Origin of the sequence: Ferdinandcohnia jepli (genome assembly GCF_047246645.1) — a bacterium.
Lineage (GTDB): Bacteria > Bacillota > Bacilli > Bacillales > Bacillaceae_L > Ferdinandcohnia.
The window spans coordinates 345,893-393,729 of the sequence record NZ_JBFOKR010000001.1 but is presented as its reverse complement, the minus strand read 5'-3'; the positions used below and the strand labels follow the sequence as shown (position 1 = coordinate 393,729).

General features: G+C 37.2%; 41 protein-coding genes (1 of these 41 cut by a window edge). 2 read left to right on the top strand and 39 right to left on the bottom strand.

Translation table 11 applies throughout. The features are described 5' to 3' along the window. Positions 1-110: 110 nt before the first annotated feature. The 13 genes from ftsY to AB3M96_RS01940 all read right to left on the bottom strand — a co-directional run bounded on the left by ftsY (position 111) and on the right by AB3M96_RS01940 (position 15,931). Positions 111-1,106 carry a signal recognition particle-docking protein FtsY gene (ftsY, locus tag AB3M96_RS02000; RefSeq protein WP_412965877.1) on the bottom strand — a complete coding sequence of 332 codons (996 nt, stop codon included), beginning with the start codon at positions 1,104-1,106 and terminating at the stop codon, positions 111-113. Between the two features lie 69 nt (positions 1,107-1,175). After that, the gene (smc, locus tag AB3M96_RS01995; protein ID WP_412965876.1) at positions 1,176-4,745 is read right to left on the bottom strand and encodes a chromosome segregation protein SMC; all 3,570 of its coding nucleotides are present in this window, start codon (positions 4,743-4,745) and stop codon (positions 1,176-1,178) included. A gap of 199 nt (positions 4,746-4,944) precedes the next feature. Further along, on the bottom strand, positions 4,945-5,673 hold the full coding sequence (gene rnc / locus AB3M96_RS01990; RefSeq protein ID WP_412965875.1) for a ribonuclease III: 729 nt from the start codon (positions 5,671-5,673) through the stop codon (positions 4,945-4,947). Between the two features lie 61 nt (positions 5,674-5,734). After that, positions 5,735-5,968: an acyl carrier protein gene (locus tag AB3M96_RS01985; protein WP_412965874.1), complete on the bottom strand. Its 234-nt coding sequence runs from the start codon at positions 5,966-5,968 to the stop codon at positions 5,735-5,737. Between the two features lie 556 nt (positions 5,969-6,524). Further along, on the bottom strand, positions 6,525-7,265 hold the full coding sequence (fabG, locus tag AB3M96_RS01980) for a 3-oxoacyl-[acyl-carrier-protein] reductase (RefSeq protein WP_412965873.1): 741 nt from the start codon (positions 7,263-7,265) through the stop codon (positions 6,525-6,527). Position 7,266: 1 nt separating this feature from the next. Next, positions 7,267-8,211, bottom strand: coding sequence for an ACP S-malonyltransferase (fabD, locus tag AB3M96_RS01975; RefSeq protein ID WP_412965872.1), 945 nt, complete (start codon positions 8,209-8,211; stop codon positions 7,267-7,269). A 12-nt stretch (positions 8,212-8,223) separates the two neighbouring features. Beyond that, the gene (gene plsX / locus AB3M96_RS01970; protein WP_412965871.1) at positions 8,224-9,225 is read right to left on the bottom strand and encodes a phosphate acyltransferase PlsX; all 1,002 of its coding nucleotides are present in this window, start codon (positions 9,223-9,225) and stop codon (positions 8,224-8,226) included. An 86-nt stretch (positions 9,226-9,311) separates the two neighbouring features. Then, positions 9,312-9,890, bottom strand: coding sequence for a transcription factor FapR (fapR, locus tag AB3M96_RS01965; RefSeq protein WP_412965870.1), 579 nt, complete (start codon positions 9,888-9,890; stop codon positions 9,312-9,314). A gap of 97 nt (positions 9,891-9,987) precedes the next feature. After that, complete coding sequence (gene recG, locus AB3M96_RS01960) at positions 9,988-12,036, bottom strand: ATP-dependent DNA helicase RecG (RefSeq protein WP_412965869.1); 2,049 nt, start codon at positions 12,034-12,036, stop codon at positions 9,988-9,990. Further along, on the bottom strand, positions 12,029-12,916 hold the full coding sequence (gene sdaAA, locus AB3M96_RS01955; RefSeq protein ID WP_412965868.1) for an L-serine ammonia-lyase, iron-sulfur-dependent, subunit alpha: 888 nt from the start codon (positions 12,914-12,916) through the stop codon (positions 12,029-12,031). Before sdaAA ends, recG begins: the two co-directional genes overlap by 8 nt. 154 nt (positions 12,917-13,070) lie before the next feature. Beyond that, positions 13,071-13,733, bottom strand: coding sequence for an L-serine ammonia-lyase, iron-sulfur-dependent subunit beta (gene sdaAB / locus AB3M96_RS01950; RefSeq protein WP_412965867.1), 663 nt, complete (start codon positions 13,731-13,733; stop codon positions 13,071-13,073). Positions 13,734-13,868: 135 nt separating this feature from the next. Then, on the bottom strand, positions 13,869-15,551 hold the full coding sequence (locus AB3M96_RS01945; RefSeq protein ID WP_412965866.1) for a DAK2 domain-containing protein: 1,683 nt from the start codon (positions 15,549-15,551) through the stop codon (positions 13,869-13,871). Positions 15,552-15,568: 17 nt separating this feature from the next. Beyond that, complete coding sequence (locus AB3M96_RS01940; RefSeq protein WP_412965865.1) at positions 15,569-15,931, bottom strand: Asp23/Gls24 family envelope stress response protein; 363 nt, start codon at positions 15,929-15,931, stop codon at positions 15,569-15,571. Positions 15,932-16,238: 307 nt separating this feature from the next. Here AB3M96_RS01940 and rpmB point away from each other — a divergent pair, with 307 nt between their 5' ends. Then, positions 16,239-16,427 (top strand): 50S ribosomal protein L28, encoded by a 189-nt coding sequence (gene rpmB / locus AB3M96_RS01935; RefSeq protein WP_412965864.1) that lies wholly within the window; start codon positions 16,239-16,241, stop codon positions 16,425-16,427. Positions 16,428-16,590: 163 nt separating this feature from the next. Here rpmB and spoVM read toward each other — a convergent pair whose 3' ends face one another. From spoVM to AB3M96_RS01855, 16 genes are all read right to left on the bottom strand, one after another. Continuing rightward, positions 16,591-16,674, bottom strand: a complete 84-nt coding sequence (gene spoVM / locus AB3M96_RS01930) for a stage V sporulation protein SpoVM (protein ID WP_412965891.1) — start codon at positions 16,672-16,674, stop codon at positions 16,591-16,593. A gap of 261 nt (positions 16,675-16,935) precedes the next feature. Beyond that, entirely contained in the window at positions 16,936-17,583 is a 648-nt protein-coding gene (gene rpe, locus AB3M96_RS01925; protein WP_412965863.1) for a ribulose-phosphate 3-epimerase, read from the bottom strand. A 1-nt stretch (position 17,584) separates the two neighbouring features. After that, the gene (gene rsgA / locus AB3M96_RS01920; protein WP_412965862.1) at positions 17,585-18,469 is read right to left on the bottom strand and encodes a ribosome small subunit-dependent GTPase A; all 885 of its coding nucleotides are present in this window, start codon (positions 18,467-18,469) and stop codon (positions 17,585-17,587) included. 90 nt (positions 18,470-18,559) lie between these two features. Then, entirely contained in the window at positions 18,560-20,509 is a 1,950-nt protein-coding gene (gene pknB / locus AB3M96_RS01915) for a Stk1 family PASTA domain-containing Ser/Thr kinase (protein ID WP_412965861.1), read from the bottom strand. A 5-nt stretch (positions 20,510-20,514) separates the two neighbouring features. After that, positions 20,515-21,264, bottom strand: a complete 750-nt coding sequence (locus AB3M96_RS01910) for a Stp1/IreP family PP2C-type Ser/Thr phosphatase (RefSeq protein ID WP_412965860.1) — start codon at positions 21,262-21,264, stop codon at positions 20,515-20,517. A 6-nt stretch (positions 21,265-21,270) separates the two neighbouring features. Further along, positions 21,271-22,365, bottom strand: coding sequence for a dual-specificity RNA methyltransferase RlmN (rlmN, locus tag AB3M96_RS01905; protein ID WP_412965859.1), 1,095 nt, complete (start codon positions 22,363-22,365; stop codon positions 21,271-21,273). Between the two features lie 5 nt (positions 22,366-22,370). Then, the gene (rsmB, locus tag AB3M96_RS01900; RefSeq protein WP_412965858.1) at positions 22,371-23,714 is read right to left on the bottom strand and encodes a 16S rRNA (cytosine(967)-C(5))-methyltransferase RsmB; all 1,344 of its coding nucleotides are present in this window, start codon (positions 23,712-23,714) and stop codon (positions 22,371-22,373) included. Further along, positions 23,707-24,657, bottom strand: a complete 951-nt coding sequence (gene fmt, locus AB3M96_RS01895) for a methionyl-tRNA formyltransferase (protein WP_412965857.1) — start codon at positions 24,655-24,657, stop codon at positions 23,707-23,709. Before fmt ends, rsmB begins: the two co-directional genes overlap by 8 nt. 8 nt (positions 24,658-24,665) lie before the next feature. Next, on the bottom strand, positions 24,666-25,139 hold the full coding sequence (gene def, locus AB3M96_RS01890) for a peptide deformylase (RefSeq protein ID WP_412965856.1): 474 nt from the start codon (positions 25,137-25,139) through the stop codon (positions 24,666-24,668). A 76-nt stretch (positions 25,140-25,215) separates the two neighbouring features. Further along, positions 25,216-27,630 (bottom strand): primosomal protein N', encoded by a 2,415-nt coding sequence (gene priA, locus AB3M96_RS01885; protein ID WP_412965855.1) that lies wholly within the window; start codon positions 27,628-27,630, stop codon positions 25,216-25,218. Continuing rightward, on the bottom strand, positions 27,627-28,829 hold the full coding sequence (gene coaBC, locus AB3M96_RS01880; protein ID WP_412965854.1) for a bifunctional phosphopantothenoylcysteine decarboxylase/phosphopantothenate--cysteine ligase CoaBC: 1,203 nt from the start codon (positions 28,827-28,829) through the stop codon (positions 27,627-27,629). Before coaBC ends, priA begins: the two co-directional genes overlap by 4 nt. Positions 28,830-28,954: 125 nt before the next feature. Continuing rightward, positions 28,955-29,188, bottom strand: a complete 234-nt coding sequence (rpoZ, locus tag AB3M96_RS01875; RefSeq protein WP_412965853.1) for a DNA-directed RNA polymerase subunit omega — start codon at positions 29,186-29,188, stop codon at positions 28,955-28,957. Then, entirely contained in the window at positions 29,189-29,806 is a 618-nt protein-coding gene (gene gmk, locus AB3M96_RS01870; RefSeq protein WP_412965852.1) for a guanylate kinase, read from the bottom strand. A 12-nt stretch (positions 29,807-29,818) separates the two neighbouring features. Then, positions 29,819-30,082, bottom strand: a complete 264-nt coding sequence (remA, locus tag AB3M96_RS01865; protein ID WP_412965851.1) for an extracellular matrix/biofilm regulator RemA — start codon at positions 30,080-30,082, stop codon at positions 29,819-29,821. 60 nt (positions 30,083-30,142) lie between these two features. Further along, complete coding sequence (locus AB3M96_RS01860) at positions 30,143-31,021, bottom strand: YicC/YloC family endoribonuclease (protein ID WP_412965850.1); 879 nt, start codon at positions 31,019-31,021, stop codon at positions 30,143-30,145. A 216-nt stretch (positions 31,022-31,237) separates the two neighbouring features. After that, entirely contained in the window at positions 31,238-33,928 is a 2,691-nt protein-coding gene (locus AB3M96_RS01855) for a calcium-translocating P-type ATPase, SERCA-type (protein ID WP_412965849.1), read from the bottom strand. Positions 33,929-34,361: 433 nt separating this feature from the next. On the opposite strand from AB3M96_RS01855, the gene AB3M96_RS01850 reads away from it, so the two are divergent. After that, positions 34,362-36,068 carry an Rqc2 family fibronectin-binding protein gene (locus AB3M96_RS01850; RefSeq protein WP_412965848.1) on the top strand — a complete coding sequence of 569 codons (1,707 nt, stop codon included), beginning with the start codon at positions 34,362-34,364 and terminating at the stop codon, positions 36,066-36,068. 231 nt (positions 36,069-36,299) lie between these two features. Here the strand turns inward: AB3M96_RS01850 and pyrE are convergent, their stop codons facing one another. The 10 genes from pyrE to pyrR form a co-directional block, all read right to left on the bottom strand. Then, positions 36,300-36,929 (bottom strand): orotate phosphoribosyltransferase, encoded by a 630-nt coding sequence (gene pyrE / locus AB3M96_RS01845; RefSeq protein ID WP_412965847.1) that lies wholly within the window; start codon positions 36,927-36,929, stop codon positions 36,300-36,302. Further along, a complete protein-coding gene (pyrF, locus tag AB3M96_RS01840; RefSeq protein WP_412965846.1) occupies positions 36,926-37,642 on the bottom strand; it encodes an orotidine-5'-phosphate decarboxylase in 717 nt (238 codons plus the stop codon). Before pyrF ends, pyrE begins: the two co-directional genes overlap by 4 nt. Continuing rightward, positions 37,614-38,555 carry a dihydroorotate dehydrogenase gene (locus AB3M96_RS01835; protein WP_412965845.1) on the bottom strand — a complete coding sequence of 314 codons (942 nt, stop codon included), beginning with the start codon at positions 38,553-38,555 and terminating at the stop codon, positions 37,614-37,616. The genes pyrF and AB3M96_RS01835 overlap by 29 nt, the downstream gene beginning before the upstream one ends. Continuing rightward, complete coding sequence (locus AB3M96_RS01830; RefSeq protein ID WP_412965844.1) at positions 38,552-39,331, bottom strand: dihydroorotate dehydrogenase electron transfer subunit; 780 nt, start codon at positions 39,329-39,331, stop codon at positions 38,552-38,554. Before AB3M96_RS01830 ends, AB3M96_RS01835 begins: the two co-directional genes overlap by 4 nt. After that, positions 39,328-42,540: a carbamoyl-phosphate synthase large subunit gene (gene carB, locus AB3M96_RS01825; protein WP_412965843.1), complete on the bottom strand. Its 3,213-nt coding sequence runs from the start codon at positions 42,538-42,540 to the stop codon at positions 39,328-39,330. Before carB ends, AB3M96_RS01830 begins: the two co-directional genes overlap by 4 nt. Then, positions 42,525-43,625: a carbamoyl phosphate synthase small subunit gene (locus AB3M96_RS01820; protein WP_412965842.1), complete on the bottom strand. Its 1,101-nt coding sequence runs from the start codon at positions 43,623-43,625 to the stop codon at positions 42,525-42,527. The genes carB and AB3M96_RS01820 overlap by 16 nt, the downstream gene beginning before the upstream one ends. Beyond that, positions 43,622-44,908: a dihydroorotase gene (gene pyrC, locus AB3M96_RS01815; RefSeq protein WP_412965841.1), complete on the bottom strand. Its 1,287-nt coding sequence runs from the start codon at positions 44,906-44,908 to the stop codon at positions 43,622-43,624. The genes AB3M96_RS01820 and pyrC overlap by 4 nt, the downstream gene beginning before the upstream one ends. Beyond that, positions 44,905-45,807, bottom strand: a complete 903-nt coding sequence (locus AB3M96_RS01810; protein ID WP_412965840.1) for an aspartate carbamoyltransferase catalytic subunit — start codon at positions 45,805-45,807, stop codon at positions 44,905-44,907. The genes pyrC and AB3M96_RS01810 overlap by 4 nt, the downstream gene beginning before the upstream one ends. A 309-nt stretch (positions 45,808-46,116) precedes the next feature. Next, a complete protein-coding gene (locus tag AB3M96_RS01805; RefSeq protein ID WP_412965839.1) occupies positions 46,117-47,436 on the bottom strand; it encodes a solute carrier family 23 protein in 1,320 nt (439 codons plus the stop codon). A gap of 146 nt (positions 47,437-47,582) precedes the next feature. Beyond that, positions 47,583-47,837, bottom strand: the final stretch of a protein-coding gene (gene pyrR / locus AB3M96_RS01800) for a bifunctional pyr operon transcriptional regulator/uracil phosphoribosyltransferase PyrR (protein ID WP_412965890.1). It continues 288 nt past the right edge of the window; only the last 255 of its 543 coding nucleotides appear in the window; its start codon lies off the right edge, out of view; the stop codon is at positions 47,583-47,585.

The following is a 47,837-nucleotide window of genomic DNA, read 5'->3' as shown; positions in this document are numbered from 1 at the left end:
CCAAGAGGGGCTTTTTTTAATACATCGCTATAAGCTTTCCGGAACCATACGCCTAGCGTATGGTTTTCTTTTAACAAATAAAGTAAAAAAAGCCTTTAAATAGGCTTTTTTTATTCGTCATCCACTTCAGCTTCAACAAGATCGGCAAATAAACCATATACATATTGTTCTGCATCAAATTCCTGAAGGTCATCTACCTTTTCTCCAAGTCCAACAAGCTTTACAGGAATGTTCAACTCATTTCGAATCGCTAGTACAATACCACCTTTTGCAGTGCCATCCAACTTTGTTAGAACAATACCAGTTACATCTGTAGCAGCCGAAAATGTCTTAGCTTGCGTTAAAGCGTTTTGTCCGGTTGTTGCATCCAGTACTAAAAGTACTTCGTGAGGAGCCCCGGGAAGTTCACGTTCAATTACACGCTTAACCTTTTCGAGCTCTTTCATAAGGTTTACTTTGTTCTGTAATCTTCCTGCTGTATCGCAAATTAGCACATCAACATTTCGTGACTTTGCTGCTTGTACAGCATCATACATTACAGCAGCTGGATCAGATCCTTCAGACTGTTTAATTACATCCACACCTACTCGATTTCCCCATACCTCAAGCTGTTGGATTGCTCCTGCACGGAAAGTATCTCCTGCTGCTAAAAGTACAGACTTCCCATCATTTTTTAAACGATTTGCAATTTTTCCAATCGAAGTCGTTTTACCCACACCATTAACACCAACAACAAGGATAACTGTTAATCCTTCTTCCTGGATATTTAACTTAGGGGACTGTTCGTCTCCACTTTTATAAATATCAACCAACTTTTCAGATATTACACCCTGAACTTCTTTTGTATCTTGAATGTTACGTTTCTTTACCTCAAATTTTAATTCATCAATTAGTTCCATTACAGTAGATACACCGACATCTGCAGCTATTAGAATTTCCTCTAATTCTTCAAAGAAATCTTCATCTACTTTACGATAACGTGCAACTAGTTCATTAACACGTTCAGAAAAGTTACTTCTGGTCTTTGTCAAACCTTCTTTAAACTTCTCAGTAACAGAATCAGCTTGTCCAGTAATCTTTTCTTTTAATTTTTTAAAAAAGCTCATTGAAATCCCCTTTCAGATCCGAATTAACAATTACATTTGCATTACTATTTATAAAACATATGAGTTAGGCTAGGTAGTTGCTACAAAGTCCTTTGACTCCTCAAGTCGTACAGAAACTAATTTCGAAACTCCGGATTCTTGCATGGTTACACCATAAAGAACGTCTGCTTCCTCCATTGTACCTTTTCTATGTGTAATCACAATGAATTGTGTCTCCTTACTAAATTTCTTCAAGTATTGGGCAAAACGGAAAACATTCGCTTCATCTAGTGCAGCCTCTACTTCGTCAAGTACACAAAACGGAACAGGGCGAACCTTTAAAATGGAGAATAGTAGGGCAATTGCAGTAAGGGCCCTTTCTCCCCCAGATAGTAAGCTAAGGTTTTGTAACTTTTTGCCTGGAGGCTGTGCCACAATCTCAACACCCGTATTTAATAAATCATTAGGGTCTGTAAGACGAAGATCTGCTCTGCCACCACCAAATAGCGCTTGAAATACAGATTCAAAATGTGAACGAATACTTGTAAAAGTAAACTCAAATCTCTTTTTCATTTCTTCGTCCATTTCTCCAATTACCTTAAATAACGTGTCTTTAGCTTCTTGAAGGTCATTCTTCTGCTCTGTTAAGAAATCATAGCGTTCAGAAACACGGTCAAATTCATCGATTGCACCTAAATTCACCGTTCCTAGTTCTTCGATCGCAAGCTTTATTAGTTTTACCCTCTTCCTAGCTTCAGAAACTTCAATTTGAAGAGGGTATCTTTCTTTTGCAGCATCATATGTCAATAAATATTCTTCACGTAGATGGGTTAGTAGATTTTCTAATTCTACATCCAGTCTATTTACCTTTACCTCTTCATCTTTTAAAATGTCAACTAACTGCTTGTGTTGACGCTTGTCTTCCTTTAATTCTCGTTCTAGATCCTCTAGTTTTGTTTGTAACTGAAGTCGTTGCTGTCGTTTATTACTAATCGTTTGGATTGTATCATTTTTATCATTTGATTTTTTCCTAGCTGCTTCCTCTAATTCAAGTTCGCCTGAATTACTATTGTTCATCTCATTGTCTAAGAATGATAAATCTTCTTCGAGTTCTTTTAGTTTTACTGAGCCTTCAAGATACTCTTTTTCAAATCTATTTACCTTTTCTTGTTGATGTTCAAGCGCTTGTTTCTTTCTCGCTAATACAACTTTTCGTTCAGTAATCTCTGTTTGTACTGTTTCACGAGATGATTGCTGATCATTCTTCTTAGAAGTCAGTTGCGAAATAGTTGTATCAAGTGATTTAAGTTCATCTTCAAGAGTGGATTGATCCTGTTCTAACTCTTTAAGTCGGTTCGTAATTTTTTCTTTTTCTGATTGATATTGCTGCTTCTCATCATCATACAACTCTAAATGTTCATTTACGTTTTTTTCCTTGAGAACTACCTCTCGGATTTCACTTCTTACGGTTTGTTCTTTTAAGCGCAGAGTTTCTCCTGTTTCTCGTAATTTTTCAAGCATTTGCTCCAGCTCTGTTATCTTGCTTTTCTTTTCTTTTACGCTTCCTTCTAGTTCAGAGGTCTTTTCTTCCATTTCAATTAATTTACTTGTAATAGCTTCGAGTTCGCGCCCTCTGCTCAATAGCGAGTTGTTTTTTTGTTTTACAGCTCCACCTGTCATAGAACCACCTGGGTTCACAACGTCCCCATCTAGAGTAACGAGTCGATAGCGGTGCTGAATTAGTTTAGCAAGCTCATTAGCGCCTTTTAAATCGCTAGTTATAATTACCGTTCCGAGTAAGTTTGTCATTATTGAATGATATTTGGAATCGAAGTCTATTAAATCTGATGCAACTCCAATAAAGGCAGGATGTCCCTTAACCCCACTAAGTTGAGCTGATGAAATAGAACGTTCTTTTATAACATTCAATGGCAAAAAGGTTGCTCTACCAAAGGAATTTTTCTTTAGAAATTCAATAGCCGTTCTAGCATTTTTTTCGTGATCAACAACGATATGCTGTGTTGCAGCACCTAACGCTATTTCTATTGCTGTCTCATACTCTTTTGGCACTCTTACTAATTCAGCTATTGCACCCTCAATGCCCGGAAGTTTATCATCTCTAGCCTTAAGAACCTCCTTAACTCCTTGGAAAAAACCTGAGTAATCATCTTGCATTTCTTCCAGCATTTCTTTTCTAGATTTAGTCTGCTGTAGATATTGATAAGCCTGGTAGAGCATACTTTCTTGTTTTTGATAATTCTTTTTGTTATTTTCTAGCTTTACTTGCAGTTCACGATAGGAGACGATTTGATTATTTAACTCTTCCTCAATTACTGAAAGTTTAGTTTGTAGACGTATTTTAGTATCAAGGATTTCATGCCGTTCAGTAACATACTTTTCATTAGATTCATCTAATCGAGTTACCTTATTTTCTTGTTGTACAAGCTGCTCTTGTAAATACCCTGCTTCGTTTCGATAAGACGCTTGTTTATTGAGTAATTCAAAATAATCACTCTTTAAATTTTCAATTTTTTCTTCGATATTCTGGTCATAGGTTAAAAGTAGTTCTTGAATTTCTTTTAGTTGCTCTTCAAGATCTGTAACTTCATCAACAAGTGTGATAAGTTGTTGTTCTTCTATGGTCTTTAGTGTCATTAGTTGGTCAATTTTTTCTGTAAGCTCTATAATAGAGTTTTGAAGTTGACTTTTATTGTGGGAAGCATTTTTCTTGCGTTCCTTTAACACTTCCTTACGACCTTCTAATTTCTCTAGTTCTTCACTCGTTAAAAGCAATAGTTGTTGTAATTCATGAATGTCGTTATCAGTAGTTTCAATTGTACTTCGTAATCCCTCTACCTGTGCCTCTTTTTTTTGCAAAAGGGTACTTAATGAAAGCTCTTGTTCATTATGTTCTTCAATAAGCTTAGAGAGCTTTTGCCATTTTTCATGGAGATTCTCAATTTCAAACACCGTTAGACCGACTTCAATATTTTCTAGTTCTTCCTTTTTCTCTAGGTAATCTTTAGCGATAGATGACTGCATTCGCAATGGTTCAATTTGCGTCTCAAGCTCATGAGTTATATCATTGACTCGATTTAGGTTTTCTTGTGTTTCTGCTAACTTATATTCCGCTTTTTTCTTACGAGTTTTGTATTTCAGTACCCCTGCGGCTTCTTCAAAAATTGTTCTGCGCTCTTCAGCCTTACTACTAAGTATTTCTTCTACTTTCCCCTGAGAAATAATCGAAAAAGCTTCACGACCAAGTCCTGAATCCATAAACAAATCTACTATATCCTTCAATCGGCAAGACTGATTATTTATTAAAAATTCACTTTCTCCAGATCGATAAACACGACGAGTTACACTAACTTCATGATAATCGATAGGTAGAAAATGGTCCTCATTATCCAAGGTTAATGTCACTTCTGCTACATTTAGTGCCTTGCGGCTATCACTTCCTGCAAAAATAATATCTTCCATTTTTGCTCCACGTAAAGATTTTGCAGACTGCTCCCCAAGAACCCAACGAATTCCGTCTGTTATATTGCTTTTACCACTTCCATTTGGACCTACTACAGCAGTAACCCCTGGCACAAAATCAACTGCTATTCTTTCTGCAAACGATTTAAATCCTACTATATCTAAACGTTTGAGGAACATATACTTCACCCTCATTATCCATTAAATTAATTCTATATATCATAAGTCCTACATATTTTAACACAAACTAGATTATTGTAGGATTAATTTTTGTAACTTGGATATATCAATAAGGTCTTATTTTAACCTATTTTATTTCTTTTGTAATAAACACAAAAATACCACAGCTCAACCAGCCGTGGTATTCCTAAAAAAGCAATTACTTATTCTTGAGCTTTTTCAATGCAATTTCTGCTGCATGTTGTTCTGCTTCCTTCTTCGATCTACCTGTACCAATCCCTAATTCTTCTCCATTCAGAGAAACTCTTGAGACAAATTCACGACTATGGGCTGGGCCCTTTTCTTGCAGAACCTTGTATTCTATTACACCACTTGCATCTCGTTGGACTAATTCCTGGAGTTGACTTTTATAATCCATCACATGAGAAAAAGCACCTGCATTTACTTTAGGGATAACTGTAATGTCTAAAAACTGTTTCACAACTTCAAGTCCCTGATCTAAGTATAAAGCGCCGATAAAAGCTTCAAACACATCTGCAAGTAACGCTGGACGTTCTCTACCACCCGTCATTTCCTCACCTTTACCAAGTAGCACATATTCTCCAAAATGAAGTTCATTCGCAAATGTAACAAGGGAAGGTTCACAAACTATCGCAGCACGCATCTTTGTTAATTCACCTTCACTCATAATAGGGAACTTTTTAAATAAAAATTGTGAAATTGTCAATTCTAATACAGCATCACCTAAAAATTCTAGCCGCTCATTATCTTCATGCGGCTTTTTTCGATGCTCATTCACATAAGATGAATGTGTAAATGCCTGAATTAATAGTTTTTCATCATTAAAGTGTATTTCAAGGCGTTCTTGAAATTCTCTGAACTTAGGCACTATCTTACTTCCCTTTTCTTTTTGATTTATCCGTTTCACCTTACGTTACCTCCAAGGAGAAAGCCCCGCATAAAAAACGGGACTTTTCATACTAAAAAAATTATAGCTGGCTTTTTATGTAATTCACAGCGTCACCAACTGTAGAAATTTTTTCAGCCTCATCATCTGAAATTTCCATATCAAACTCATCTTCAAGTTCCATAACTAATTCTACTACGTCTAGTGAGTCTGCACCAAGATCATCCTTGAAAGAAGCCTCTAGAGTTACTGCTGATTCTTCAACACCTAAGCGATCAACAACAATTTTCGTAATTCTTTCTAATACGTCTGCCATTTCTTTCACCTCCCCTCAATATTATATTTCCTTTCAGAAGAAAAAACTAGTAAGCATATTACAAAGCATAGATTATTGTCTAGTTCCAGCGCCAAGCCCCTCGAGTCGCTTCACCCCTCCTGCGGCGGCAACACTAAGGAATGCATCGTGAGGATAATCCTCGCAGGAAAAAAGCTTTGCTTTTTTTCGAGCCTCCTCACTGAAATGCTGAAGCGGCTTGGTCAGAAACGAGGAAATTGGAGACTCCGACAAAAGAGGCGTCTTTTGCCTCTGACGGAGGAGTTGAAATTTCTCGAGTTTCTAGCCGCTGAAGCTGGACAAGTCAGGGTTCCGACGCACAGGACGTGCTAGTGCCGACGTTGCCACAGGACGTGGCGACATTAGTCGGCCAGCTCTTGTCGGACTTGCACAGGACAAGGAATGCTCCGGCAGCATAAGCATCGCACGAAGAAAATGCAAAGCATTTTCGAGGATGTGCTGACATCGACGTTCGCCACAGGACGTGGCGGCTTTTTAGTCGATGTTCCTTTTTCCATGGCGCTTCTACTTTTCTGTATTACATTACCATTCCGCCATCTACATGAAGTGTTTGACCAGTCATATAATTACTATTATTAGATGCTAGAAAAAGAACAACACCAGAGATATCGGTAGTTTCCCCAAATCTTGCTAATGGAATTTGTTTCAACATTTCATTTCTTACTTCTTCAGGTAATTTCTCAGTCATATCCGTAGTAATAAAACCTGGTGCAATAGCATTCACAGTAATATTTCGACTAGAAAGTTCCTTGGCGGTAGTTTTTGTTAGTCCAATTACTCCGGCTTTTGCTGCAACATAATTTGCTTGTCCAGGGTTTCCACTTACACCAACAATTGAAGCAATATTAATGATTTTACCTGAGCGTTGCTTCATCATTTGTCTAGTTACAGCCTTTGTACATAGGAAAACACCCTTTAGGTTGATGTTTATTACATCATCCCATTCCTCTTCTTTCATGCGCATTAACAGGTTGTCTCTTGTAATACCTGCGTTATTTACTAGAATATCTAAACTTCCAAAAGTGGAGATTACTTCTTTCACCATATTCGAAACAGCCTCAGAATCTGAAACGTTAGCTTTTATAGCAAAAGCTTCTTTTCCTAGTGCCTTAATCTCATCTACTACTTGGTTTGCTCTTTCTTCGCTACCAGAATAATTCACAGCAACTTTTGCTCCTGCTTTTGCTAATTCTAAAGCAATTGTCGCCCCTATACCTCGAGATGCACCTGTTACTAATGCAACCTTTCCATCTAGCATATTAGTTCGCCTCCTTTAATGTACGAATGGTCATTTCAAGTGTTCCTACATCGCTAATTGCATATGTTGCTACTCTACGATTTACTTTCTTGATTAGACCGGAAAGGACCTTTCCTGGACCTATTTCAATAAAAGTATCGACGCCTTTATTTAACATGTATTCAACAGAAGCTTCCCATTGTACAGGTGAATATAACTGTTTAATCAGGTTCTCTTTTATTTGAAACGATTCTGTCATTTCTTGTGCATCTACGTTTGCAACTACTGGTATCAATGCATGATTTATATCAATACTATCTAAAACCGTTGAGAGCTTTTCAGCTGCTGGTTGCATTAGAGAGGAATGAAAAGGTCCAGAAACTTCAAGAGGAATTGCCCTTTTTGCTCCATTTGCTTTTGCTTGCTCACATGCCAGTTTTACACCTTCAACAGAACCTGAAATGACGATTTGACCAGGACAGTTTATATTTGCTAATTGAACCGGGTTGCCAGTTGCTGTAATTTCTTCAGTAATCTGATGTAGTTCATCACTTTGCATACCAAGAATTGCTGCCATAGTGCCTTTCCCAGCAGGGACAGCCTCTTCCATGAATTCTCCACGTTTACGAACCGCATACACTGCATCTTCAAATTTTATAGCGCCTGCAGCAACTAAAGCTGAATATTCACCCAAACTGTGCCCTGCAACAAAATCTGGTTTTATCCCAGCTTCTTTAAATTTCTCTAAGATTGCAAAACTTGTTGTCAATAGGGCGGGTTGTGCATTTACAGTGAGTGTTAACTTTTCCTGTGTGCCAGAGAAGATTAGCTCTGTTAAATCCTCTTGCAATTTTTCATCAGCTCTTCTAAATACTTCACGAACTATATCAGAAGAATCTGCTAGTTCCTTTCCCATACCAACAATCTGAGATCCTTGTCCAGGAAATACAAATGCAATCTTACTCATATCTTACTCCCCCTATTCCTTACCTTCTTTATTCATACTTTCTAATGTTATGCGTATAGTACCTGCAACATCCTTCTCGACCATCTCATACGTTTGGCGAACCGCGCTAAACAAACCGTTTTCATCTGATGATCCATGGGCTTTTATCACAGGTGCTTTTAATCCAAATAATCCAGCACCGCCATATTCAGAATAATCCATTGTTTTCTTAATAACTTTTAATTGAGGCATTAATAAACCTGCAGCTATCTTGCTTTTGAGATTACTCGTAAAAGCAGTCTTAAGCATTGAAAACATAGATAGCGCTGTACCTTCAATAGTTTTTAAAGCAACATTACCTGTAAACCCGTCAGTCACTATAACGTCAGCCACACCATCTAACAAGTCCCTGGCTTCGACGTTGCCCACAAAATTTAGGTCAGTAGCCTTAATAAGGTCAAATGCCTGCTTTGTTAGTTCATTACCTTTTTTGTCTTCCGTACCAACATTTAAAAGTCCAATTCTAGGGTTTGTTATTCCACGCACTTTTTCGGAATAGATTGAACCCATAATTGCATATTGTAAAAGATGCTCCGGCTTTGCATCTACATTCGCACCAACATCTAGCATCAAAAACCCTTTTTTATTTAATGTTGGTAATGTAGGTGAAAGAGCTGGTCGATCAATCCCGTCAATACGTCCCACAATAAAAAGACCAGCAGTCATTAATGCGCCAGTATTACCAGCTGAAATACATGCATCCGCTCTACCTTCACTTACTTCTTTCGCCATCAGTACCATCGAGGCATTTTTCTTTCTTCTCACTGCTCTGACAGGTTCATCTGTCGCTTCAATTATCTCTTCGGTATGTATAATCGAAATACGATCATCATTAGTTAAGTATTGACGTATTTTTTTTTCATCGCCGATTAAGGTAATATTCAGATCATTATAATGACTAATTGCTTTCAAAGCACCCTTTACTATTTCTTCAGGTGCATTGTCCCCACCCATTGCATCAATTGCTAGTTTCATGTTTTTATCATTCCTTTGTCAGCATATAAAGAGTAGTCAGCATTTTTGACTACCTCTATTCTAGTCTAGTATGTATTTCAATTTCACTATTTTGTTTGTAAATTTTTACTGGATCGATACATCATAAATTCACCAGAAAAAACTAGTTCATTTCCAACATAACTATTAACTTCTACTAGTGTTCTCCCTTTTTCTTGTCCTAAACTCTTTACTTTTGCTTTTGCAATTATACGTTCACCCTCTTTAACCTGTCTTGTGAACTGAATACTCGCTTTGGCCGTTAAAGCCAGTTCATCATTTATAACAGCCACTGCAAGGGAGTTTGCCTGTGCAAATAAGTGATGTCCTCTTGCAATTTGATTACGTTTAAAAACGTGCTCACTCGTTACCTCAAACATCGAGATTGCACTATGATCAAGTTCTATATCAATAATCTCACCAATCACTTCATCAATTGGTAAAGATTTCACTTCGTTTTCCAGATTTTTCTCAGCAACATGCTTAATACGTTCACGAAGTTCAGGGATTGACAATTCTAATCGATCTAAACGGATTGTTTGAACACTTACCGAAAATTTTTCAGCTAAATCCTCATCAGTTATAAATGGATTAAGTTGTATGGTTTCCTTTAATAGCATTTGCCGTTCTTTTTTGTTTCTTTTCATTTTTTACACCGTCCGCACTCTTAAGACTAGGTACTAATAGTAGTATATAATCTAAAAAGGCAGATTGCAAGAAGAAATACATCTTCAACAATCTGCCCTAATCTAACTTGTCTCCTTCTATAATACCCGATTGTAGTAAATGACTCCTAAGCTGTTCAAAGGAACTATCTACCCAAAACATCTTGGAATTTATGAGTTTACTAGCATCGTCTCTAGCTACCTCTAACGCACGATAATCATGTACCATATCAGCTACTTTAAATTCTGGTACACCACTTTGCTTTTTGCCGAAAAAGTCCCCTGGTCCTCTGAGCTCTAAGTCTTTTTCAGAAAGAACAAATCCGTCATTTGTCTCCGTCATAATTCTCATCCGCTCTTTACCAACTTCGGATTTAGGGTCAGCCATAAGAATACAATACGATTGTTCACTGCCCCGTCCAACTCGACCTCTTAATTGATGCAGTTGAGACAATCCAAATCGCTCAGCATCATATATAACCATTATTGTCGCATTTGGAACATTTACTCCAACTTCAACAACAGTAGTTGAGACTAATACCTGTACATTATTCTCACTAAATTGCATCATTACATCTTCTTTTTCATCTGATGACAATCTGCCATGCATTAATCCAACTTTCCATTTATTTTGGAAATGGAATGTGAGCATGGAGTGGACATCGATTGCATTTTGAACATCCAGTTTGTCTGACTCCTCTATAAGTGGACAAATCACATAAGCTTGTCTACCTTTGGAAAGCTCTTTTTCTATAAAAGACAGTATGCGATCAAGCATTTCATGCTTTACCCAATAGGTTTCTATAACCTTTCTTCCAGCAGGCATTTCATCTATAACTGACACATCCATTTCTCCAAAAACAGTAATAGCCAACGTTCTTGGAATAGGTGTGGCGGTCATAAAAAGCACATCAGGACTTTCACCTTTTTCCCGTAAAACCCTACGCTGCTCAACACCAAAACGATGCTGTTCATCAGTTATAACAAGCCCTAACTGTTTAAAATTCACTTCATCCTGAATAAGCGCATGGGTACCAACAAGAATATCAACTTCGCCCTTTTCAAGTTGTTCTAGTATTTCCCTACGTCTTTTTCCTTTTACAGAGCTTGTTAGCAGCTGAATATTCACTTCATAGCTTGAGAATAACTCCTTAAGTGAATGAGCGTGTTGCTCTGCCAATATTTCGGTTGGAACCATTAGGGCACCTTGGTAACCCGAAAGTATTGCGGCATATAATCCAATGGCTGCTACAACAGTTTTTCCTGAACCAACATCACCTTGTAATAGACGGTTCATTCTGTAGGGTGACCTTAAGTCATTTACAATTTCTGATATAACTCGATTTTGAGCACTTGTTAGAGGGAAAGGCAAGCTGCTTGTAAACTTTGTAAGGTCATCATCTGTAAACCCCATCGCCTTTCCAGCTGATTGCTCTCTTTCGAATTTCCGTAACGCTTGCATCTTTAGTTGAAAAAGTAAAAATTCCTCGTAAACAAAGCGTCTTCTCGCTTGTTTTAAATCATTGTGGCTAACTGGATTGTGCATAATTTTTATTGCATCTTTTTTAGGCAACAGTTTATATTTTTTTAATAAAGGTTGTGGAATGTTATCCTCGATGTGTTCCCCATACTGTTGTAATGCTAAAGCTATAAACCGTTTAATACCTTTACTAGTAACCTTACCTTTAATCGAGTAAACTGGTTCAATACGGTTATCCTTTATCATTGGTGAAAAGACAAGCTCACTTACTGTGATTGTTTGTCTATGCTGATCCCATTTCCCTGTAAGGGTAATTGTATCATGTAGAGTAAGCTTATTTTTAAAATATGGGCGATTAAAACATGTTGCCGTTATTAAATAGCGACCAACCAGGACTCTGAATGTTAATCGTGAACGTTTTCGACCGTAATACGTCAATATCGGTTCACTATGAACCTTACCTTCAATTGTAATTTTTTCATCATGCCTAACCTCTGCAAGGTCACGGAGACTATAATCCTCAAATCGATAAGGAAAGTATAAAAGTAGGTCTTCAATTGAAAATATATTCATCTCATTTAAATGAAGTGCTGTTTCGTCCCCAATTCCCTTTATCTGGTCAATAGGTAACAGAAGTTGATTACTCACTTTTATTTAGCGATATTCCAAAGATCTTCGCTTCGAGAGCACGACCTGTTGGAGTAGCCGCTAATCCTCCTTGTGCAGTCTCCTTAAGAGCTGTTGGCATTGATTGACCTATTTTATACATCGCTTCAATTACTTCATCACATGGTATTCTGCTAGTAATTCCTGCAAGTGCCATATCTGCAGCAACCATTGCATTTGCAGCACCCATCGCATTTCGTTTTACACAAGGTACTTCAACAAGCCCTGCAACAGGATCACATACAAGACCTAACATATTCTTGAGTGTGATTGCCATAGCTTCAGCAGATTGTTGAGGTGTCCCACCAGCTAATTCTACGATTGCTGCAGCTGCCATCCCAGCCGCAGAACCCACTTCAGCTTGACAACCTCCAGCTGCACCAGAAATTGATGCATTATTTGCTACAACAAAACCAAACGCACCGGCAGTAAATAAGAAATGTACCATTTGTTCACGAGTAGGATTTAATTTTTCCTTTACAGCGAAAAGTGTTCCAGGAACAACACCAGCAGAACCTGCTGTTGGAGTTGCACATATAGTACCCATAGCAGCATTAACTTCATTTGTTGCTACAGCCTTACTTACTGCATCTAATACCGTACGTCCTGTTAGAAAATTACCTTTTTTCATGTATTCCTGCAATAGAACAGCATCTCCACCAGTTAATCCTGAGTGAGAACGAACACCCGATAACCCCCGTTCGACTGCTTGCTCCATTACCTCAAGGTTTCTCTCCATTTGAGAAATAATTTCCTCTTGAGATTTACCTGTTACTTCAACCTCTTGCGAAATCATAATCTCTGCTATTTTCATATTTTTTGTGTTAGCAAGCTCTACTAATTCTGCAACATTACGAAACATCGTATTCCTCCTTGCTATGAAAAGCGTCTGCGCTTAATAAAAAAGTGGTTCAAACTCATGAAGAGGTTACTAATACCACATTTTTTAGCTTTTTGTTGGATAATCCACTTAATCAATTCTCACGAAATTAGATGCTACGAAACTTATAAAAAAATTAATCAACAATCTTAGTAACTTTTAAAATATTTGGAAGCGAGGATAATTCATCTAGAACAAACTGGTCTATGTTTTGGTCAACCTCGATTGTCATTAACGCCTGCATTCCTTTTTCTTTTCTTGCCACTTCCATATGACCTATATTAATAGCATATTTTGCAAGTACATTTGCAACACCTGCTATAGCACCATAGCGATCGTTATGAACAACAAGAATAGCAGGGTGATTACCTGATAGGCGGAGTTGAAACCCGTTTAGTTCTGTAATTTCTATTTTACCTCCACCAATTGAAATACCTACTAGTTCGAGTTCAGCCTCATCATCACCAATAAGTACTCTAGCCGTATTTGGATGATCTGTTATTGCATCTTCCTCTATAAATGTAATGTCGATCCCGGCTTTGTTAGCTATATCTAAAGAGGTTTTAATTCTTTCATCAAAAGTATCAAAATCCAGTAATCCACCAACTATCGCCACATCAGTTCCATGCCCCTTATAGGTTTCTGCAAAAGATCCATAAAATGATATCTTGGCCCATTTAGGCTCACGACCAAAGAGACTTCGGGCAACTCTTCCTATTCTGGCAGCACCTGCCGTGTGTGAACTAGAAGGCCCAATCATTACAGGACCGATAATATCAAATACACTACGATACTTCATATATTTTCCCCCCTGCTATTACTGTTCTATGGAGTTTGGTCAAACTTGGTTACAAATTTTTTATTAATTTATATATAGTGAAAAATATCCCTAGACATCGAAATAGAAGGGATTAACCCTTCTATTTTATATGTTCTATTCGATTGAAAAAATAAAGGCATATAGCGGTTGATTTCCGTTGTGAACCTCAACCTCGATGTCTTCATATTCAGATTCTAGGTAGTCAACCAGAGAATTCACATCATCTTCTGAAGCATCTTGTCCATAAATGATGGTTACAATTTCATCCTCATCGGTTATGATATTCGCTAAAAGATCTTTTGCTGCCTGGAATTTTTCAGGATTGGTTACAACAATTTTACCATCCGCAATTCCCATAAAATCATCTTTTGAAATATCAATTCCGTCTATATTTGTATCTCTTACAGCATAGGTAATTTGTCCAGTCTTCACATTACCTAGTGCATCCTTCATTGATGACTCATTATCAGTCAGTTCAACTGTTGGATTAAACGCCAATAAAGCGGTCATTCCTTGAGGAACTGTTTTAGAAGGTACAACAATCACATTTCCTCCTACAACTGTAGCTGCTTGTTCGGCAGCCATAATAATATTTTTGTTATTAGGAAGAATAATATAATTCTCAGCATGTACTGATTCAATTGCTTTAACAAAGTCCTCAGTACTTGGATTCATTGTTTGCCCGCCTTCAATTACCGCGTGTGCTCCTATACTTTTAAACAACTCTGAAATACCCGAGCCCATCGCAACTGTTATTATACCATATTTCTCTTTTTCCTTGGTACGTTTTTCTACAGCCACTTGTTGGTGTGCTACGTCTTCGTTTAGGATAGTTGTATGCTGTTCACGCATATTTTCAATCTTCATATTAATTAAGCTTCCGTAACGCTGACCATAAGATAATACGTTGCCCGGTTGCTCTGAATGTATATGTACTTTAACAATATCATGGTCAGAAATTACCAATAAGGAATCTCCGTACTGACTTAGATCCTCGCGGAATTTGTCTTCTGAGAATGGATTTGATTTTGTTTTTTCTTCTTGGAATTTTACCATAAACTCGGTACAGTAACCGAACACAATATCCTCTGTATTCATATGACTTTGAACACTTTTGTGATGTTCTGCATTTACTAACTCATTCATATTAGGCGAAGTAACAGTCATGTCAGAGATTGTTTCACCTTTTAATTCAGCTAAGAATCCTTCATAAACCAAGAGAAGGCCTTGACCACCACTATCCACAACTCCAACTTCCTTTAGAACAGGCAGTAGGTCAGGGGTTCTATTCAAGGATGCTTGAGCTTCCTTCACAACCTCTTCCAATAACGCAATAATATCTGTTTCTTTTTTTGCAACTACAACTGCACGTTTAGCTGCATCTTTAGCCACAGTTAAAATTGTTCCCTCAACAGGTTTCATAACGGCTTTATAAGCTGTTTCAACACCCATTTCTAATGCATGTGCAAATTCAGCAGCTGACACTGTTTCTTTTTGCTCTATAGCCTTAGAAAAACCTCTGAAAAGCTGTGATAAAATAACTCCAGAATTTCCTCTAGCTCCCATTAATAACCCTCTTGCTAGAGATGAACCTACTTTACCAATGTGAGTAGACACATTATTCTTTACCTCTTTTGCACCAGATGTCATAGAAAGATTCATATTCGTACCTGTATCTCCATCTGGAACAGGGAAAACGTTAAGCGCATCCACCATCTTTGCATTATTGGATAAGTGATTAGCACCTAAAATCACCATTTCTGCAAAACGTTTTCCATCTAATGTAGTAATTGACACTGAATTTTTCCTCCTCTTTATGGGTTCGTTACACGAACTCCTTGCACGTAAATATTAACCGAGTCAACTGCAAGTCCGACTGTTTGGTCTAATGTATACTTCACCTTAGATTGAACATTATGGGCAACCTCAGAAATTTTCGTGCCGTAACTTACAATTATATACATATCAATATGTACTTCATCATTTTCTTGACGAACAACAATACCACGGGCAAAATTTTCTTTTCGCAATAGTTCAGATATTCCATCTTTTAATTGTTTTTTTGATGCCATCCCAACGATCCCATAACAATCTATTGCAGCTCCTCCTGCAACTGTTGCGATAACCTCGTTAGAAATATCTATTTGTCCGTACTTCGTTTTTAATTCGATGGACATGTCAGTTCCCCCTTTATAATTGTTCACCTTGGCTACAGTCATTTTACTATAATATAGCTATTTTTGAAAGTAATTCATATGAATACCTATTATAGTCATTACCTTTTATTATACAACTTTTTAAAATTTCTATGTCAAGTGGTTTTTCTATAGCCTGCTCAAACAATATTCCACGCTCCTATCATTCCCTAAAACACATACTATCAACTATTGCAATATCCCATTAGGTGTGATAAATTATAAAAGTATTTCTATGTAAATAGTTACATGAATGATTGTTGCTTGTGCAGGTTAGGAGGGAAATAGAATGGCACGTAAATGTGTAATCACAGGAAAGAAAACTACAACTGGTAATGCTCGTTCTCATGCGATGAACGCATCTAAGCGTAAGTGGGGAGCAAACCTTCAAAAGGTTCGTATTTTAGTTGACGGTAAACCAAAACGCGTCTATGTTTCAGCTAGAGCTTTAAAATCTGGAAAAGTAGAACGCGTGTAATACGAAAAGCGTAAGCGCCTTGCTTAGAAACGAGGAAACTGGAGACTTCGACTAAGAGGCGCTCTTTGCCTCTGTAGGAGGAGTTGAAGTTTCTCGAGTTTCTAGGCGCTGAAGCTGGACATATAAACGCAAAAAAAAAGCACCTAATGAGCGGTGCTTTTTTTTATTCCCCTTTTTTGAAAGACCCTAACATTGCACGGACGATTCCGCCTAAGAACTTTGGTAACTTGATTGTATAAAATTTCATACTTTCCCTCCTCAATGCAATATCCGCGTACCTTTTCATTGAAATTCAAACTACACTTTATAATTATATTCAGATGAAAATAAAGAGTACCTTAGCATAATAAATTAATAGTAAGCTTCTTACCATCATTCATATGCCAAATGGAATAAAAAAAGTACAATACAAAAAATATAAGTTCATTACTAATACATAGTGACGAGTTGTGAATAATATACCAAAAACCTTTAGTAACCAATAAAAAAAGAACAGATTCTCTCTGTTCTACATACCTCGTATCTTTGATATCGCTTCTTTTCGATTTTCTTGATTATAGATAGCAGATCCAGCTACTAACACATTTGCTCCCGCATCTACACAAAGTTTTGCAGTTTCTACATTTACTCCACCATCAACTTCAATCTCTACTGAAAGATTGTTATTCCTGACTATATCTGAGACCTCTTTGATTTTTGGAAGTACAGAATGTATGAAAGCTTGTCCCCCAAAACCAGGGTTTACAGTCATAAGTAAAACCATATCAATATCCCCAATTATATGTTTTATTGAATCAACTGTAGTTGCTGGATTCAATACAACCCCCGCTTTGACTCCATAGGATTTAATTAGTTGAATAGTTCTGTGAAGATGGGGACATGTCTCAACATGAACTGTGATATAATTTGCACCAGCCTTTGCAAAAGCTGGAATATATGCATCTGGGTTTTGTATCATTAAATGAACATCTAATGGTAATGATGTTATAGGTCGAATTGCCTCTACAATTAATGGACCAATTGTAATGTTAGGAACAAAATGTCCATCCATTACATCGACATGAATATAATCCGCTCCACCATTTTCTACATCCTTTATTTCTTCGCCAAGCTTTGAAAAATCTGCTGACAGTATGGACGGTGCTATTTTAATCATCTTAATACCTCGGCTTTCTATCTTTAATTTCTTCTAGAAAACTAACGTAATGATCATATCTAAACTGTTGGATATCGCCTTCCTCTACTCCACGAATGACAGCACATTTTGGTTCAGAAGTATGAGTACATCCTCTGAACTTACAGTTTGAGCCATGATCATAAATTTCAGGAAAACAATATGCTAATTCATCTGTCTCAATAGTCGTAAACTCTAATGAACTAAAACCTGGTGTATCTGCTAAAAGACCATTTCCTACTTCAATCAATTCAACATGTCTAGTTGTATGTTTTCCTCTTCCTAATGAAGTCGAAATATCATTTGTTTTCAATTCAAGATCAGGTCGTAAGGAATTTAGCAGTGACGACTTACCAACACCTGACTGTCCAGCAAATACAGAAATTTGACCATCTAAGAAAGGAAGTAATCTGTCCACTCCATCCTTAGCTTTTGTAGAGGTTAACAAAACATCGTAACCGATGTCTTTATAAGTTGATGCGTAGTTGTTGATTTTTGCTGACATATTTTCATTTGTTAAATCGGTTTTACTAATACAAATAATTGGTTTTATGTCATTAAATTCAACTAAAACAAGAAAGCGATCTAAGAGTAATGGACTGAAATCTGGTTCTACTGCTGAAAAAACTAAAATCGCTTGGTCTACATTTGATATAGGTGGACGAATCAATTCATTTTTCCGTTCAAATACCTCTAAAATATAACCATCTGTTTCGTTTTCAGCTTGATAGACAACATTATCGCCAACTAGCGGAGTTACTTTATTCTTACGAAACACTCCCCGCCCACGACATTGTATTATTTCTCCATCTTCATTTCGGACATAATAAAAACCACTTAGTGCCTTAATGATTTTGCCTTCTGGCATAGTTTCACTCCTTGTTCTAGTTTCATTCAAAACGTCTTATTTTCACAACAACACAGTACTAGTGAGTAGGCTCTCACTAGTACTGTACTTTTACTCTGATGGATATTCGATTACCTTAACCTCATCATCAAGCAGTCTTCCGTCAATAATTACCATATACCTAGCTACTGAATCTGGATTAATCTCAAAAATGATCTCAATAGATGTATTACTTGTTATTTCAAACTCATCGTAAACATCATTGATTGAATTATTTGCATCTTCAATCTTTACTTGTACTTTTTGAGGCAGCCCTTCTTCATTAGCAGTAAATGGAATATTTATTTTTTGTTTAACAGTTTTAGGTTCTTTCGGTTCTTTTCCTTTAGACATAATAACTTTTACTTTATCGTTTTTTGTTATTTTTGTTCCTTTTGCAGGTGTTTGGGAGATTACATGACCTTCTGCTACATCATCAGAAAACTGTTGGTCTGAGTAATCTATATTTATACCAGTTTCTTCGGCATAAGCAAGCAGAGCATTCTCCGGGAAACCTGATAAATCTTTAAGAGTAATAGTTTCTGGTCCCTTACTCACCTCAAAAATTACTTCTGTCTCGTCAGGAACAACTAATTCTCCCTCTTCTATCGACTGGCTGAGAATTGTGCCGACAGGACTATCATCAAACACATCTTCAGGAATGATAGCTAAAAAGTTATCTAAACGTTCTTTTGTTTCTTCAATGTCTTTACCCACATAATAACCAAATTCAACCTTCTTCTTACCTGTACTTACGTATAAATTAATAGTTGTTCCTTCAACGGTGGATCGATTTGCTTGTGGGTCAGTTTTTATAACATAACCTTCCGGGATATCTTCATGATCTTGTTCTTTTTTGTCACCGATTTTAAATCCAGCTTCCTCTAATATCTCAACTGCTTCATCATATTCAACGTTAGTTACATCAGGTACTTGAACATCCTCAGGAGAAAATAAATCGGGTATGATTGTAACTGCAGAAATACCAGCCGCTATTAGCAAGAAAAAAACAATCCCCAAAGTAACCAACAGCTTGTTTTTCTTTTTCTTAGGCTTCTGCTGCTGATTATTATCTGCTTGTGTATTTTTAGGCACTTCACTTACAACCGTTTCCTTCTGTATTTCATCCTTAATAATTGGAATTGCCTTTGTTACTTCATCATCCATTGTCGGAACAACAAATTTTTCTTCATTCAAACGATCAGGATATAAAGCAGTATTCAAGTCTTCTTCCATCTCATCAACCGTATCATAACGATGAAAAGGATCTTTTGCAGTTGATTTCAATATGATATTTTCCACACTTTGTGGAATTGTAGAATTCCATCTTTTCGGTGATGGAGTCTCTGATTGAAGATGTTTTAGTGCAATTGATACTGCCGATTCACCTTCAAAAGGTACACGACCTGTAACCAATTCAAACATCACAATACCTAATGAATAGATATCTGATTTTCTTGTAGACATACCACCTCTAGCTTGTTCAGGTGATAAATAATGGACAGAACCGAGTACCGAATTAGTTTGGGTAATAGTAGTTGAGCTTAACGCTACAGCTATCCCGAAATCAGTAACTTTTACAGTACCATCATGATCAATTAAGATATTTTGTGGTTTTATATCTCTGTGAACAATTTGATTTTGATGGGCATGTGAAATTGCTGATGTCAATTGTCGCATAATATTTATTGCTTCTCTAGGATGAAGCGGAGCATTTCTCTGTATGTATTGCTTTAAAGTTTGACCAGGAACATATTCCATTACAATATAATAAATGTCTTCTTCTTCTCCAACATCGTAAATACTTACAATATTAGGATGAACAAGGCTAGTTGCAGCATGTGCCTCTCTTCTAAAACGCTTGATAAATTCTTCATCATTTGAAAAGTCTAAACGAAGTACTTTTATGGCAACATCCCTTTCAAGAATTACATCTCTTGCAAGGTAAACATTTGCCATTCCGCCTCCACCAATGACTTCAAGTATTTTATAACGTCCGCTTAATCGTCTTCCAATGAGCATAATTTTTATTCACCCTCACTTTCAGACGAAAAATTAACAAGCACCAAGGTGATATTATCTTCTCCACCGTAATCATTTGCTAGTTGAATAAGTTTTTCACCTTTCTGGTTAAGGCTTTCTTCATTTTCTAGAACTTCTCTTAATTCCAGTTCAGAAACTTTGTTTGAAAGCCCATCTGAACAAATTAATAGAAAGTCATCCTCTTCTAAAATAATTGTTTTAATGTCTATTTCTACATTTGTTTCAGTACCTAGTGCACGTAAGACAACGTTCTTTCGAGGGTGATGCTCAGCATCCTCCTTCGAAATATGACCAGAGCGTACAAGTTCATTTACAAGCGAATGGTCCTCTGTAATTTGTTGAAATCCATTAGCGTTTAAAATGTAACAACGGCTATCCCCAATGTGGGCAGTAGTTGAAAACAAGTCAGTACAAATTGCTGCCACAACTGTTGTACCCATTCCTTTGCATTCCGCATTTTCAAGAGAATGATTATACAAGTTAGAATTAACCTTTGTAATATGTTCTTTTAACCATTGTTCCGCAGCTTCAGAGGTTTTAATCTCTTCACTGGATTCCCAATAGGTCTGAAGCTGGGAGGTGGTCATGTTACTTGCAACATCACCAGCTAAATGACCACCCATGCCATCTGCAACAACTGCTAATAATTGACCCGACTTATTAAAAAATACACCACAGCTATCCTCATTAATTTGTCTTACTTTTCCCCGATTTGTTAAAAAGAATGACCTCATATGGTTTCACCTCGTCTCCTCTTTACGCTCCTTTGCACGTAATTGACCACAGGCAGCATCTATATCATGGCCTTGTTCACGACGAATCGTTACATTCACGCCATGTTTCTTTAGGGTTTTTTCAAATTCAAAAATTTGATCTTTTGGGGTTCTAACATAATCTCTCTCCGGAACATAGTTGACTGGAATTAAATTCACATGGCATTTAATTCCCTTTAATAGTTGAGCAAGTTCTTCTGCATGCTCTACTTGATCATTTACTCCGCCAAATAACCCATATTCAAAACTAATACGTCTACCTGTTTTTTCAATATAATACCGTACGGCTTCCATTAAGTCTGGTAATTTGTAAGCACGGTTAATCGGCATTAGCTTGCTTCTAATTTCCGTGTTAGGTGCATGTAAAGAAATCGCAAAATTTATTTGTAATTTTTCATCTGCAAACTTATAAATCTTAGGAATGATCCCGCTGGTTGAAACAGTAATATGACGAGCACCAATATTTAACGCTTTATCGTGATTTATAATCTTGAGGAATGACAGCATCTCATCATAGTTGTCGAATGGTTCTCCAATTCCCATAATTACAACATGACTTACTCTTTCTCCTTGTTCATCCAAAGCTTTTTGAACCTTTACAACTTGAGCAACAATTTCACCAGCTTCAAGGTTTCTCTTTAGACCACCTAATGTTGAGGCACAAAAAGTACATCCAATTCTACATCCCACCTGAGTAGTAACACAGATTGAGTTACCATAGCTATGTCTCATTAATACAGTTTCAATTGAATATCCATCATGTAACTCGAATAAGAACTTCATCGTTCCATCACTTGAGGTTTGTTGGATAATCGTATTAAGAGTTGTTATTGTAAAGTGATTTGTAAGCTTTAACCGAAGTGCATTTGAAAGGTTTGTCATTTCATCAAACGATGTAACCCGCTTCGTGTATAGCCATTCATAGATTTGGTTGCCACGGAATTTTTTTTCTCCGTTTTCTACTAACCAATTTTCAAGATCTTCTAGTTGAATAGAGTAAATAGAAGGCTTTGATTCCTTTATTTCTGCCTTTTTCTTTCGTGTTGTTTGTACTTCTTCCAATTACATTACACCTGCTTTCGTAATCTTGCAATATAAAATCCATCTGTTCCAAAATAATGAGGAAAAAGTTGAATTTGTCCATTCTTTATATAGGGATGAACTACTTCAGGCAAAGCCTCTTTTATCCCGTCATCCAGGTCGAAACCTGGATTTTTTTCTAAAAAGGCTTTTACTACAGCCTCATTTTCTTCCTGGTCAATCGTACATGTGCTATAAACGAGTATACCACCTTTTTTTAATAGAGATGAAACTTCAGTTAAAATTTCAAGTTGAATCGCTGCTAGTCTAGTGCTATCAGATTCCTTTTTTGCATGCTTTATGTCAGGTTTTCTTCTAATTACACCAAAACCTGAACACGGAGCATCCACAAGTATTTTATCAAAAGACTCCAATTCAAAAAGTTCTCCGGCTTTTCGACTATCAATAGCTTGAGCTTGTACATTATCTAAATGAAGTCTACTTACTTGGTCATTAATTAGTCTCACTTTATGTTCATGTAAATCTAAAGAATGGACCATCCCAGTGTTATTCAATACTTCTGCAATATGAGTTGTTTTCCCTCCAGGTGCAGCACAGCTATCAAGTACTCGATCTCCTTCTTCCACACTAAGAGCCCTTGCCACAAGCATTGAGCTCTCATCTTGAATAGTGAATAATCCATCTTCAAAAGCTTGAGTTTGAACCAAATTACCTTTCACAGCCTTAATTGCATCTACAGATACTGCCCCAACTTCACACTCAACACCTTCATTTTTTAACCTTTTAATTGCCTCATCTCGGCTTAAAATCATTGAATTAACGCGAGCAGTCTGTTCTGGAGGAACGCTATTCATTTCACACATTTTCCTTGCTTCATCTATCCCAATCTGTTGAACCCAACGTTCCACAAGCCAACGTGGGTGGCTGGTTTCAACAGACAAGCGTTCAACTGGATCTGAAATTGAATCTAAGGATGGTAAGCCTTGACGCTGAATTGATCGTAGTACGCCATTAACTAGGGACGCTATACCACTATGACCTCTCTTTTTCGCAATCTCAACAGCTTCAAAAAAAATCGCACGTTCAGGCACCCGATCAAGATAAACCATCTGATATAAAGAGACTCTTAACAAAATTCGCACCCAAAGATCTAGCTTTTTTGTCTTTTTAAGGAATGGGACGAGAAAAAAGTCTAACGTGTCACGTCTTTGAATCGAACCATATACAATTTCTGTTAATAAGCCTACATCCTTTCCCTTTACATCATGCTTTTTTATCATATTATTTAGTAAAAGATTGCTATAAGCTTGATTTTTTTCTATTTGCAGAAGTATCTCTACTGCTACATTCCGGACATTACTCTTAGTCATTGTCATCTCCTAATTTAGTTCCAACTATTAAATCAGTACCTCGCAAAAACTGCTCTGCACTCATTTTTTTCTTACCAGAAGGCTGAAGTTGAGTAACCTTTATATTAGTAGTATTACCAGTTGATACAATAAAACCATCTTTTTCAATACCGATTACAATTCCAGGTTGAGTAGAGTAATCCTTAGAAGGAATTTTTTCTCCCCACCATACCTTCATAACCTCTCCATTAAGTGTTGTGTACGCAACCGGCCATGGATGTAAACCGCGAATATGATTATAAATTGTCTCACCGGGTTTTGACCAATCAATTTTTTCTTGTTCCCTTTTAATGTTTGCTGCAAATGTAGCTATAGAATCATCCTGTTTAATAGGTGTAATTTTTCCTGCTAGTAACAATGGTAGTGTTTCAGACAAAAGCTTAGAACCAGCAACACTTAATTTATCATGAAGAGAACCAACATGATCTGTCTCTAGTATAGGAATTTCAACTTGTGTTAAAATGTCGCCGGCATCCAATTTTTCTACCATATACATAATCGTAACACCAGTCTTCGCTTTACCTTGTAAAATGGAATAATGAATTGGTGCCCCACCTCTTAGTTCTGGTAGAAGTGAAGCATGAACATTGATACATCCGTACTTTGGTGTTTCGAGTATTTCTTTAGGCAAAATTTGTCCAAATGCTGCGGTTACAATTAAATCCGGATTATAGGAGAGAACCTTCTCAATTTCTTCTTTCTCTCTAATTTTATTTGGTTGCAGCACAGGAATATTGTGTTTAAGTGCTTCTACTTTTACTGGTGGAGGAGTTAATACTCGTTTCCTTCCAACTGGACGATCTGGCTGGGTAACTACTGCTACTACATCGTATCCATCTTCTAATATCTGTCGTAAGACTGGAACTGAAAAGTCTGGTGTTCCCATAAAAACGATTTTTTCCATATTGATACCTACCCTTCTATTTCTCCTTCTTCATAATAACGATTCACTTTCGATGTAAATAAAATACCATGTAAATGGTCAATTTCATGTTGGATTGCACGAGCCAGGAATCCTTCCGCTTCTATTATGTATGTTTTTCCTTTTCGATTTTGTGCACGTACCTTCACGTAATCATATCGTGTTACTTCACCAAAAAGGCCCGGAAAACTGAGGCAGCCTTCCGGACCTACTTGTTCACCACGTTGTTCTAAAATAGTAGGATTAATAAGCTCAATAAGCCCGCTTTCGTCTCCTATATCAACAATAGCAATTTGCTTTGTGATTCCAATCTGAGGAGCAGCTAATCCTACACCATCCTCCTCAATCATCGTATCATACATATCTTTAATTAATTTTGTTAATTTGCGATCAAATGAAGTGACTCGTTCACATTCGACCTCAAGTACTTCATTTGGATAGTTTACAATTTGCAGTTTAGACAAATTCCTTCCTCCGTACATCTAATCTAGTATTACTAGCATCTACTATAGCTAGAAAGTTTAAACTTTCTTCTTGGTTTTACATCATGATATAGGGGTTTAAATCAATTGATAATGCAAGAGAATTTTGTGCAATCTCTTTTTGATATCTGTCGACAATACCTTTTAAAAGTTGATTGAGATTTGGTTCATTTTTGTATTTTATCATGCATTGATAACGATATCTATTATTAATCCTTGCAATTGGTGAGGTAACCGGCCCAAGTATAATAGATTTATTCGTTAAGGAGTTTCGTAAATAGGTGGAAATTTTTTCAGCCACGTCAACTGTCTTTGTAAGCTCAGTGTGTGACACAGTTATTAATGCAAGATAATAAAAAGGTGGATATGCGTGTTGCTTTCTAATTCGCATTTCGTTTTGATAAAAGCCATCATAATCATGTTTACTTGCCAGTTCAATGCTATAGTGCTCGGGTGTATAGCTTTGAATAACTACTTCCCCTGGTAGTTCGTGTCTTCCTGCTCTTCCACTTACTTGAGTAAGGAGCTGAAAAGTTTTCTCTGAAGATCGAAAATCAGGAAGGTTTAGCATTGTATCTGCAGTTAACACACCTACTAAAGTAACATTTGGAAAGTCTAAGCCCTTTGCTATCATCTGAGTGCCAAGCAAAATATCAGCATTACCATCTCCAAATTCCTTTAGGAGCTTTTCATGTGATCCTTTACGGCTTGTTGTATCAACGTCCATTCGAATGACTCTTGCTTCAGGTAAAATTTTTGCCAATTCCTCTTCTACTTTTTGAGTACCTGTACCAAAGAAACGAATATGTTCGCTTCCACACTCCTGACAAGTCACAGGCATATTTGTCTCATATCCGCAGTAGTGACATTTTAATCGATGGTTTGTCCTATGATATGTTAATGAAATATCACAATGAGGACAATTAGCAACATAACCACAGTCTCTACACATAACAAAAGAAGAGTGGCCCCTTCTATTTAAAAATAATACTGATTGTTCGTTTCTATCTAACCTCAACTGTAATTTATCAAATAGAGAAGTAGAGAACATAGACCGATTGCCACTTCTCAATTCCTCTCTCATATCCACGATTTCAACAGTAGGCAACGGCCTGTTGTTAACTCTTTCCTTCAAGGTAATCAGCTCGTACACATTCTTGGAAGAACGTGCAAAAGATTCAAGTGTTGGTGTTGCACTTCCAAGTACAACCGGACATTTATGTAATTGTCCTCGAAAAATAGCAACATCTTTTGCATGATAACGTGGATTATCTTCCTGCTTATAGCTTGATTCATGTTCTTCATCAATAATAATAATCCCTAAATTCTCAAAAGGAGCAAAAATTGCTGAACGAGCCCCAACAACAACTCGAACTTCCTTACGATGTATTTTTCTCCATTCATCATACTTTTCTCCAGCACCTAGTCCACTATGAAGTACAGCTACCTGTGAACCAAATCGCCCCTTAAATCGATTAACCATTTGTGGGGTAAGTGCAATTTCTGGAACAAGAACAATTGCTTCTTTTCCTTTTTTTAAAACTGCATCAATTGATTGCATATACACTTCTGTTTTTCCACTACCTGTAACACCATACATCAAAAACACCTTGTGCAGCTGATTTTCTATTGAAGAGAGTACTGGAGAAATAGCTTGTTGTTGTTCTGTAGTAAGTGGTAATGGTTCAGTTTTTTTGAATTCCCTTTCTGCATAGGGGTCTCTATACACTTCAACTACCTTTTCTACGAGAAGACCCTTATTTACAAGGGTCTTAATAGTGCTGTCTGTCGTATTGACTTTTTGAAGTAAATCTCTAACTACAATTGGTTTAGGATTTTCAATAAAGTAGCTAAGAACCTCTTTCTGTTTAGAAGCGCTGGTAGACAGTCCTTGAATCTCTTTTAAAGTCTGTTCAACAGTTTGTGAAAGTTGTACCTGTTTTAAGGTCTTTTTATTTGTACGATTTTTCACTTTATAAACCACATCAAGCAAGCCTTTTTTTATGTCTTTTTGAAATACATGCAACATGTCATTTTTTTCAACTTCATCCCAATGAATGAAATCTCTATTACGTAATAAGTCCTGTACGGCTGAATCCAAATCAGTTCTCTTTGATTCGTCAAGAAGTCGTATTTCCTTTTCGTACTTAGCTCTCATTGCTGCAGGAAGCATAACTTGTAATGCTGATATTGTGAAACATAAGGTCTTCTCGGTTAACCAAGCACCAATATGTAATAACTCTTCATTTAGTACAGGAGTTAAATCGAGAAGTGAATGAATTTCTTTTAGCTTATCTATTTCTGCATGATCCGATAAACTCATTACAAACCCCTGGACCTTCCTGGGACCAAAAGGCACGACTACCCTCATACCAGGCACAACAATATCCCGCCATCTTTCAGGGATAATATAGTCGTACGTCTTATCGGTTTGCATTGCCGGTACATCAACTATAATATTAGCTATTCTCATTTTCCTTCCTCATCCAAAATAAGTTTTACCTCTTGAAGTATCGCTTTAGCAACTTCCAGTTTAGACATTAAGGGCAATTCAACATGACTTCCATCTCTTTTGTAAATGGTTACAATGTTCGTATCCGTACCAAAGCCTGCACCTGTTTCGGTCACATTATTTGCTACAATTAAATCTAAGTTTTTAGTCTCGAGTTTTCTTTTGGCATATTCGGCAACATTAGTAGTTTCAGCAGCAAAACCAACTAACAATTGATTTTCCTTTTGTTCTCCAAGTGTTTTAAGAATATCAGTTGTTCTTTCAAGCTCGAGCACCATTTCCCCGGATTGCTTCTTCATTTTTTCATCGTACACATTTTTTGGTCGATAATCTGCAACAGCAGCTGATTTGATGACAATATCACTTTGTTTATAGTAAGTTAGTACTTCCTTTAACATTTCATCAGCTGATTCAACTCGTATCGTCTTGACATTTCTTGGACTTGATAAATTAGTAGGTCCAGAGATTAACGTAACATCTGCTCCAGCCAAGCTGGCTGCTTCGGCAAGTGCATATCCCATCTTACCTGTAGACCTATTAGTAAAAAAGCGTACTGGGTCAACTTTTTCCCGAGTTGGACCAGCTGTAATTAGGACTTTTTTATTCTTTAAGAAGGGCTGTTGGAAAAAATGTGCTCCTACTAACTCGACAATTTTTTCGGGTTCTTCGAGTCTACCCTTTCCTACATAACCACATGCCAAGTAACCTTCTGATGGTTCGATAAATTTATACCCATCTCCTGCTAGAACATAAATATTTCTTTTTACAGCTGGATGGTCATACATATGTACATTCATTGCAGGTGCTATCCATACAGGGACAGTAGCTGCAAGCAGTGTCGTAGTAATCATATTGTCAGCAATCCCATTTGCGAGTTTACCAATGATATTTGCTGTTGCCGGTGCAACAATTATCAAATCAGCCCAATCCGCAAGATCAATATGTGCTATGACAGAAGGATCCTTTTCATCAAATGTATCATAATATACTTCATTCCTGGAAAGTGCTTGAAATGATAAAGGAGTAACAAATTTCATAGCAGATTCGCTCATGATCACTTTTACTGTAGCTCCTGCCTGTGTTAGTTTGCTAGTCAAAGCAACGGCCTTATATACTGCAATACCGCCACTAACACAAAGTAGAATTTTTTTGTTGTTCATTTCCGTCTCCCCCTAAAAAACAAATTAAGGATTCTATACAATTTTTGAAAGACCTATGTAAAAAAATAACAACCTACAAGAGAGGTTGTTATTGCAATTTATCAATCCACCTGCAGAAATAATAATTATTCTGTAACAGTTGGTGTTGTATCCACTTCCAGTTTTGTTTCAGTTGTGTAATGTAACAATCCAGCATCAATTTCTTCTAGTGCTTTACCAACAGATTTATAAGATTTCGGCTTTTGAACCTTTGCATCATTATTTTCTTGCATTTTTCTTGCGCGTTTAGCCGCAACAGTTACCAGCGTATACTTAGAATCAAGCTTATTCATTAATGAATCAATAGAAGGATATAACATTTAAAAATCGACCTCCAACATTTTTTTATATCGTCTTGCAATTCTCTCACGTTTACAGTGTTCAGCAGTTACAATCGCATTAATACGTTTGCAAGCAAGCTCCACTTCATCATTTTCAACTACATAATCGTAGGCATCCATCATTTCAATTTCTTCTTTAGCAACCTTCATTCTATTACGAATCAATTCCTCAGATTCAGTACCTCTTGTAATAATTCTGTTCTTCAATTCCTTAAGACTAGGTGGGGCTAAGAAGATAAACAAACCTTCTGGAAAAGCTTTACGAACTTGTAGTGCTCCCTGAACTTCTATTTCTAAAAACACATCTTTACCAGATTGCAGTGTAGATTCAACATAATCAATTGGTGTACCATAATAGTTCCCAACATATTCTGCCCATTCTAGTAATTTATTGTTTTTGATTAAATCCTCAAACTCATCTCTTGACTTAAAGAAATAGTCTACACCATCAACTTCGCCTTCACGAGGCTGTCTTGTGGTCATTGAGATTGAGTATTGGAACTGTGTATTAGGCTCTGAAAATATAGCTTTTCGTACTGTACCCTTTCCAACACCGGAAGGACCTGATAAAACAATTAGTAAACCTCTTTCATTCATTACTTCTTAAACCTACCCTTCGTCTGTTAGCTCATCCTCTTTTGTTAGCCTTTGTGCAACGGTCTCCGGCTGTACCGCCGATAGAATAATATGGTCACTATCCATAATCATAACTGCACGGGTCCTTCTACCATATGTAGCATCAATTAGCATTCCTCGGTCACGAGCGTCTTGTACAATTCTTTTAATAGGAGCAGATTCAGGACTAACAATTGAAATAATTCTGTTAGCTGAGACAATATTCCCAAAACCGATATTAATTAACTTAATTTGCACACAATCTCCCCCTATATGTACTCCTTTATTTTTACCGTGATACTTGCTTTGTAATCACGTTTATTCAATGTTTTGTACTTGTTCCTTAATTTTTTCTAATAAGCTCTTCATTTCAACAACGTGTTTAGCGAGCATACTATCATTTGCTTTGGAACCGATTGTATTTATTTCACGGTTCATTTCTTGGACGATAAAATCTAACTTTCTCCCAACTGGCCCACTAGTCACTACTGTTTCCCGAAATTGACTTATGTGACTTTGTAAACGTGTAAGTTCTTCACTAATATCTGCTTTTTCCGCGAATACAGCTACTTCAGTTAAGAGACGGTTATCATCAAACTCATTTCCTACATATTCTTTTACCCTTTTAAGGATTCGATTACGGTACTGGCTGGTCACCTGTGGTGCGTATTCTATAACACTATGTACATTCATCTCTATCTGATTAAGGAAATTAGTAATATCCTCTAAGAGTTTCTCGCCTTCGCGTACTCTCATTTTCTTTAATTCTATAGCTGCAGTTTGAATAACCTCAAGTACTAACAATTCAAGATCTTTGTTTTCTATCTCCTTTTCTTCAACCGACAATATGTGGTCATAGGAAAGAAGTTCATGAGGGCTTATCTCTTTAGACGAAAGTTGATATGTTTCTTTTACTTGATTCATGGAAGTAACCAAGCTGTCCAATAAGGCCCAATCAATTGTGAGTGACTTCTGAACAAGTCCCTCTCCCTCAATTGTTATAAAAACCTCTACACGTCCTCTTTGCACGTGCTTCATAATTGCCTTTTTCATTTTATCCTCAAGTATGAATAATTGTCTAGGCATTCTTATATTGATTTCACAAAATCGATGATTAACTGACTTTAGCTCTGCCTGGACAGTTACATTTCCAATCCCTTTTTTAGCACGTCCAAAACCTGTCATACTTACAATCATATTTTCACGTCCATTCTAACGTTCCAGGTATAAATTATTTTCAACAGAATTTTCGTATGTACATTAGTATGATGTAATTTAAAAGCAATACTTATTTTACCATTGATTTAATAAATAGAATAGTTGTTATTAAGTAAAATAAAAAGGTAATAGAGTATTAACTCCATTACCTTTAGAAGTATAACATAAAGTTATAAACAATTTCCAAATTGACGATTAAGCCGTTTGTGGGTTACGAGATCTTGTTAATAAGGATCCTGCAAGTAGGAATGTTGGGATAGCTGACATTCCAAGAATTAGTAACCAATCTCTAGGTTCAATAGCATACGTATGGAAGATTGGTTGTAAAGGTGGATAGTAAATGACAACAAGCATTAATGCAATTGATGAAATTACCGCCCATACTAAATACATGTTTTGGAATGGATTTCTGTGGAACACAGAACGTTCACTTCTGCAGTCAAACACATGGATTAACTGTGCCATAACTAATGTAGCAAATGCAATCGTTTGAGCGTAACCAAGATTGTTTGGATCTCTGTAATACACAATCATAAACGCTGCAAGTGTTACGATCCCGATTAGGAATCCCCGACTTATAATCTTCCATCCAAGTCCTCTTGCAAATACACCTTCTTTTGGGCTTCTTGGGCCACGTTTCATAACATTTCCTTCAGCTTGATCTAGTCCTAAAGCCATAGCTGGCAATCCATCAGTCACTAAATTTACCCAAAGAATTTGGATAGGAACGAGTGGAAGTGGAAGGCTAAGAATCATTGCAAACAACATTACAAGTATTTCTCCAACATTAGAAGCTAATAAATATCGAATAAACTTTCTAATATTTTCATAGATATTACGACCTTCTTTAATTGCTGCTTTAATAGTAGCGAAGTTATCATCAAGTAAAACTAATGATGATGCCTCTTTGGCTACATCAGTTCCTGTTATTCCCATCGCGATTCCGATATCTGAAGCTTTTATAGCAGGTGCATCATTTACTCCATCTCCAGTCATAGCTACTATATGACCCTTCTTTTGGAGTGCTTTAACAATCTTAAGTTTATGCTCTGGAGAAACCCTTGCATACACATAAACATCATCAACAATCTCTTCTAATTCTTCAACTTCCATTTTAGATAATGTGTTGCCATCTAACACTTTTCCTCCTGCTGGTAAGATGCCAAGTTGGGTAGCAATAGCTTTCGCTGTAATAAGATGATCCCCAGTAATCATGATTGTTTTTATACCTGCATCTTTACACTCCCTAACAGCTGCTTTTACCTCTGGTCGAGGAGGGTCAATCATGCCCTGGATACCAATAAAGGTTAAGCCTGATTCAGCATCACGCTCATTCACTATCCTTTGGTTTGGACGTAAAGGCTTAAATCCAACAGCAATTGTACGCAAAGCATTTGAAGCTAACCCTTCAATTGCATCTTTAATTTTAGTTTCATATTCCGTTGAAAGATTTTGTTGTCTATTATCCCAAAGTATAGATTCACTTACACCGATTAGTACATCTGGTGCACCTTTCGTAATAACAAATTGATTACCAGCTTTATCCTTGACAATAACACTCATCATTTTTCTTCCAGAATCAAATGGAAATTCCTCAATCACTTCAAATTGATTTGAAAGAAATTCCTTAGACATCCCTGCTTTTACACCCGCAACCACAAGTGCACCTTCTGTCGGATCACCATCAACTATAATTTCTTCGTCATTTCTTTTTAAAGTTGCATTGTTACACAATACACCAAAGGTTAATAGTTGCTGTAGTGCTTTATTTTCTGTAGGTTTTATTTCTCGCTCTCCTGCGTAGAAGCTGCCCTTCAAGTCATATCCTGTTCCAGAAACAGTCCATGTTTTACCGCCTGACCATAAATGGGTAACTGTCATTTTGTTTTGTGTCATTGTCCCTGTTTTGTCTGAACATATGACAGATGCACATCCAAGAGTTTCAACTGCAGGCAAACGTCTGACAATTGCATTTTTCTTAATCATACGCTGGACACCAAGTGATAAAGCGACTGTTACAATTGCAGGTAAACCTTCTGGTATTGCGGCAACCGCTAACGATACTCCAGCTAAGAACATATTGTAAAGGTCGTGTCCATTTATAACACCTACCACAACCACTAACAATGTTAATACTAGCGCAACTGATATTAATATTTTACCTAATTGCTCTAATCTCCTTTGTAATGGTGTTATCATTGTTTCTGCCGATTGAAGTAACTCAGCAATTTGCCCCATTGCTGTGTTCATTCCGGTACCGACTACAACTCCAATTCCATTACCTCTTGTTACCATCGTTCCCATAAATGCCATATTCTCTTGATCGCCCAGAGAGATTTCTCCATTTGTAATTGGGTTTACATGTTTTGCAACTGGAACTGACTCACCTGTTAACGCAGATTCTTCAATTTCCAAGCTTTTGACGTCAATAAGCCGCACATCGGCACCAATTCGGTCTCCGCTCGAAAATTTAATAATATCTCCAATAACCAGGTCTCGTGAAGGTATTCTTGTCCACTCATTATTACGGAAAACATTTACCTGCGGTGCAGAGAGTTCCTTTAATGCCGAGAGGGACTTTTCTGCTTTTCTTTCTTGGAAGAACCCTAAAAAACCATTAATTAGGACAATCGCAATTATAGCAATAGCGTCTATATATTCACCCAATAGACCTGAAATTAAGGTTGCAGCAAGTAACACAATTACCATGAAATCCTTAAATTGGGCTAAAAAAAGCAAAAGTGCTGATGGACGCTCAGCCTCCTCCAATTCATTATATCCAAACTGTTTTTGTCTTTGTTTTACTTCTTGGTCAGTAAGACCCTCTGAAAGGCTTGTATTTACTTTCTTTTCCACCTCTTCTGTTCTAAGCTCATACCAGTTCATCCGTATTTACACACCCCTCTAAATTCAAATACGCCTTGGCGTATTTGCGCCCGATTTTTTTTTCGAGCTTGCTCGAAAAGCTCCCTCTAAAAAATCGAGGCATCCGCCTGAGGCTTTAACTTTATTCAGACAGACTTTCCCCCGCGAAGTAGTATACTCTTAATGCATTCACGACACATTATAGAGTGGTAGATTGCTACTGAATAAAGTTAAATCGAATATCTCTATGAAAGCTTATTCAGTCTCGTCCCAAAAAATGCTATACTTTTTCTAAGATACTTATTCAAGGAGTTTGATTTGTAGTAAAACTGTATCTAAAAAGGGGAAATGGCTTTTTGAAACACTAGAATTCACTTTTACTACCAGAGCAAAGATTTTAATATCCTTTACATAAAATAATTGAGGTTACAATTAGAAATGAGGAAAACACGAAATGACATTTGATGGAATATTTACGCATGCGATAGTAGATGAACTAAAAAGTTCCCTTGAAAACGGTAGAATTTCAAAGATCTATCAACCATATAAAAACGAATTAATATTACAGGTCCGTGCAAACGGAAAGAACTATAAACTGTTGTTATCTGCACACCCTAGTTACTCAAGGGTACATGTGACAAATGAATCATATGATAATCCGAATGAACCACCAATGTTTTGCATGCTTCTACGCAAACACCTTGATGGTAGTATCATAGAACAAATTAGCCAGGTTGACTTAGACAGAATAATCGTCTTTGACATAAAAGGGAGAAATGAACTTGGGGATGTATCATACAAACAACTTATTATAGAGATTATGGGACGACATAGTAACATTATTCTTGTTGATAAAGAAAAACAAATGATCTTAGATAGCATTAAACATATTTCACCCGCAGTAAACCGGCATCGTACAGTTTTACCTGGGTATACATACGTATCACCACCAGTTCAAGATAAAACAGACCCGTTATTGGTGGATGAAGAAGGATTTGTTAGGAAGCTAGACTTCAACGCTGGCAAACTCGATCAGCAAATTGTTAGTAAATTTTCTGGTATATCTCCTCTGTTTGCTAAAGAGGCTGTATTCCGAGCAGGACTTGCAAACAGAAGGTCATTACCTGCCTCTTTTATTTCACTTATTGATATTATAAAAGAAGGCAGCATTTCACCACAGATTATCACAAAAAATGAGAAAGATTATTTCTATATACTTCCTCTTACACATCTAGGTGGGGTAAGTAGAGAATTCCCTACTATCAGTGAAATGCTTGATCGCTTTTATTTTGGGAAAGCTGAACGAGACCGTGTAAAACAGCAAGGAAATGACCTCGAACGTTTTATAGCTAACGAAAAGGCGAAGAATGTTAAGAAAATTAAAAAGCTGGAAGCTACCTTAGTTGAATCCGAGAAGGCAGAGAAATATAAGCTATTCGGAGAGTTGCTCACAGCGAATATGTATGCCTTTAAGCGTGGTGAAAAAGAAATAATTGTACAAAATTATTATTCCACAGAGGATGAAACAGTTACCATTCCATTAAATCCTCAAAAAACACCGTCAGAAAATGCACAGAGTTATTTCTTAAAGTACCAAAAGGCAAAGAATTCTGTTGTGTTCGTTGAAAATGAAATAAATAAGGCGAAGGAAGAAATCAATTATTTTGATTCATTGCTTCAGCAGATCGAATCTGCAGCACCTAAAGACCTTCAAGAAATTAGAGAAGAGTTAATGGAAGAAGGCTATTTAAAAAACAAGCAACAAAAAGGTAAAAAGGTTAAACCGACAAAACCTTCTTTTGAGAAGTATGAGTCAAGTGAAGGCATAGAAATTCTAGTAGGGAAAAACAATAAACAGAATGATTATTTAACGAATAAAGTTGCTGCACGTGATGATATCTGGCTTCATACTAAGGATATACCTGGTTCCCATGTTATTATCAGAAGTAAGCAACCTTCGGAAAAAACCATTCTTGAAGCAGCTACTATAGCCGCTTATTTCAGTAAAGCCAAAAATTCTTCTTCAGTACCTGTTGATTACACATTAGTAAGACATGTCAAAAAACCTAGCGGTGCCAAACCTGGTTTTGTTATCTATGACAATCAACAAACCTTGTACGTAACACCTGAAGAAGATCTAATATTGAAGTTAAGGAGATAACAATAATACTTGTACCGCATCAATCGCTTGCGAAACATCTTTTCGCTATTTTCGAGAATACGTGTACCGTATCAGTCACTTGCTAAACACCTTTTCGGGATATTTGTAAATACGTGTATCGCAGCAGTCACTTACAAACAACCTTTTCGTATTTTTCAAATTAAAAAAGTGTCCAACTTTAAAATTGGACACTTTTTTCATTATTTTAAGCAGTATAGTTATAATCTCTTTTTAATTTCTGACAAACCACTCCGACGGGTTCACTCTCCAACTCTCTAATTTTGAGACATCTTGTTCAGAAATAACACCTTTCTCTAACGCCACCTCTATTAATGTTGAATAATCTGTAAGAGTATGTGCAGATACACTAGCATTCTCTAAACTATTACTAGCAACAGGTAGATTGTAAGAAAATATACCGACAATCCCTACTACTTCACAACCTGCTTCACGAAGAGCCTCAACTGCAGTAATTGCACTCCCACCAGTAGAAATTAAATCCTCCACAACTACAACCTTTTGACCAGGTATTACCTTGCCTTCGATCTGATTTCCCTTACCATGTGCTTTTGCTTTACTTCGCACATAACACATTGGCAGGTTTAATAGATCGCTAACCCAAGCAGCATGAGGAATACCAGCAGTTGCCGTTCCCGCTATAACTTCAGCATCAGGGTAATGAGTTGCAATAAGATTTCTCAAGCCTTTAGCAATCTCTTTACGTACTGATGGAAAAGATAGAGTGAGACGATTATCACAATAAATTGGTGATTTAATCCCCGATGACCATGTAAATGGGTCATTGGGCTGCAAGAAGATTGCCTCAATATCTAGTAATTTACTTGCTATCTCTTTTTTCATACGATTACCCCTTCCCATGCTCCTTTTATTTGCTCATATGCCTGTAATGGGTTTAGTGCCTTTGTGATTGAGCGCCCTACAACGATAGCAGTTGCTCCAAGTTCACGGGCTTTTTCCGGAGTAACAATCCGTGCCTGATCACCCTTGTCGTCACAAGCTTGTCGAATCCCTGGTGTAACGGTAATAAAATCCTCACCAACAGAACTTCTGATATGGGGTACCTCTAGCGACGAGCAAACCACACCGTCTAACCCGCTTTTTTTAGCAAGTAGCCCATATTGCGTCACTACCTCCAACAAACTTTTTTCAATCAGTATTTCTTTTTTCATGATTTCTTCAGTAGTACTTGTTAGTTGTGTTACGGCGATACATAATGGGCGGTTTTGGCCCGATGTTGTTCCAGACTCAAGACCTTCCATTGCTGCCTCCATCATTTTCGAGCCACCGGCAGCATGAACATTAACAATGTCCACTCCCAAGTTAGCCAGTCTTTTCATACTAGAATAGACTGTATTAGGTATATCATGAAGCTTAAGGTCCAGAAAAATGGAGTGACCCGCTTCCTTCAAATAAGTAAGTATGTTTGGTCCTTCTTGATAAAACAGCTCCATACCAACCTTTACAAATAAGGACTCACTTTGAAAATGCTCAAGAAAGCTCTTAGTATCAGCAAGACTCGGAAAATCAAGAGCCACTATAATAGGTCGTTGCATGGCGTTTCCAACTCCTTCCTTGACACTCTGAAATATGCTCAAATCCATGCTTATCTAATAAACTTGGAAGTTCTCCTATGATTGTTGGACAAACATACGGGTCAATAAAATTAGCCGTACCGACAGCTACCGCACTTGCACCTGCATAGAAATATTCAAGCACGTCTTCTGCACTTTGGATACCACCCATCCCAATAATCGGTATTGAGACAGCCTGACTTACCTCATGTATCATTCGAATAGCGACGGGCTTAATTGCTGGCCCAGATAATCCACCAGTTTTATTTGCAAGTATCGGACTCCCTGTTTTCAAGTCAATTCTCATACCAATTAGTGTATTAATCATTGTTAGTCCATCCGCACCTGCATTTTCAATTGCCTTTGCCATTTCTACTATGTTAGAAACATTAGGTGATAGCTTGACATAAACAGGAACACTGGAAGCATTTTTTACTTGCTTTGTTAATTCTGCAGCTATTTCTGGGATTGTTCCGAAAGCTATCCCTCCTGTCTTTACATTTGGACAAGAGATATTAAGTTCAATCGCATGTACATTATTCGCCTTTGATATTTCTCTTGTCACCTCAACGTAATCTTCAATTTGTGATCCAGCTACATTAGCAATAATCGGTACATCAAATTGCTCTAACCACGGCAGTTCCTCAGACATAACCTTATCTAACCCTGGATTTTGCAGGCCAATTGCATTTAACATTCCAGAACTGGTTTCAGCTACACGTGGAGTTGGATTTCCAAATCTAGGTTCAACAGTTGTAGCTTTAATCATGATGGCACCGAGTTTACTTAAATCATAAAACTGGGCATATTCTTTACCAAAACCGAAGCAACCAGAAGCTGGCATCACTGGATTTTTCAATGACAAACCTGGTAAATTTACTTGTAATTGACTCATAGTACCACCTCACCAGCCTTGAATACAGGGCCATCACTGCAAACCTTTTTATAACTATGTCCGTGTGGGTCAGATTGAAGATGACATACACATGCAAAACATGCACCTACTCCACAACCCATTCTCTCTTCTAATGACAGGTACGCATTGAATCCTCTGTATTTTTCATCTAACGCTCGTAACATCGGAGTGGGACCGCATGCATATAATGCATCACATTCAATTCTAAACTTTTCAATAACATCTGTTACAAAGCCCTTCGTTCCATATGAACCATCAACAGTGGCAATATAAGTCGTGCCAAGTTCTTCGAATTTCTCTTCATAAAAAACAGCAGAACGAGCTTGAAAGCCAAGTACATGGATGACATGTACTCCTCTTTCGTGTAACTGTTTAGATAATTCATAAAGTGGGGGAACACCAATTCCGCCACCAACGAGTAAAGCTGTTTGTCCTGCTTGCACTTGCTCAACTGGAAATCCATTTCCGAGTGGGCCTAGCACATCAACTGTTTGATGTATAGTTTTTTCAGATAAAATTCGTGTGCCTACCCCGTCTTTTCTATAAATCATCGTAAATTGTTCTTTACTTTTGTCAATTGCAGAAATACTTATCGGCCGACGTAAGAATGCTTCTGGTCCTTCTGTAATTTTCAGGTGAACAAATTGCCCAGGCTCTCTCATTTCCATAACCAAAGAGCCCTTTAATGTTATTTCGTAAATGTCGTCAGCTAGAATGTGCTGGTCTACAATCACCATTTTCTCATTTAAAATCAATGTAGAACCACCTCACGGTCCTTTGTATGGTGTTTCATAGCATCACTCGAAAAAGTCATTGACTCTAAAACTCGTAAAATTGCCTTTGCCGTATCTAAAGAGGTTAAGCAAGCAACACCATTTTCAACAGTTTCTCTTCTAATGCGGAATCCATCTCGTGCAGGCTGCTTCCCTTTTGTTAAAGTATTGATTACAAATTGAGCGTTACCTTGACGTATTGTGTCTATTAAATTTGGTTTATCGTTTCCAATTTTATTAACAACAGTAACTGGAATATTCGCTTGTTGCAGATAGCTTGCAGTCCCACTAGTTGCTAGTAAACGATAACCAATTGCATGAAATCGCTTTGCAATTTCCAATGCTTCTTCCTTGTCTTTGTCAGCAACAGTTAGTAAAACTGCTCCATAATTCGGTATGTTAATACCTGAAGCTACCAAACCTTTATAAAGAGCTTTTTCAAGAGTAACATCTTTCCCCATTACCTCACCGGTCGACTTCATTTCAGGACCAAGTGAGATATCAACATTGCGTAATTTAGCAAATGAGAACACCGGTACCTTTACAAACACACCGTCACTTTCTGGGTGTAAGCCAGTAGAGTATCCTAATGATAAAAGTGATTCCCCTAAGATCACCTTTGTTGCAAGATTTGCCATCGGAACCCCTGTTATCTTACTTAAGAACGGAACAGTTCTACTTGAACGTGGGTTAACTTCTAATACATAGACCTCATTTTTATAAACAACAAATTGGATATTTAACAATCCTACTATGTTTAAGCCTTTAGCGAGCGCAATCGTATGGTCGATTATTTGTTGTTTTATTTCAGTTGTAAGACTTTGTGATGGATACACTGCTATTGAATCCCCCGAATGAACACCAGCGCGCTCAATATGCTCCATAATCCCTGGAATATATACAGTAGTTCCATCCGAAATAGCATCTACTTCAATTTCTTTACCAATTAAGTAGCGGTCAATTAACACAGGATGCTGCGGATTAATTTTCACAGCATTTTTCATATAATGTAAAAGCTCGTCAGTCTGGTACACGATTTGCATTGCTCTTCCACCGAGAACATATGAAGGACGTACTAAAACCGGGTAACCTATCTCTTCAGCAATACCAATGGCTTCTTCAACAGATGTAGCAGTCTTTCCTTTTGGTTGCGGTACTCCTAATAAGGACAAAGTATGCTCAAACTTATCTCTGTTCTCAGCACGATCTAAATCCTCTAATGACGTTCCTAGTATTTTTACTCCCCGCTCTGATAAGGCACTTGCTAAATTAATTGCTGTTTGTCCTCCAAATTGAACAACCACACCCTCTGGTTTTTCCAGCTCAACAATATGCATCACATCTTCAATTGTTAGAGGTTCAAAGTAAAGCTTATCTGAGATACTAAAATCTGTTGACACCGTTTCAGGGTTATTATTAATAATAATTGCTTCATAGCCAGCCTCTTTAATTGCCCATACAGAGTGAACAGTAGCGTAATCAAATTCAATTCCTTGGCCAATTCGAATTGGACCAGAACCAAGTACAATTACACTTTTTCGTTCAGTTACAATAGATTCATTTTCTTCTTCGTACGTTCCATAATAATATGGAGTTGCCGATTCGAATTCTGCGGCACATGTATCAACCATTTTATAGACCGGTATGATACCTGAAAGCTTTCTAGCTTCATAGATTTCTTTTTCACTTTGATTCCAAAGTTTTGCTATCGCGGTGTCTGCAAAGCCTTTTTCTTTGGCTTGTCTAAGTACTTCTTTGTCTCCAATATTATTTGCCAGTGTTTTTTCAAGAAGGATAATATTTTTGAATTTCTGTAAGAAAAATAAATCAATTTTACTCCACTCATGAATTTCTTCAATCGTAATATCTCTTCTAATCGCTTCTGCTACATAAAAGATTCTTTCGTCACCAGCTTTTTTTATTCGCTTTTCAATAGTAGTCATATCTGCTTCTGCAGCTTCCTGAAGGTCTAGATGAACTACGTTTGCTTCAAGTGAACGTACGGCTTTTAAGATTGATTCCTCGAAGTTTCTTCCAATAGCCATAACCTCGCCAGTAGCTTTCATTTGAGTACCCAGTCTCCGATTGGCCGATTCAAATTTATCAAATGGCCAGCGTGGAATCTTCGCTACAATATAGTCTAATGCAGGTTCAAAACAGGCATATGTCTTTCCAGTTACAGGGTTAATCATCTCATCAAGCGTTAAACCTACTGCTATTTTCGCAGCAAGTTTAGCAATTGGATAACCTGTTGCCTTAGAAGCAAGTGCTGAAGAACGACTCACCCTAGGATTCACTTCAATTATGTAATATTGAAAGCTATCTGGGTCTAAAGCTAACTGAACATTACAACCGCCTTCTATTCCCAATGCTCTAATAATTTTTAGAGATGTATTACGCAAAAGTTGGTATTCACGGTCACTTAATGTCTGACTTGGGGCTACAACAATAGAATCACCTGTATGAATACCTACCGGATCAACATTTTCCATGTTACAAACAACGATTGCATTATCATTTGAATCTCGCATAACTTCATATTCAATTTCTTTAAACCCAGCTATACTTTTTTCTAATAAACATTGCGTTACAGGGCTATTTTTTAAACCACTTGTCACGATTTCAATTAATTCTTCTTCATCACTGCATATACCGCCACCTGTTCCTCCTAATGTATAGGCTGGACGAACAATTACCGGATAACCCACATCATTTACAAAAGTAAATGCTTCTTCAAGTGTATGAATAATTTCACTTTCTGGTACTGGCTCTTGCAAGTCATTCATCAAGTTACGAAATAAGTCGCGATCCTCGGCTTGCTCAATAGCAGATAACTTCGTCCCTAAGATTTCAACACTGCACTCCTGTAGAACTCCTGATTTTGATAGTTCAACAGCTAAATTCAAGCCAGTTTGACCACCTAATGTAGGGAGAATTGCATCTGGTCTTTCTTTACGTATAATTTTACTAACAAATTCAAGTGTTAATGGTTCAATGTATACCTTATCTGCAATCTCAACATCTGTCATAATAGTTGCTGGATTAGAGTTTACAAGGATAACCTTATATCCCTCTTCTTTTAAAGCTAGACATGCTTGTGTACCTGCATAATCAAATTCAGCGGCTTGACCGATAACAATCGGACCAGACCCTATTACTAAAATACTGTTTATATCTACGCGTTTTGGCATACGATTTCGCCCTCCTCCTTGAAGTCTTGGATCATCTGTAAAAAGCTAGTAAAAAGATTATTTGCATCTTCAGGTCCCGGTGATGCCTCTGGGTGATATTGAACTGTAAATGCAGGATATTCGAGATGACGCAATCCTTCCACAGTTCCATCATTTAACGCAATATGTGTAACATCAAGCTTAGTATGAGCAAGTGAGTTTTCATCCACTGTGTATCCGTGGTTTTGAGACGTTATCGCAACTTTTCCAGTTTTAAGATCCATTACAGGATGATTGGAGCCGCGATGACCGAACTTCATCTTTTTTGTATCAGCTCCACAAGCAAGTGCAAATAATTGGTGACCGAGACATATCCCAAATACCGGTACCTGTCCTAGAATTTCCTTAATCATTTCAATCGCTTCTGAAACATCTTTCGGGTCTCCAGGTCCATTGCTTAACATCACACCATCAGGGTTAAGCTGTAAGACTTCTTCTGCAGTAATATTATAAGGAACAACAATTACATCACAGTCACGGTTATTTAATTCTCTTAAAATACCATGTTTCATTCCAAAATCTACTAAAACAACCCGCTTTCCTCTACCTGGACTTGGATATGAGCTTTTTGTTGACACTTGTTTAACTTGGTCTATTGGTAATGTATTTGTTTTCAATTGATTTACAACTTCATCTACATTAACTTCTAAACTGCAGATTGCTCCTCGTAATGTACCAAACGAGCGAATAATTCTTGTAAGCTTCCTAGTATCAATACCCGATAATCCCGGAATGTTCTTGGCTTTTAGATAATCATTAAGGCTGTATTGACTTCTAAAGTTGGAAGGATATTCACACACTTCCTTCACAATTAATCCACTAATAGCTGGATGAATCGACTCAAAGTCGTCACGATTTACTCCATAATTTCCGATCATCGGATATGTTAAGGTAACGATTTGACCACAATAAGATGGATCAGATAATATTTCTTGATACCCAGTCATACCAGTATTAAATACGACCTCACCAATTGTATCAACGGTACTTCCAAATCCTTCTCCAACAAAAACCGTTCCATCTTCTAAAATTAATTGTCGCTTCAAACTAATACACTTCCTTTCTGCCATACAATGTTGCCAGCTACTAGTGTTAATACTGGCCAGCCTTTACATCTCCAACCTGTAAATGGAGTATTCTTCCCTTTTGATACAAATTCGTTAGGATTTATATCATGTTCCATCTCAAGGTCAATTATTGTTATATCAGCTTGTGAACCTATCTTTAATGCTCCCGATTTAAGATTAAAAGTTTCAGCAGGTTTTACTGTTAAAAACTCAACCAGTTTTTGAAGTGTCAGAACTCCATTTAGTACTAAGTTTGTATATAAAAGTGGAAATGCTGTTTCAAGACCAACAATCCCAAAAGGTGCAAGTGACATACCCTCTGCTTTTTCTTGACTTGTATGTGGGGCGTGGTCTGTAGCAATCATGTCTAGAGTACCATCTAATAACCCGGCAATTAGTGCTTCCTTATCAGATTTTCCTCGTAAAGGAGGGTTCATTTTATAATTCGGATCTAATCCAGGAATATCTTCTTCAGACAGTAAAAGATGATGAGGTGTAACCTCAGCTGTTACCTGAATTCCTGCACGTTTAGCGTCGCGTATTACCCTTACAGATTCCTTAGTACTTACGTGACAAACATGATAGTGGCAACCTGCCGCTTCTGCTAATAAAACATCTCTTGCAATATGTACGGATTCACACACTGAAGGAATTCCATTTAATCCATTTTCTTTAGAAAATTCTCCTTCATGTACAGAACCTTTATTAATTAACGTATTTTCCTCACAGTGAGCTACAATTGGCATTCCTACTTTTGCAGCTTCCTTCATTGCAGTTAACATCATACCTGCAGACTGTACACCTACACCATCATCTGTAAAAGCAAACGCACCTGCATCCTTTAACCCTTGCATATCAGTAATTTCTTGTCCTAGTTCACGAACTGTAATCGATGCATATGGTAATACATTTACATGTGCGGTTTCTTTAATTCTATTTTGTAGCCAATTCATTTGTTCTACTGTATCTGGAACAGGTCTAGTATTTGGCATTGCCGCTATTGTTGTAAAACCACCTTTTGCAGCTGCTAACGTACCCGTTTCAATTGTTTCTTTATGCTCTCCTCCTGGTTCACGGAGATGAACATGCACATCAACGAAACCAGCTGAAATAAATTTCCCTTGTAAATCTAGTACCTCACAACCAGCCGTATCGATATCAACACCAATTTCGCTAATTTTTCCTTCTACAATTCTTATGTCAACTGTCTCAAATTCACCTTGTTTGTTAAGAATTCTTCCATTTACTAAAGCAGTGTTCATATCAATATTCCTCCTTCTGCATGCTGTAAAACTCTCTTGAGTACTGCCATTCGTACGTATACTCCGTTCTCCATTTGCTTAAAAACCCTTGAATGTTCTGCCTCAACCAACTCACTTGCTATTTCCACATTTCGATTTATAGGTGCTGGATGCATGATAATACTTCCTTTTTTCATACCTTTTCCACGTTTAATTGTTAAGCCGTATTTCTGATGATACTCTTCCTTTGATAGCCCCATTGATTTTTCATGACGTTCATGCTGTATACGAAGTAACATGACAACATCTGCCTCCGCAATTCCGTAGTCTAAATCAATATATGCACCATATGGATTCGATTCATCCTGCCACTCTATCGGAGCTGAAAAGCTTACTTTAGCACCTAGTCTTGTTAACACTTCAGCATTTGATCTTGCAACCCTACTGTGGCGAATATCTCCGACTATTAAAACCTTTAAACCTTGAAAGCTACCAAACTCTTGTTGGATTGTTAATAGGTCTAATAATGACTGAGTTGGATGATGTCCACAACCATCACCAGCATTAATTATTGGAATACTAATCTTGCTAAGTAGATCTGAATAAAATTCATCTTTCGGGTGACGAATTACAACTGCATTAGCACCAATGGATTGCAACGTTTTTACTGTATCGTATAGACTCTCCCCTTTTTGTACACTTGATGTACTTGCTTCCAAATGAAGAACATCGATACCTAATTTACGCTCCGCTACTTCAAAACTGAATTTTGTTCGGGTACTTGGCTCAAAAAATAAATTAGCGACAAACGTTTGCTTATCAACATTCCAAGTCTTTCCTTCTGCAAAAAGACTAGCATCAAATAAAATTCGGTTAATCCCTTCTATTGATAACTCTGACATTGTCAATAAATGATTCATCATTTTTCCTCCTAAAGGGTACTTTTACAAATGCAGTTCATCCTAATCGGAAGTCTGCCCGATATTTTTAGCTAATAGAAAACTCGGCGATTGCAGAGCCTTTAGGCGACAGCAGGGCCGTAGTTGCACTTATGCAGATAGGAAAAAATTTTATACTTTCCAATCTGCTAAAAAAACACCCTCACCTAAATTAGGCAAGGGTGTTGTAGCAAGAGAGTAGCGATAAGGGTATGCGAAAAGATACACCCTTTTTGTGCTAATCACTTACACCCTTTTTAGCCTCTCTGGACTATCTTAAAAGGTGATTCATTATGCAACAGAGTTATCATCCTCTAACTGAGTTTCATATATATCTTCGTCTTCTTGAATTTCTCCACCAGGAAGTATTACATTTAATAAAATACCAACGATAGTTGCTAAAGCCATACCATGTACTTCAAAGTTTTCAGTAACCTTAATGATTGCTCCACCAATTCCAATGACAAGGATTACAGATGAGATGATAAGGTTTCGATTCACACCTAGGTCAACCTTGCTATCAACTAACATCCGTAAACCTGAAGAAGCAATTATACCGAATAACAGGATAGATACACCACCCATAACAGGGGTTGGTATTGAACTGATTAATGCGTTGACCTTACCAATAAAGCCAAACAAGATCGCAATTACAGCAGCTCCTCCGATAACGAAAATGCTGTATACTCTTGTAATGGCTAATACACCAATATTTTCTCCATACGTTGTATTAGGTGGTCCGCCAAGGAATGCAGCAATCATTGTTGCTACACCATCCCCCATAATTGAACGATGTAGGCCTGGCTTCTTAATTAAATCCTTTTGAACTACTTTACTTAATACCATTTGATGTCCAATATGTTCTGATAATGTAACTGCAGCGATAGGTACCATTAACATCACAATATCCCAAGAGAAGCTTGGTGTGTATGAAACAAATGGTATCAAAAAGTCTGGCATTTCAAAGAAATCGGCTTTTTTCACACCAGTAAAATTAACTAAACCTACAGCTAGTGCGTATAAATATCCACCGACGATCCCGATAAGAACAGGGATTAGGCTAAAGAAGCCTTTTAGGAAGATAGTTGCCAGAATTACGATTGCCAATGTAACTAATGCTACTGAAAAATGAAGTAGACTATAGTTTCCACTTGGATCATTCATTGCCATACCTACTGCAGTTCCCGCTAAACTTAATCCGATAACGATTATAACTGGTCCTACGACAACTGGTGGTAAAATTTTAACTAACCACTTGTGTCCAGTTGCTTTAATTAATAGTGCCACAATACCATATACAAGTCCTGCTAAAAATGCTCCAACCATAGCTGCCCCATGGCCGTCTGTAGCAATTGCTGTTTGTAACGGGATAATGAATGCAAAAGAAGAGCCTAAATATGCTGGTACTTGACCTTTTGTAATTAGTAAGAAAGCTAAAGTTCCTAATCCGCTTGATATAAGAGCTACTGCTGGGCTAATTCCTACAAGAATTGGCACAAGAATCGTTGCTCCAAACATTGCAAACAAGTGCTGTATGCTTAGAAGTCCGAACATTCCAATGTTAGGTACATCTCGTATTCCCAAAACCGGTTTTTGATTATCTTTGTTCATAATTAAAAATTCCTCCTCATAAATAAAATGCCCTAAATAAAAAAATCTTTGTGTTTTTTACACAAAGAGGTAGACGAATCCTTACAAAGTGAGAAGGAATGTTACCCCTTTGCTAGCCTCTCTGGACTACAATTAAAGGGTTTTTATTAATTTTTATGAATGGTTACTTGATCAACTGTGTCAATATCTTCTAATTCAACAACTATTTTTTCTGAGCTAGCAGTAGGGATATTTTTCCCTACGTAGTCAGCTCTAATCGGAAACTCACGATGTCCTCTATCGATAAGAACTGCAAGTTGAATTTGAGCTGGTCTTCCTATGTCAATTAGAGCATCTAATGCAGCTCTAACTGTTCTACCAGTGAATAATACGTCATCCACCAAGATTACTTTTTTATTGTT

Bases quoted from the DNA above. Each gene is read 5' to 3' on its own strand.
- pknB (WP_412965861.1), bottom strand. From the start codon at position 20,509: ATGCTCATTGGAAGACGATTAAGCGGACGTTATAAAATACTTGAAGTC.
- pyrF (WP_412965846.1), bottom strand. From the start codon at position 37,642: ATGCAACGACCTATTATAGTGGCTCTTGATTTTCCGAGTCTTGCTGAT.
- coaBC (WP_412965854.1), bottom strand. From the start codon at position 28,829: ATGAACAACAAAAAAATTCTACTTTGTGTTAGTGGCGGTATTGCAGTA.
- sdaAA (WP_412965868.1), bottom strand. From the start codon at position 12,916: ATGTTTCGTAATGTTGCAGAATTAGTAGAGCTTGCTAACACAAAAAAT.
- rpoZ (WP_412965853.1), bottom strand. From the start codon at position 29,188: ATGTTATATCCTTCTATTGATTCATTAATGAATAAGCTTGATTCTAAG.
- rpmB (WP_412965864.1), top strand. From the start codon at position 16,239: ATGGCACGTAAATGTGTAATCACAGGAAAGAAAACTACAACTGGTAAT.
- priA (WP_412965855.1), bottom strand. From the start codon at position 27,630: ATGAGAATAGCTAATATTATAGTTGATGTACCGGCAATGCAAACCGAT.
- rpe (WP_412965863.1), bottom strand. From the start codon at position 17,583: ATGATTAAAATAGCACCGTCCATACTGTCAGCAGATTTTTCAAAGCTT.
- spoVM (WP_412965891.1), bottom strand. From the start codon at position 16,674: ATGAAATTTTATACAATCAAGTTACCAAAGTTCTTAGGCGGAATCGTC.
- AB3M96_RS01860 (WP_412965850.1), bottom strand. From the start codon at position 31,021: ATGATTGTAAGTATGACAGGTTTTGGACGTGCTAAAAAAGGGATTGGA.
- smc (WP_412965876.1), bottom strand. From the start codon at position 4,745: ATGTTCCTCAAACGTTTAGATATAGTAGGATTTAAATCGTTTGCAGAA.
- plsX (WP_412965871.1), bottom strand. From the start codon at position 9,225: ATGAAACTAGCAATTGATGCAATGGGTGGGGACAATGCACCTGAAGAA.
- AB3M96_RS01940 (WP_412965865.1), bottom strand. From the start codon at position 15,931: ATGTCCATCGAATTAAAAACGAAGTACGGACAAATAGATATTTCTAAC.
- AB3M96_RS01985 (WP_412965874.1), bottom strand. From the start codon at position 5,968: ATGGCAGACGTATTAGAAAGAATTACGAAAATTGTTGTTGATCGCTTA.
- fapR (WP_412965870.1), bottom strand. From the start codon at position 9,890: ATGAAAAGAAACAAAAAAGAACGGCAAATGCTATTAAAGGAAACCATA.
- rsmB (WP_412965858.1), bottom strand. From the start codon at position 23,714: ATGACTAAGAGTAATGTCCGGAATGTAGCAGTAGAGATACTTCTGCAA.
- AB3M96_RS01810 (WP_412965840.1), bottom strand. From the start codon at position 45,807: ATGAATCATTTATTGACAATGTCAGAGTTATCAATAGAAGGGATTAAC.
- fabG (WP_412965873.1), bottom strand. From the start codon at position 7,265: ATGCTAGATGGAAAGGTTGCATTAGTAACAGGTGCATCTCGAGGTATA.
- rsgA (WP_412965862.1), bottom strand. From the start codon at position 18,469: ATGCCAGAAGGCAAAATCATTAAGGCACTAAGTGGTTTTTATTATGTC.
- pyrC (WP_412965841.1), bottom strand. From the start codon at position 44,908: ATGAACACTGCTTTAGTAAATGGAAGAATTCTTAACAAACAAGGTGAA.
- gmk (WP_412965852.1), bottom strand. From the start codon at position 29,806: ATGAATGAAAGAGGTTTACTAATTGTTTTATCAGGTCCTTCCGGTGTT.
- AB3M96_RS01855 (WP_412965849.1), bottom strand. From the start codon at position 33,928: ATGAACTGGTATGAGCTTAGAACAGAAGAGGTGGAAAAGAAAGTAAAT.
- AB3M96_RS01835 (WP_412965845.1), bottom strand. From the start codon at position 38,555: ATGAGTCAATTACAAGTAAATTTACCAGGTTTGTCATTGAAAAATCCA.
- AB3M96_RS01850 (WP_412965848.1), top strand. From the start codon at position 34,362: ATGACATTTGATGGAATATTTACGCATGCGATAGTAGATGAACTAAAA.
- AB3M96_RS01805 (WP_412965839.1), bottom strand. From the start codon at position 47,436: ATGAACAAAGATAATCAAAAACCGGTTTTGGGAATACGAGATGTACCT.
- fmt (WP_412965857.1), bottom strand. From the start codon at position 24,657: ATGGAAAAAATCGTTTTTATGGGAACACCAGACTTTTCAGTTCCAGTC.
- pyrE (WP_412965847.1), bottom strand. From the start codon at position 36,929: ATGAAAAAAGAGATAGCAAGTAAATTACTAGATATTGAGGCAATCTTC.
- ftsY (WP_412965877.1), bottom strand. From the start codon at position 1,106: ATGAGCTTTTTTAAAAAATTAAAAGAAAAGATTACTGGACAAGCTGAT.
- sdaAB (WP_412965867.1), bottom strand. From the start codon at position 13,733: ATGAAGTATCGTAGTGTATTTGATATTATCGGTCCTGTAATGATTGGG.
- fabD (WP_412965872.1), bottom strand. From the start codon at position 8,211: ATGAGTAAGATTGCATTTGTATTTCCTGGACAAGGATCTCAGATTGTT.
- carB (WP_412965843.1), bottom strand. From the start codon at position 42,540: ATGCCAAAACGCGTAGATATAAACAGTATTTTAGTAATAGGGTCTGGT.
- AB3M96_RS01910 (WP_412965860.1), bottom strand. From the start codon at position 21,264: ATGAGGTCATTCTTTTTAACAAATCGGGGAAAAGTAAGACAAATTAAT.